The 57,671-nt window shown below is 62.6% G+C and carries 53 protein-coding genes and 2 riboswitches (1 of these 55 running past the window's edge); of the genes, 22 read left to right on the top strand and 31 right to left on the bottom strand.

Annotated features, from left to right (window positions below; genetic code table 11):
- From Q344_RS0121100 to Q344_RS0121065, 8 genes are all read right to left on the bottom strand, one after another.
- A protein-coding gene (locus tag Q344_RS0121100) for a relaxase/mobilization nuclease domain-containing protein (protein ID WP_028288529.1) crosses the window boundary here: on the bottom strand, positions 1–89 show its beginning. Its footprint begins 2,239 nt before the window's first position; the window shows 89 of its 2,328 coding nt (coding positions 1–89); the start codon lies at positions 87–89; the stop codon falls past the left edge of the window.
- On the bottom strand, positions 76–669 hold the full coding sequence (locus tag Q344_RS0121095) for a hypothetical protein (RefSeq protein ID WP_028288528.1): 594 nt from the start codon (positions 667–669) through the stop codon (positions 76–78). Before Q344_RS0121095 ends, Q344_RS0121100 begins: the two co-directional genes overlap by 14 nt.
- A gap of 565 nt (positions 670–1,234) precedes the next feature.
- On the bottom strand, positions 1,235–1,441 hold the full coding sequence (locus Q344_RS0121090) for a hypothetical protein (protein WP_027264456.1): 207 nt from the start codon (positions 1,439–1,441) through the stop codon (positions 1,235–1,237).
- Between the two features lie 851 nt (positions 1,442–2,292).
- Positions 2,293–2,538, bottom strand: a complete 246-nt coding sequence (locus Q344_RS0121085; protein WP_027264457.1) for a hypothetical protein — start codon at positions 2,536–2,538, stop codon at positions 2,293–2,295.
- 592 nt (positions 2,539–3,130) lie between these two features.
- Positions 3,131–4,060, bottom strand: coding sequence for a DUF2493 domain-containing protein (locus Q344_RS0121080; protein WP_027264458.1), 930 nt, complete (start codon positions 4,058–4,060; stop codon positions 3,131–3,133).
- 581 nt (positions 4,061–4,641) lie between these two features.
- On the bottom strand, positions 4,642–5,181 hold the full coding sequence (locus Q344_RS0121075) for a hypothetical protein (RefSeq protein ID WP_028288527.1): 540 nt from the start codon (positions 5,179–5,181) through the stop codon (positions 4,642–4,644).
- A 4-nt stretch (positions 5,182–5,185) separates the two neighbouring features.
- Positions 5,186–5,959: an endonuclease/exonuclease/phosphatase family protein gene (locus Q344_RS0121070; protein ID WP_028288526.1), complete on the bottom strand. Its 774-nt coding sequence runs from the start codon at positions 5,957–5,959 to the stop codon at positions 5,186–5,188.
- 50 nt (positions 5,960–6,009) lie between these two features.
- On the bottom strand, positions 6,010–6,453 hold the full coding sequence (locus Q344_RS0121065; protein WP_028288525.1) for an endonuclease/exonuclease/phosphatase family protein: 444 nt from the start codon (positions 6,451–6,453) through the stop codon (positions 6,010–6,012).
- Between the two features lie 627 nt (positions 6,454–7,080).
- On the opposite strand from Q344_RS0121065, the gene Q344_RS0121060 reads away from it, so the two are divergent.
- The 4 genes from Q344_RS0121060 to Q344_RS0121045 are packed head-to-tail and all read left to right on the top strand — an operon-like array spanning position 7,081 to position 10,494.
- Positions 7,081–8,118, top strand: coding sequence for a hypothetical protein (locus Q344_RS0121060; protein WP_156954779.1), 1,038 nt, complete (start codon positions 7,081–7,083; stop codon positions 8,116–8,118).
- A gap of 4 nt (positions 8,119–8,122) precedes the next feature.
- Positions 8,123–9,205, top strand: coding sequence for a hypothetical protein (locus Q344_RS0121055; RefSeq protein WP_028288523.1), 1,083 nt, complete (start codon positions 8,123–8,125; stop codon positions 9,203–9,205).
- Positions 9,198–10,184 (top strand): hypothetical protein, encoded by a 987-nt coding sequence (locus Q344_RS0121050; protein ID WP_028288522.1) that lies wholly within the window; start codon positions 9,198–9,200, stop codon positions 10,182–10,184. The genes Q344_RS0121055 and Q344_RS0121050 overlap by 8 nt, the downstream gene beginning before the upstream one ends.
- A complete protein-coding gene (locus Q344_RS0121045; protein WP_028288521.1) occupies positions 10,177–10,494 on the top strand; it encodes a hypothetical protein in 318 nt (105 codons plus the stop codon). Before Q344_RS0121050 ends, Q344_RS0121045 begins: the two co-directional genes overlap by 8 nt.
- Before the next feature lie 185 nt (positions 10,495–10,679).
- Here the strand turns inward: Q344_RS0121045 and Q344_RS0121040 are convergent, their stop codons facing one another.
- The 11 genes from Q344_RS0121040 to Q344_RS0120990 form a co-directional block, all read right to left on the bottom strand.
- Positions 10,680–11,408 carry a DUF736 family protein gene (locus tag Q344_RS0121040; protein ID WP_028288520.1) on the bottom strand — a complete coding sequence of 243 codons (729 nt, stop codon included), beginning with the start codon at positions 11,406–11,408 and terminating at the stop codon, positions 10,680–10,682.
- 117 nt (positions 11,409–11,525) lie between these two features.
- Positions 11,526–11,804 carry a hypothetical protein gene (locus Q344_RS0121035; RefSeq protein ID WP_028288519.1) on the bottom strand — a complete coding sequence of 93 codons (279 nt, stop codon included), beginning with the start codon at positions 11,802–11,804 and terminating at the stop codon, positions 11,526–11,528.
- Positions 11,805–11,885: 81 nt separating this feature from the next.
- On the bottom strand, positions 11,886–12,167 hold the full coding sequence (locus Q344_RS0121030; protein WP_028288518.1) for a DUF5983 family protein: 282 nt from the start codon (positions 12,165–12,167) through the stop codon (positions 11,886–11,888).
- On the bottom strand, positions 12,164–12,604 hold the full coding sequence (locus Q344_RS0121025; RefSeq protein WP_028288517.1) for a DUF6915 family protein: 441 nt from the start codon (positions 12,602–12,604) through the stop codon (positions 12,164–12,166). Before Q344_RS0121025 ends, Q344_RS0121030 begins: the two co-directional genes overlap by 4 nt.
- 1 nt (position 12,605) lies before the next feature.
- Complete coding sequence (locus Q344_RS0121020; protein WP_028288516.1) at positions 12,606–12,992, bottom strand: DUF6878 family protein; 387 nt, start codon at positions 12,990–12,992, stop codon at positions 12,606–12,608.
- A gap of 126 nt (positions 12,993–13,118) precedes the next feature.
- Positions 13,119–17,378, bottom strand: a complete 4,260-nt coding sequence (locus tag Q344_RS0121015; RefSeq protein ID WP_028288515.1) for a bifunctional class I SAM-dependent methyltransferase/DEAD/DEAH box helicase — start codon at positions 17,376–17,378, stop codon at positions 13,119–13,121.
- Between the two features lie 112 nt (positions 17,379–17,490).
- Positions 17,491–18,147: a DUF6927 domain-containing protein gene (locus tag Q344_RS0121010; protein ID WP_028288514.1), complete on the bottom strand. Its 657-nt coding sequence runs from the start codon at positions 18,145–18,147 to the stop codon at positions 17,491–17,493.
- Positions 18,147–18,740, bottom strand: coding sequence for a hypothetical protein (locus Q344_RS0121005; RefSeq protein ID WP_028288513.1), 594 nt, complete (start codon positions 18,738–18,740; stop codon positions 18,147–18,149). Before Q344_RS0121005 ends, Q344_RS0121010 begins: the two co-directional genes overlap by 1 nt.
- 66 nt (positions 18,741–18,806) lie before the next feature.
- Entirely contained in the window at positions 18,807–20,780 is a 1,974-nt protein-coding gene (locus tag Q344_RS0121000; RefSeq protein WP_028288512.1) for a ParB/RepB/Spo0J family partition protein, read from the bottom strand.
- Positions 20,781–20,930: 150 nt separating this feature from the next.
- A complete protein-coding gene (locus Q344_RS0120995) occupies positions 20,931–21,320 on the bottom strand; it encodes a DUF3768 domain-containing protein (protein WP_028288511.1) in 390 nt (129 codons plus the stop codon).
- Positions 21,321–21,410: 90 nt separating this feature from the next.
- Entirely contained in the window at positions 21,411–22,334 is a 924-nt protein-coding gene (locus tag Q344_RS0120990; protein WP_028288510.1) for an ArdC family protein, read from the bottom strand.
- 427 nt (positions 22,335–22,761) lie between these two features.
- Between Q344_RS0120990 and Q344_RS0120985 the strand changes: the two genes are divergently transcribed.
- From Q344_RS0120985 to panC, 6 genes are all read left to right on the top strand, one after another.
- Positions 22,762–23,079: a Dabb family protein gene (locus tag Q344_RS0120985; RefSeq protein ID WP_028288509.1), complete on the top strand. Its 318-nt coding sequence runs from the start codon at positions 22,762–22,764 to the stop codon at positions 23,077–23,079.
- 663 nt (positions 23,080–23,742) lie between these two features.
- A complete protein-coding gene (gene nadA / locus Q344_RS0120980) occupies positions 23,743–24,795 on the top strand; it encodes a quinolinate synthase NadA (protein WP_028288508.1) in 1,053 nt (350 codons plus the stop codon).
- A 4-nt stretch (positions 24,796–24,799) separates the two neighbouring features.
- Positions 24,800–26,371, top strand: a complete 1,572-nt coding sequence (locus Q344_RS0120975) for an L-aspartate oxidase (RefSeq protein WP_028288507.1) — start codon at positions 24,800–24,802, stop codon at positions 26,369–26,371.
- Positions 26,368–27,228, top strand: coding sequence for a carboxylating nicotinate-nucleotide diphosphorylase (nadC, locus tag Q344_RS0120970; RefSeq protein WP_028288506.1), 861 nt, complete (start codon positions 26,368–26,370; stop codon positions 27,226–27,228). Before Q344_RS0120975 ends, nadC begins: the two co-directional genes overlap by 4 nt.
- A 124-nt stretch (positions 27,229–27,352) precedes the next feature.
- Positions 27,353–28,183, top strand: a complete 831-nt coding sequence (panB, locus tag Q344_RS0120965) for a 3-methyl-2-oxobutanoate hydroxymethyltransferase (protein WP_028288505.1) — start codon at positions 27,353–27,355, stop codon at positions 28,181–28,183.
- Positions 28,177–29,064 carry a pantoate--beta-alanine ligase gene (panC, locus tag Q344_RS0120960; RefSeq protein ID WP_028288504.1) on the top strand — a complete coding sequence of 296 codons (888 nt, stop codon included), beginning with the start codon at positions 28,177–28,179 and terminating at the stop codon, positions 29,062–29,064. Before panB ends, panC begins: the two co-directional genes overlap by 7 nt.
- A 16-nt stretch (positions 29,065–29,080) precedes the next feature.
- Here the strand turns inward: panC and Q344_RS0120955 are convergent, their stop codons facing one another.
- Entirely contained in the window at positions 29,081–30,232 is a 1,152-nt protein-coding gene (locus Q344_RS0120955; protein WP_028288503.1) for an HPP family protein, read from the bottom strand.
- Positions 30,233–30,331: 99 nt separating this feature from the next.
- A riboswitch (TPP riboswitch) is annotated at positions 30,332–30,448 on the top strand.
- A 34-nt stretch (positions 30,449–30,482) separates the two neighbouring features.
- On the opposite strand from Q344_RS0120955, the gene Q344_RS0120950 reads away from it, so the two are divergent.
- Together Q344_RS0120950 and thiD are read left to right on the top strand one after the other, a co-directional pair.
- Entirely contained in the window at positions 30,483–30,932 is a 450-nt protein-coding gene (locus tag Q344_RS0120950) for an NUDIX hydrolase (protein ID WP_028288502.1), read from the top strand.
- The gene (gene thiD / locus Q344_RS0120945; RefSeq protein ID WP_028288501.1) at positions 30,929–31,735 is read left to right on the top strand and encodes a bifunctional hydroxymethylpyrimidine kinase/phosphomethylpyrimidine kinase; all 807 of its coding nucleotides are present in this window, start codon (positions 30,929–30,931) and stop codon (positions 31,733–31,735) included. Before Q344_RS0120950 ends, thiD begins: the two co-directional genes overlap by 4 nt.
- Here the strand turns inward: thiD and thiE are convergent.
- The 5 genes from thiE to Q344_RS26810 all read right to left on the bottom strand — a co-directional run bounded on the left by thiE (position 31,724) and on the right by Q344_RS26810 (position 37,045).
- The gene (gene thiE, locus Q344_RS0120940) at positions 31,724–32,374 is read right to left on the bottom strand and encodes a thiamine phosphate synthase (protein ID WP_036540239.1); all 651 of its coding nucleotides are present in this window, start codon (positions 32,372–32,374) and stop codon (positions 31,724–31,726) included. The two genes, thiD and thiE, sit on opposite strands and share 12 nt — an antisense overlap.
- Complete coding sequence (thiM, locus tag Q344_RS0120935; RefSeq protein ID WP_028288499.1) at positions 32,371–33,174, bottom strand: hydroxyethylthiazole kinase; 804 nt, start codon at positions 33,172–33,174, stop codon at positions 32,371–32,373. Before thiM ends, thiE begins: the two co-directional genes overlap by 4 nt.
- Positions 33,171–34,985: a phosphomethylpyrimidine synthase ThiC gene (thiC, locus tag Q344_RS0120930; protein ID WP_028288498.1), complete on the bottom strand. Its 1,815-nt coding sequence runs from the start codon at positions 34,983–34,985 to the stop codon at positions 33,171–33,173. The genes thiM and thiC overlap by 4 nt, the downstream gene beginning before the upstream one ends.
- 106 nt (positions 34,986–35,091) lie before the next feature.
- Positions 35,092–35,210, bottom strand: a riboswitch (TPP riboswitch).
- Positions 35,211–35,409: 199 nt separating this feature from the next.
- Positions 35,410–36,714 (bottom strand): type II toxin-antitoxin system HipA family toxin, encoded by a 1,305-nt coding sequence (locus Q344_RS0120925; protein WP_028288497.1) that lies wholly within the window; start codon positions 36,712–36,714, stop codon positions 35,410–35,412.
- Positions 36,707–37,045: a helix-turn-helix domain-containing protein gene (locus Q344_RS26810; protein WP_081894020.1), complete on the bottom strand. Its 339-nt coding sequence runs from the start codon at positions 37,043–37,045 to the stop codon at positions 36,707–36,709. The genes Q344_RS0120925 and Q344_RS26810 overlap by 8 nt, the downstream gene beginning before the upstream one ends.
- A gap of 418 nt (positions 37,046–37,463) precedes the next feature.
- Between Q344_RS26810 and Q344_RS24685 the strand changes: the two genes are divergently transcribed.
- Together Q344_RS24685 and Q344_RS24680 are read left to right on the top strand one after the other, a co-directional pair.
- Positions 37,464–38,786, top strand: a complete 1,323-nt coding sequence (locus Q344_RS24685) for an ImmA/IrrE family metallo-endopeptidase (RefSeq protein ID WP_051630967.1) — start codon at positions 37,464–37,466, stop codon at positions 38,784–38,786.
- Positions 38,755–39,846 (top strand): beta family protein, encoded by a 1,092-nt coding sequence (locus tag Q344_RS24680; protein ID WP_036540237.1) that lies wholly within the window; start codon positions 38,755–38,757, stop codon positions 39,844–39,846. Before Q344_RS24685 ends, Q344_RS24680 begins: the two co-directional genes overlap by 32 nt.
- A gap of 1 nt (position 39,847) precedes the next feature.
- Here Q344_RS24680 and Q344_RS0120905 read toward each other — a convergent pair whose 3' ends face one another.
- Together Q344_RS0120905 and Q344_RS0120900 are read right to left on the bottom strand one after the other, a co-directional pair.
- Complete coding sequence (locus Q344_RS0120905; protein WP_028288494.1) at positions 39,848–41,821, bottom strand: UvrD-helicase domain-containing protein; 1,974 nt, start codon at positions 41,819–41,821, stop codon at positions 39,848–39,850.
- On the bottom strand, positions 41,818–44,052 hold the full coding sequence (locus Q344_RS0120900; protein WP_028288493.1) for an AAA family ATPase: 2,235 nt from the start codon (positions 44,050–44,052) through the stop codon (positions 41,818–41,820). Before Q344_RS0120900 ends, Q344_RS0120905 begins: the two co-directional genes overlap by 4 nt.
- 530 nt (positions 44,053–44,582) lie before the next feature.
- On the opposite strand from Q344_RS0120900, the gene Q344_RS0120895 reads away from it, so the two are divergent.
- The 8 genes from Q344_RS0120895 (at position 44,583) to Q344_RS26430 (ending at position 53,862) form a co-directional block, all read left to right on the top strand.
- Positions 44,583–45,692 (top strand): tyrosine-type recombinase/integrase, encoded by a 1,110-nt coding sequence (locus tag Q344_RS0120895; RefSeq protein ID WP_028288492.1) that lies wholly within the window; start codon positions 44,583–44,585, stop codon positions 45,690–45,692.
- A gap of 59 nt (positions 45,693–45,751) precedes the next feature.
- Entirely contained in the window at positions 45,752–46,633 is an 882-nt protein-coding gene (locus Q344_RS0120890; RefSeq protein WP_028288491.1) for a recombinase family protein, read from the top strand.
- Between the two features lie 366 nt (positions 46,634–46,999).
- Positions 47,000–48,199, top strand: coding sequence for a plasmid partitioning protein RepA (gene repA / locus Q344_RS0120885; RefSeq protein ID WP_028288490.1), 1,200 nt, complete (start codon positions 47,000–47,002; stop codon positions 48,197–48,199).
- Positions 48,199–49,167 carry a plasmid partitioning protein RepB gene (gene repB, locus Q344_RS25745; protein ID WP_244881796.1) on the top strand — a complete coding sequence of 323 codons (969 nt, stop codon included), beginning with the start codon at positions 48,199–48,201 and terminating at the stop codon, positions 49,165–49,167. Before repA ends, repB begins: the two co-directional genes overlap by 1 nt.
- 240 nt (positions 49,168–49,407) lie before the next feature.
- Positions 49,408–50,463 (top strand): plasmid replication protein RepC, encoded by a 1,056-nt coding sequence (repC, locus tag Q344_RS25740; protein ID WP_084178531.1) that lies wholly within the window; start codon positions 49,408–49,410, stop codon positions 50,461–50,463.
- Between the two features lie 106 nt (positions 50,464–50,569).
- On the top strand, positions 50,570–52,738 hold the full coding sequence (locus Q344_RS0120870) for a ParB/RepB/Spo0J family partition protein (protein ID WP_028288489.1): 2,169 nt from the start codon (positions 50,570–50,572) through the stop codon (positions 52,736–52,738).
- A 99-nt stretch (positions 52,739–52,837) separates the two neighbouring features.
- Positions 52,838–53,311 (top strand): hypothetical protein, encoded by a 474-nt coding sequence (locus Q344_RS0120865; protein ID WP_028288488.1) that lies wholly within the window; start codon positions 52,838–52,840, stop codon positions 53,309–53,311.
- Between the two features lie 386 nt (positions 53,312–53,697).
- Positions 53,698–53,862, top strand: a complete 165-nt coding sequence (locus Q344_RS26430) for a hypothetical protein (RefSeq protein ID WP_009574204.1) — start codon at positions 53,698–53,700, stop codon at positions 53,860–53,862.
- Between the two features lie 231 nt (positions 53,863–54,093).
- Here the strand turns inward: Q344_RS26430 and Q344_RS0120855 are convergent, their stop codons facing one another.
- The 4 genes from Q344_RS0120855 to Q344_RS25730 form a co-directional block, all read right to left on the bottom strand.
- The gene (locus Q344_RS0120855) at positions 54,094–55,104 is read right to left on the bottom strand and encodes a hypothetical protein (RefSeq protein ID WP_028288487.1); all 1,011 of its coding nucleotides are present in this window, start codon (positions 55,102–55,104) and stop codon (positions 54,094–54,096) included.
- 32 nt (positions 55,105–55,136) lie between these two features.
- Positions 55,137–56,296, bottom strand: a protein-coding gene (locus Q344_RS0120850) for an IS3 family transposase (protein ID WP_229669245.1) whose coding sequence is annotated in 2 segments (ribosomal slippage) — positions 55,137–56,047 and positions 56,047–56,296 — 1,161 coding nt in all. Because the reading frame shifts where the segments join, the coding sequence is not laid out codon by codon here.
- Between the two features lie 343 nt (positions 56,297–56,639).
- Positions 56,640–56,822: an H-NS family nucleoid-associated regulatory protein gene (locus Q344_RS26805; RefSeq protein WP_084178538.1), complete on the bottom strand. Its 183-nt coding sequence runs from the start codon at positions 56,820–56,822 to the stop codon at positions 56,640–56,642.
- A gap of 26 nt (positions 56,823–56,848) precedes the next feature.
- A protein-coding gene (locus Q344_RS25730) for an IS5 family transposase (RefSeq protein ID WP_156954595.1) occupies positions 56,849–57,606 on the bottom strand; the annotation gives its coding sequence in 2 pieces (ribosomal slippage) (positions 56,849–57,270 and positions 57,270–57,606; 759 coding nt in all).
- Positions 57,607–57,671: the final 65 nt, after the last annotated feature.

The following is a 57,671-nucleotide window of genomic DNA, read 5'->3' as shown; positions in this document are numbered from 1 at the left end:
TGCAGCCCTTGCATCGAGCCCCGTATCCGGCTCCAGCCATCCCGGAAGATCTCTCCGGTGACGTCATGGACGGCATCATTCAGCCGCATGGGCGAACTCCCTCAGAGCGGCAGTGGCGGAGAGCCGCATCCCATCCCGACGACGGCGCAAAAGCAGGTCGATCTCGTCAGCGGAATCGAGGATGAACCGCGCCAGCGCACGCATCTGCACGAGGCGCAGTTCGGACAACTCTGCGTTCGGCGCGGAGCCTTCCCCCTGCCCCTCCCGGCTGGCTTTCATCATCTGCTTGGCGACTTGCACGACGCCGTTGCCGACCTCGTGCAAGGAGGCCCGGTAGCGCGCCATCTCAGCCGCCAGATTCGCGTCCGGAACGAACGTTCCCCCCGCCGCCTGGATCAGCCGCCGGACCCCCTCCGTGCGGGTCTCGATCCCCGCCGCGGACAGCACCTCATCCAGCGCCCCAAGCTCGTCAGGGGTCAGCTTCACCGTCACGGCGGCGGTCGCCACGGCCGCATCCTTCTGGCGTTCTTCGTCCGCCTTCAACGTGTACTGGATGGCCCGCGGGGTGACCCCGAACCGCTCCGCGAGCACGGAAGTCCCCACACCTTCTCCGGCCTCACGGATAATCTCCGCCCGCTCCGTCTGTGTCAGTCTCTTGGTCCGGCTCATACGAAGAAAGTCCCCCTATTTCCTGCCACCTTCATTCAAGGTCGCTTTCATCATACGAAACTATATGTCACGGTAAATGAAATATTATTGTAGATCACCCCCAGGCGACCTTGAATTCCGCTTCGAGCCGAGCACCGCAGGTGCGAGGCCCGGCCCGAAGGGCCCAGAAAACCCGACCATCTCCAACCGCACCTCGGCCGCCCGTTGTCATGCCCGCGCCCGAGGGTCTGGCCGAACACGGACCCGTGTTCGGACGGAAGCGAGGGGCGGCGCATCCCTCCACCGACGGGGCTGACGGACAGGGTCAAGGGCGGCCAGATTTGGCTCGGCCCAAATCTCTGCCGGAAAAACCGGCGGGCGTAGCCCGACTGTTATTCCGGATGGCCCCCTTGAGGCTGGCCGGCAGACCTGTTCCAGGCGATCTCTGATATCCCCCGTCAGGACCGCTTGCGGTCCTGACGCCTTCCCGGGGACGCCGGCCGAAGGCAGGGGTTCCCGGGTACAGCGCAGCCTTCCCTGAAACAGGGAAAGGGCCGCCCCTAGGGCGGCCCATCTTTGAGGCGGACTATTCCTGCGGTTCCTTCGCGCTCGGCGGGAACATCACCAGCTCCTGGACCGCGACGGGGAAGTCGAGTTTGAGGCTGAAGAACTCCGAGCCGTCCCCGTTGCGAGTGTTGCGGAACATCGCGCCGACGCGTTGGAAGCGGGTGCGCTCCTGACCTTCGTTGTCGGTGAACTTGACGGGAACGGTGGCGACGTAGTGGTTGGTCATTTGGGTCTCTCCTTTTTGCGATGGGGATCACCCGGCACGGGGGGCAAGGGAGGTCCGCAAACACAAATGCGGAGGGTCCGCGCGCCCCGCGCGTGGAAACCGTATTTGTGTTTGCCGGAGCGTGAGCGGAGGGCACGGACCGCCCGACCCCGTGCGATCCACATCTATGAGCAAAGAGGGGAGACCCAAATGTGCACCCCGCTCCTCAGCCGCCATCGGTCCTGTCGAGTTATGTCAGACGTGACCAGGTCCGCCCCCGCTTCCAACGCGTCGGCGCGATGGTTCGCGTGCGCCCGATCGGCACGACCGCGATCGTCTGCCTCAAGCTCGGCTTCCCCGTCGCCTGTGTGGCGATCCGGGGCGGTGATACAGCCGCAGGTCTGGCAGCAGAGTTGTCGGCCCGGACGGGTCGCCGTCATCGGGCGGCGCGGTCGATGCGCTGCGCCCGCCCCAGCGATCTGCACCCGGACGGGCGGATCGCGGGGTTTCTGGCGCGCATGAGGGCAACCCCGCCGGCTGGCTCCGTCAGGAGACCGCCGCCGGGGTATGCCACTCAGCACGTCCAGGGGCCTCGTGTTCCGGGTGGAGGCCGGCACGGCCGGAACCTGCGAGCGCGGTGACGGCGGTGCAACCGCCGGCAGGGGCCCGGCATGACCGACGATCGATCACCACCGACCTTCATGTTATTTGCGTCTGACTGAGGGGCCACAGACAGTTGAGGAGCGCAGCAGCCCCGCCCGGCCTTAGCCGGGCGGGGCTGCACTTATGGATGGTGTCGCAGTCGTCGAGAGCGTGGAAGGGTTAGAGAGAGGGATCACCGGGCGACGGGGCCGCCCGATGAAAGGTACTGTTCAGGCGAAGAGAGACTCGCTGAGGTGCGAACAATGCGCACAGGCCTCCCGCCAGTGGAAATTGACGCTCCCGCCATCGATAGTCTCCCAATCGGTCCGCAACGCGTCTTTCCCGCAGGCGACGCAGGGGACGACATGGCCGCCAATATCGTGATGGTCTTTCCCGGTGGAAGTTCCGCGCTGCGACGTGCCTGTGCGGTCGCAGTGTCGGCAAAGGTCGTCCTCGGTCTTGTTCTCGTCGGTCATGATCTCATCTCCAGATGTTCGTGGACCACCACGTGAGTGTGGTGGCATGGCCGAATGCCTGGTTGCCGAAACTGTCCGGGTCAGGGACGGCGCAGCCGCCGGCGTGCCGGGCGCAAAAGTTTTCCGGGCGCATCGCCCACCACGGGGGCGTCATCGAACACTGGACCGCCCTCTCCTCCCCGGCCCCCCTAGCCGAAAAGTTTTGCGATCCTTGACGCGGACGGGTTCGGGGGCCATCCGGAGGATATGCTTCCGCACTCATGTGTGTGTGATTAACGACAGGTTTGCCCGACGCGAGCAGGCAAAGGGTGCTGCCCGGACGCGGGACACGAATGGAGCGGCGGGATCGTTTTGCCCCGCAAAACAGACCGGAGCGTAATCCGGTGGAGCGGCCGGGGCGCGACGTGCTCGCGAGACGGGCAAACCGGGACGCCGGGTGCTGCGCCGTGGTGAGGCCGCATGGCCGAATGCGCGATCGGCCTCAGGCCGATACCTCCACCGCGACTTGGCTTACTGTGCGGAGGAGACCGCCAGTTTACGGGCAGGCAGATGAAAACGACGAAAGGGCCGCCCAAAGGCGACCCTCTCTCATTCACGCGTCTGCCGTCTTCTTCGCCGGATCGGCGACCCGCATCACCGTCAGGCCTTTGGCTTCCGCCTTCTGCCCGAGGTTCAGTGCGACCCCGTTGCCGCCGAAGAGCACGACCCCGGTCGCGGCGAACTTGTCGTCCAGCATCTCGTCGTTGCATTTGAAGGGTGCCGCCCGCCCATGCGCGGACCAGCGCGGATCGAAGCGCGCCTGCGCGACGCCACGCGCCCGAGCCCACCGGGCGGCGATCATCTCGGCCCCGTGCTTGCCACCCTTGTGGCAGAGGAAGATCTCCTGGTTGCGGTTCTGCCGGATGCGCTCGCGAACCTTGTCGAGTGTCGTGAAGATGACGTCGATATCGGTCCAGTCGGTCGCCCCCGAGACGATCAGGGGAACCCCCTCGACCTTCGACTTCGCGGCTGTCTCGCGATCGTGCTGTTCCAGCAGCTGCCGGGCCTCGAAGACCGCTCCGGTCTCCTGAGCGCGAGCACTGGCGCGCGATCCCGCGGCCGGGATGAAGGCGTGGCCGGTCTCGACCTCGTAGCATTCCGCCGCCGCCTCGCTCATCACCTCGATGGCCCCGACGATCTCGCGGACCTGCAGGAAGCGGGCCTGCGCCTCTTCGAGCGCGGTCTCGGCGATCTCCGACCCGTCATGGGATTTTGCCAGGGCGCCGATCTTGTCAGCGGTGCGGTCAAGCTCCTTGCCCAGAGCGATCTTGCGGCGCTGCAGAATCGTGGCGAGCCCGTGCGCGAGCGGTTCGATCTCGGTCTCGAGACCGGTGCCGCGCAGCTGGCCAAGCAGGGCCTCGAAAGTCTCGCGGACGATGCTATCGGTCAGGACGTGATCCTCGGGGATGGGCAGCTCCGCGTCTTTCTCCGTCAGGCCGAAAAGTTCGATGGTCTCGTAGGCATTCGCGTTCTCGTATGTCATGTTGGTGTCTCCGGATGTTCGGGGAACCACCACGTGAGTGTGGTGGCATGGCCGTACGTCTGGTTCACCGAATCTGTCCGGGTCAGGGACGGCGAAGCCGCCGGCGCGCCGGGCGCAAAAGTTTTCCGGGCGCATCGCTCACCACAGGCGCGTCATCGAGCACTGGACTGCCTTCTCCACACCCGCCGGCCTCGCCGAAAAGTTTTGCGATCCTTGACGCGGGCTGATTTGGGGGCCATCCGGAGGATATGCTTCCGCACTCATGTGTGTGTGTTGACGGTAGGTTTGCCCGACGCGAGCAGGCAAAGGGCGCGACCGGACGCGGGAGACGGATGGAGCGCCGGGATCGTTTTGCCCCGCAAAACAGACCGGAGCGTAATCCGGCGCAGCGGCCGGGGAACGGCCTGCTCGCGAGACGGGCAAACCGGGATGCCAGGTGCTGCGCCGCGGTGAGGCCGCATGGCCGAATGCGCGACGGACCGAAGGGCCGTTCTGCCCTGCGACACGCGCAGCCGAGCAGGGGAGGCCGTAAGGCTTAGGAAGACATGTGGCGGACATCAGGGATCAAGCCACTTGGTATGCTACTCAGCCTGCATGTCCTCGAGGTCCGCGTCGAGCAGATCGATCGTAGGATCGCCAAGGGTCACGAAGCCGCCGTCGACCGCGCCCCGTTCGATCGACAGGATCGCCTCGGCATAGGGAATCTCGGTGACGGTGACCCCGAGAGCCTCCAGTGGGCCGACGACGAGGCCTCGCGCCGGTTCCGTGAGCTTCGGAATCCGCAGCTTGAGGCCCTGCAACACGTCCACGCCCTCAAACTCCGGCTCAAAGACCGTGTCGGCTGCGAACACATTCCGGCCCTTGTCCGGGTCGTAGAGCAGGATCAAGGGGGTGATGGATTGCTGAACCCTGGCCCAATCGATCCGACGCAACAACACCCTGTAGGCATCGCTGCGCACCTGTCGATCCGGGTTCTGGATGAAGACTGTGTAGTACCTGTCCGGGAACACCACCGAGACGGAACTGTGCCTCGTGACCTCCAAATCGTTTGCGGCGGTGGCCGTGGCAGATACCGAATACGTCCCGGGGACCAGGAACCTGCACATGAGTTGCGCGGCCACGGCATCACATTGCGCAACATGCGAGCGGCCCACCGGTTGCCCCGCGACACGCCATGTCAGTGTCCTCACATCCGGACCCCCAATCGCGTTGAATTCGGTGTCGAGCCCAACCTGTGCCGTGACGCTCGCGGGGGTGATCTCGAGGGAGGGCGGCTCCGCAGGGGCGGCCGCCCGTCCCAGGACCCACCCGCCGATCCCCACGATCGCGGCCACCGTCACACCGACCAGAATCTGCCCGCCAAGACTCTCTGAGGACGTTGGCCCACTCCGAGACGGTCATCACGATCGGACAATGATCGCTCGGATAGGCTTCCGCAAAGGTCAGGACCTTCCCGTCGGCGAAGGGCTGAAGGCTCCCATCACAACGGGTCAGCGCGGCGCCGGGATCGCGGAACACGTAGTCGCCCGTCAACTCGATCTGATCTGCCGTCAGCGTGACACCTTCCGCGAGGTTCTCCACGACGAAGAAGTCGATCTCGGCGCTGCTGCGGGGCGTGTAGAGCCATGGGCGCAGACCCTCGGCCTCGAACCGCGGGTTGTTCGCCATGGCCTCCTCGCCCAATCGGCCAAAATCGAACGCGAGGGAGGACCAGCACGCGCGCGTCTCGGCACCCGGCAGGATGTGCCCCTGCGGCACGTTCGGGAAGAACTCCGCCCGGATGTTGTCCGCCCCCTCCAGGAGTTGCCGGTTGAAATCCCCAGCCAGGATGATCGTCGTATCGTCGTCCTGGGCGTCCATCCACGCGCGCAGGCGTCGAACCTGCTCGCGCTGCGTCACACAGTCATCCTCCGTTCCGGGCTCGACGGAATTGTTCTTGCAGGTTGCCTTCAGGTGGATCGACGGCACCAGGTAGCGTCGACCGACAGATCGACGCCCACGCCGCCGCGCACCGGGCGCGCGGGCGCGCCGCATTCGTTCTGATGCGGCACGGCGAGCTCATCGATCTGGAAGAAACCGTGCGCGAACGTGTCCCTGATCGCGATCGCGTTGTATATGTCGTCGGCATCCGCCGCGCATTTCTGTGCGTTCTCATAGCAGTGGATCTCGAACCGGAAGCTGTACCCGTCGGGGAGGACCGCTTCCAGCGCAGCGACGCTGCCAATCTCCTGGAACGCGACCACGTCCGCATCTATGGATGAGATGATCTCCCGGATACGGGTGTAGTCATCCGCGTCGCGGTCGAACCCGCGCAATTCCGAGCCCGGAGCGCCCAGGTTCGCGATGTTCCAACTGGCCACCGTGAAGGGTTCCGCGAGACCGATGGTCGGCACGAGCAGACATGGAAAGACGAAATGAAAGCCCCGCAGTAAAACCCTCTTCTCGGAATTGAAATCATCGGAAAATCGTTGGTCTTGAGGCTACGATACAACAGTATCGATGATTTCGCGACCCGAGATCCCGTGAGGGCTTCAGAGCGGACAAAAAAGAAAGACGCCATCCCGGGAGGTGGGATGGCGTCTGATCTCTTCTGCCCGCGCCACGGGAGGAGGTGTGGCGCAAACCTGAGGCCGATCTCCAGGGAGGAGGAGAGGAGAGCAACCTCAAAAGTAGGCTAGCCTGAAATGCTGCACTGCAACAACGCCAAATGCTGCAATGCAGCTATGCGCTTCATGCAATGCTAAACTCAGAGACCCTTCGTATATTATTGTCGAGCGACAAATATGGGTGACCCGTCAATATTCGATATGTGCCCATAGGCGTTTGTCAAAGCCCTTGCGAACGCGGAACCACTGGCTACACAACGCCTGTTCATCCGGCATTTGCCCGGAAAGGCCGACGGAGATAGGCTTTTGCAAGTTCAAAGGAGAGAGTCTCAGGTGTTGCGAAGGGTTCACTTCATAGACCGCCCCAGCTTCCCTGACGATCTGTTCACAGACGTTGACTCGGCACAGTTGCGGATGGCGCTGAGAAATCTCCAGGCCGCGGCGCGTGCCGTGACCGGTGCCATGCGGGACATGTATGCCTTCCCTGACGGCGGCGATCTCAAGGTTGGCGTCACTCCGGAAACCCACCTGAACGCAAGGGCCCGCCAATCGCGCGTCGGCGGTCCGTTCTCGATCGAGTTTACCTCCGGCTACGTCCTTTGGGCGGCCGTCGTAAGCTCGGTACTCGCCCGCATGGTGGCCTCAGGGTTTCGCCTCGAAAGGACCGTGTCCCTGTCGTTCCGTGACTTCGCGGAGGACGTGGCGACGTCCGGGGTGCAAACCTGCGTCGACCTGACGATCAACGAGATCGGTCCGGACATCGAGGGCAGCTGGCTCTTCTTCTTCGAGTCGCTCTATCTGCCGGTCTTGTTTCACGAGTTGGCCCATGTCGTCCGAGGGCATCTCGGCCTGCTCCGACAGCGACACGGCGGGGCGGGCCTGTGCATGGTGGACGAGTTGATGAGCCAGGATGCGGGCAACACGCCTCCTGGCTTTCCGCTACGCGATGTCGAGATCGATGCGGACGTCTACTGCTCGGGTATGTCCGGCGAGTTCGCCTTCGCGCGATCCGCGACCCTGCCGCGCTGGCAGTACATGACGGGCAAAGAGAACCTTTATGCCGAATTCGTCGGATACGCACTCTTCGTGGTCGGCCAGGAACGCATGGCGCGCGACAGGATCGGAACCCGCGACACCTACCCGTCGCCAAATCTTCGGTTGCTCCTGCACTCTGTCGCCCACAGGGCGCGTTGGAATGTGGAACATCCCGAAAGTGACTATTTCGCGGAGATCTTTGAGCCCGCAATGGAATTACTGGCACCGCTCGAGCCGGCCTTCCCCGAGCTCGATCTCCTCCGGGACACGATTACCAGGGAGGGGGAGGCCGACCTCAGGAAAGAGATCGCCGCCTATTTCGACCAGGACCCCGAAACAGAGGACGGGCTTTTTGCACGCTTCGCGTTCGACGCGCGATGGAGCGACCCCATCCCGAAATTCTTTGGGATATCGTGATCGAATGGAAGAGGTCTCGCGTGCGTTTTGGAAGGTCGATCCCATCGTCAGGTCTATGGGCGGATATCTCGACGTCATAGGGCTTACACCAGTCGAGACGACATTGGTGCACTGGACCGAACATGTCTTCGACATCAACATAGGCCTCCTGGACGCGCGCGATCCGGACCTCAACATCAAAGGGATCGACCTCGTCATCTCAGCCGGCGATGCTCCGAACGCGGCCGCGCGCCAATCGGGCGATCGCCGTGCAGTCATCATAAGCCTCGGCCTGCTGCGAAAACTTTGGCGGTTCCTTACGGCCGCAGCCCATCATCCGGACGTGCTTTCCCGCGCGCACCCCCTGAGGGATCCGGGCAAATCGTGGAAAGAGGCGCTCGACGGCCCGCTCATTGCCTTCGATGACTGGTCGATGGAGGTGGAGCGTGCGGAGTATTTCGTCGACATCCTGATGCAGATGTTCGACTACGTGATTTCGCACGAACTCGCGCACCTCCTGCGGCGGCATATCGATCTCCTCTTTCCGGACGCGACACCCGGCTTCGTCGACGAAGCGGCAACATATCTGGACCAAGCCCCCGGCCGATCGCCAGAATTGCTGCCGGAAACGCTACAGGATATCGAGTTTGACGCGGATGCGAACGGGCTGAACCAAATGCTCCTGAGCATGGATGAGAAACATCCGTTTCTGAGGGGCTGGACCGCGGAGGATGGGCTCGAATACGGCTTCCAGCTGGCGTTCGCCCATATCCTTGTCATGCGGGCGCTCGACACGAGGGAGGGTCCGGTGGATCGACCGGGGACGGAATATCCCTCCCCGCTCTTTCGGGCGATGAACTTCACCAACCTGGTGTTCAGATCCCTTCACGACCTGGTGCCGTGTGACTTTGAAGAGTCGGTGCGCGTCCACGACACCGCCTGGTTCGAGGCGAGTGAGATCTCCAAAGACATCGGTTTCGGCGACGGCAGATGGTTCGGGGAAGGCCCCTCGGACGCGGATCACGAGAAGTTCCTCGTCAGAGAAGCACGATATTTCGAGGCCACACGCCGGATCGATCGCATCCTCGACGGTGCTGACAATGGGTGAGGAAGACCTCGAAACCCTGACCATGATCCGCGTCGCCGGAGAGTTCGTCACCTACGTGCTCTTCCCCGGGATCGACGAGACAGCTTTCGCCGAACGGATAGACTGGAGGCACCGCGAAAGTGCGGGCCTTGACGCGATCATTTCGCCTTGGCGCAAGGATCGCTATCGCATCGCGATCGGAACCGCCGTACCCGATCTCATCCTGTCTCGCCTCCAAGCCGTCAACGTCGAAGGAGAGACCGCAGCTCAGGCCGAGCGGTTGGGCGGGATCGAGCCCGCAATGACGCTGGCATGGTTTGCCGGTGTCGCCTTTTTCGCCACCCACGAAGCCTGCCACGCCGCCGCAGGCCATGTCGCCTATCAGAAGGCGCTGAATCCGGAAACAAGCACGGGTGACTTGCCGCGACCTCTGGATCTGGCGACATTCCGGCTCCTGTCAGAGCTTGAAGCCGACGGGGCCGCCGCAGCCAGCCTCCTGTCGGCGGATTATGAGCTGATGCGCACGATCGAGGGGCTCTCATCCGACGGTGATGACAGAGCCGACAGCGCCATGATGTTCATCGTCATCGGCGTCTTCGCGACCCTGGAACTTCTCGCCTCGGAAGGGCCCGTCGAGGATGGGTATCCAACGCCCGAGACGCGCTACCTGAACGTGGTCGCGGCCGTGTTCCGCCACGTGGCACCGCACCTTCTCCTGCTGAAGTCGGGCGACTATGTTCGCCGCGAGGCGAGCGGCGAAGAGGTGCAAAACGTCGCGAACAGGTTTCGCCACTCGGTCCTTCCGGCGCTCGCCGCCCTGAACCACTTCGATGTGACCGCGCCCTTTGGGGAAGACATTGCGGCGCTTCTCGGCGGGGCGATCCCGAACAAAAGTGAAGCGGGGCGAGACCTTGCGCGCTATAGTCGCAACCGGGCCCGATTCATGCGGGCATTGAGTGGATTTCGAGAGACACGGATGTGGGACGATTTCAATGACTGACGTTGTGGTGGTGATGCGCCTTGCCGGCGATGACGCGGACGCGTCCAAACAGGATATCCTCGCGCTGTTGGAAGGCGTCGCCGGTGCGGACGTTACCGACAGCTCGGTCGACGCGGCCCTGGGCATGACCGCAAAAGAGCTTGTGCTGACCGTGACGATCAGTTTCGCGACGTCCGTCTCGGCGAATTTCGCAACCAAGGCGATCGAGGACGCGTTGCAAGGACCACTACCCGACCAGGTGACGGTCGAAGAGATCTTTTGTGAGACGCCCTCCGAGAACGATGGCACGGTGGAAGAGACCTCGGAGTGATGCTTTGCCAGCGGGGCTATCGCACCGGCGAGTTTCGCCATCACCTTGCGACGGGCAGGCCGTTGACCTCGAACTGACCGGCCACAAAGAAAAACGGGAGCCGCGTTTCCGCAGCTCCCGTAGGTTAGGCAGACCGGGCCGGTCTAGGCCGGCCTCGTAAATCGATCGGGACCAGATTCGTCACATCAGGACACCAGAGACAGTCCCGCACCAGCGTCCCGCTCGCGCGCACCGCTCTCGACGAAGGGAATGATCGAGAAGGTCTGGCCGCCGCGCTGCTCCTCGTTCTGCACGGCGTTTACCCGCAGATCGCCATCGGGCGTGTTGATGAGGAGCGAGACGTAGTCGTTGCCGGTGCGGTTGCTCTTCGCCATCCAGGCCGAACCCACGCGGATCGGGTGGCCCTTGGGCGAGGAGACCTCGATCCGGTAGTCGGGATGGGTCTCCTCGGTCTTGAATTCGTTCTCGATCAGCATGAATTCGAGGTCGAACATCATGTTGGCGATGTAACCGGCGAAGGCGTTGTCTGCATCCATCGCGGTCAACTCGCCCGAGATCGAACCGGACTTCATGCCACCGTTTGAGACCAGCGGGATGATCTCGAATTCACCGGTCATTGCTTCGCGTGCTTCCTTCGTCTGCACGGCGTTGACCCGGAACGGCCCGAGGCCGACATCGATCTGCATCGAGATGTAATGGTTACCGGTGGTGTTGCCGGTCTCGTTCCAGGCCGTGCCGATACGCACCTTCCGGCCCGACTTGTTCACCGCGGTCACATCAAAATCCGGGCTGCGCTCGGACATCTTCGTGCGGGTCTCGAGCTGGATCGCGATGTCGAACCGGCTCGAGTGGATCATGCCGGAATAGGCGGTGGCTGCGGTCTCGGCATTCTTGGTCAGGGTTCCTGCGAACATGGGTCTTCTCCTTGGGTTTGCCGCTGCCCGGCACTTGGCCAGAGCACGCGGGATTGCTTTTCGACCCCTCATGGGATCGCAAAACCACAAAGCCCTCTTTCCTTTCTCTCCTGACCGTCAGCACGGCCCGGCGCTCGAAGATGTGTCCGGCGTTGCCCCGCGCACATCCCTCCCCTTCTCCGCCGCGGCACCATGGCGCGGTTCCGATATGAAGAAGTCGGCCTCGGCCCCGTTCAGCCGACGGCCGCTCCGGTCGGTCAGACCGATCGTGCTGCCGTTTGGCACGTAGGTGATGAGGTATTGGCCGAGGCCATCCCGATGCACCCGGTAGCCCTCATTCGACCAGTGGACGGATTTGCCGGCATCCACGGCGGCCTTGATCTCCGCGACGTTCATCTGGATCTCCATTTCGGTATTGGTGTTGGAAACAAGAGAGGCCCGATCCCCAGATCGGGCCTCTGCACACCCGCATTCGATCTACCAATCGAAGACCTCGAGATAGGGCACCGGCGGGACGTCCCGATCGAAGAGAACGTAGTCGCACCCCGCATCCATCGCCAACGCCATGACCACCTTGAAGGCGTCACAGTCGACGCCTTCCGGCAGATCGGCGAGCGTCTCCGGGACGGAGAACAGCCAGCCATACTCATTCTGCAAGCTCGGCGATTTGGCAAAACGCCCGTTCTCTATGGCCTCCGCGGTTTGCGCGGGCAGATGTGCGGTGCTGCAATCGTAGAACCTGCGGACGTTGCGCATCATGATCCCCTCGCCTCCATCCAGTCCTTGAGGCCGAGGATCGTCTTGCCTTCAGCCACCTCGGCCAGCCATTCCGTGCGCGGATCGCCGACGGGCTCACGTGCCATCAGGTCGATATGCCCATTGGCCATCCAGGGTTCGGGCTGGATACGCCCGAGCCAGTCGGCGAGGCTCGGAATGCGGCCCTGGCAGTCTTCCCGGACATGCTGTTCGCCGATCCAGCGGACGGGGATCACGCGCCCCGCCGCGTTGGTGAGGGTGAGCCCGAAGACACGTTCGGCCTCGAAGATGCCTTGCGTGTGATGGCGCAGCGCACGGTGGGTGAAGATGGCCAAATGCTCCTTAGAGGCATCGAACCAGTCGTGGACCGTCTGATAGTCGGCTGGCTTTCCGCCGAGTTTCCGCGCGGAGCTTTCGGCATGATGCAGGGGATGGGCCATGTCAAAGCCCCTCGTCATGGCTGTGGGAGCACTCGACATAGCGGTCGGCATGATCCAGCGCGATGCTGTCGGCGGCGACATCCCAGGTCAGCGTGCCATAGCCGCCCTCGTTGTTCTCGAATCCCGGGTGCTGGTGATAGGCGACGGACCAGGCGAAGTCGCCAACCTTCGTGCAGAGTTCGTCAGGGAGCGCAATGCCTGCGGGCTGCACCGTCACGTCTTCGATATTACCGGAATCGCCATAGCCTTCGTATTCGGCGATCACTTGCGCGATGCCGAGGCCGCGCAATTGTGGGAGCAGTTCGCTGCGGGCGGCCTTGTTGGCGGCCTCGCGCTCGGCCTGCCATTTTGCCATCGCCTCGGCAAAGGTGGTCTCGGAGTTGGTCATGGGTCTCGTCCTCTTGTCTGGGATTGGGGAAGGTGCCGAGGGGTCCAGAGACCCGCCACGGCGGCGGAACGCGAGGGGGCAAAGCACCCTTCCGCGTTCCCCCCGACCCAAGGCCCACTTTCCCTTTCATGCGGCTCGCTCCGCCGCCGTTGGAGACCCTTCCCCCACGATCCGGGCCAGGATGGCGGCGGTATCGACGCCCTCCCCATGCGGCACGAAGACCCGGAGCTGGAAGGCGATGATCTCAGTGAAGCAGCCCATGGTCTTCAGCCCGTCGATCATGCCCCGGTCGGCCCCGTCGATCTCGAGACGGGCCGCGCCCGCGACCCGGCGGCGGGTGAGCGTGAGACATCGGCCCAGATCGACCGGCGCGGTGGACCCAAGCGCCGCCGTCAGCATCTCCTGCGGGGTTTTCGGTGTGCCGACCATGAACCGCGCACGCAGGGCCGCGGCGCCGTCCTCGCTGACGGTCCGGCCGATCATCGCTGTCTGTGCCTCAGGTGTGACGCGGTAGATGCGTTCGTTGCCCGAGGGGATATCCTTCCAGATCGGCAACAGCAGCCCGGTCAGCAGGTAGAGCTTCGTCGTGGTCACCTTCGGCAGGCTGTTGGCCTCCTCGTCCCAGAGGCGGCGGAACTCGGGCTTTTCGATCTCTTTCCAGGCGGAGGCCTGGAACTTCCCTTCCTCGACATAGGTGGACCCGCTTGGCCGGGTCACCTTGCGCATGAGTGTGACGATCTCTTCGTCATACATCTGCATCGGACGCGAGGAGATCAGCGCCGCACGTTCCGAGGCACTATTGATCATTGGCAGCTTGTCGGGGTTCCGGTCCAAAGCTTCTTCTGCGGAGAGGATATGGACGGGGTCCGTCACCTCAAGTCCGATGATCCGTGTCACCGCTCCGGAGCGCGGACAGGTCCAGAGATCCTCGGTCGAGACCTGCTCGATCCTCTCGCCGCGCAATGTCTCGACGCCGAGATCGAGTGTGCCTGCGGCCCGCGCCCGCTCGGTCTGATCGGCAATCCGGCTCATGAACTCGGCAAAAAGTGCATTCTGCATGTGGATCGGCAGCGCCAGGACACGGTTGAGGAAGCGCTGGATCGGCGGCAACTCTTCCAGGAGCACGCCGTCCTGGTCGATGAGCCGCAGGGCGGTCCAATCGCTGAACTGTTCGTAGCTCATGGCCGCCGCGCGCCCGGCGGCGAGATCGGCGTAATAGCCTCGCAGCGCACCCCTTGCGATCGGGCTTTCGAGATTGTCCTCCTCGCGGAACATGCCCTGGGAGCCGGTCTCGCGCTGGCCCTTGGTGAGGGCGCCCAGCTGATCAAGCCGTCGGGCGATCGTGGAGGTGAAGCGTTTCTCGCCGTGCACGTCCGAGGTGCAGACCCGGAAGAAGGGCGCTGACACCTGAGCCGAGCGATGGGTGCGCCCGAGCCCCTGGATCGCGGCGTCTGCTCGCCAACCGGGCTCCAGCAGATAGTGCCGCCGCCGCTTCTGGTTCTTCGCCGTCTTTGCGGCATGGTAGGACCGGCCCGTCCCGCCGGCATCCGAGAAGATCAGGATATCCTTCTCGCCGTCCATGAAGGCCCGGGTTTCAGAAGAATTACTGCTGGCGGACCGCTTCTCGATGAAGAGGGCACCTTCACTGGCTTTCAGGGGGCGGATGGAGCGCCCTGTCACCTCGGCCACGACCTCATCCCCGAAGGCCCAGAGGATCTGGTCGAGCGCCGAAGGGATCGGCGCCAGGGACATCAGCTCTATCATTGCCTCATCGCGCAAGGCCTCGGCCTCGCGGGAGACAACCAGGGCGCCATTCGCATCCCGCAGCGGCTCCACGACCATGTTCCCGTCGATCTCCACGAGCTTCTGGGCATGGATCGGGAAGGCCTGTTCGAGGTAGGAGAGCACATAATCCCGAGGCGTCAACGCCCCCTCGACCAGATCGTCTTCGGGGTCCATCGCTTCAAGCCGGCGTTTCAACAGGCTCTCTCCAGTTGAGACCACCTGGATGACGCAGGCATAACCGTCCCCGATATCCTGTTCGATGGAGCGGATGACAGTCGGAGCTTTCATACCCATCAGGAGATGGTTGAAGAAGCGCTGCTTGGTGCTCTCGAAGCGGGACTTGGCCGAAGCTTTGGCGGCCGGGGCGTTCGTCTGACCCGACGCGTCGTTGACACCAGTCGCGGTTAGGGCAGCTTCGAGATTATGATGAATCGTCCGGAAGGCCCCGGCATAGGCGTCATAGATCTCAATCTGGGCGGGTGTGAGCGCATGTTCGAGCACGTCGTATTCCACGCCATCGAAGCTGAGTGCTCGCGCGGTGTAGAAGCCGAGCGTCTTCAGGTCGCGCGCCACGACTTCCATCGCCGCAACGCCGCCGGCCTCCATCGCTGAGACGAAGCTCTCGCGGCTCGGGAAGGGGTATTCGGACCCCTGGCCCCAGAGGCCGAGGCGGGAGGCGTAGGCAAGATTGTGAACACTGGTGGCCCCGGTCGCCGAGACGTAGAAGACCCGCGCCCGGGGCGCAGCAAGTTGCAGGCGCAGCCCGGCGAGACCCTGTTGGGAGGGCTTGACGCGCCTGCCCTCGTCGGACCCGGCCGCGTTCTGCATTGCATGGGCCTCGTCGAAGGCCAGTACCCCGTCGAACCCCTCGCCCATCCAGTCGAGAACCTGGCTGAGCCGGGTCGTCCCGCATTTGCCCGCAGAGCGCAGCGTCGCATAGGTGACAAAGAGGATACCGTCGCCCATAGGGATAGGCTGGTCGGGTTTCCATTTGGAGAGCGGCTGGATGTCGGCGGGCGATCCGCCGAGATCGGTCCAGTCGCGAATGGCGTCTTCGATGAGCGTGGCGGATTTGGAGATCCAGACCGCCTTGCGCCGTCCTTCGAGCCAGTTGACCAGTATGAGCCCGGCGCATTCCCGCCCCTTGCCGCAGCCGGTGCCATCGCCGAGGAAGTATCCGAGCCGATGGGCGCGGGCCTCCGGGTCATCATCAGCCCGGGTCATCCGGGTCTGGTCCTCGTCGATCGTGAACTGCCCTGGCAGGTCGCGCCCGTGGGCGTCGTTCGCCATGAGGATGGTCTCGAGCTGGGCCTCGGAGAGATGACCCCCTTCGATCAGGCGACCGGGCAGCCTCAGGTCCGAGGCAACTTCATTCGACGGGACCGGGGGCGCGACAGATGCCATCGCAATACTCTCGACGAGCGGCGTCGGATGTTCCTGAGCCCCCGTGATCTCGATCCGCTGCGGGCGGTAGCGGGCATAGATGTCGGAGACAGGTTTGTTCTCGCGGGGGGTGGCGAAGCAGGTGAAGGCCAGCGGGATGGCGGCATGCGATTTGGGTTTGGCAGACGCCGCTTGGGCGATTGGGCGCTGACGTGCAACAGGGACACCGACCCGGCGCGACCCAGTCCGAAACTGCGCACCGGTTTGGATCGAGGGAGTGGCAGTGCGGGTTGCGGCGATATCATCGATGATTTGGCGCGCCGCGTCCAGATCGTCGACCATGGCGCGGACGATCTCGATCTCCTCCTGCACCTTGTCGAAGACCATGAGCTGGGTTTCGACGGTGGTGCCGAGTTTGCGGTAAACGTGGCCCGGAATAGTGAGCGCGAGACGGGGCTTTGCGATGGCCGAGGCCCGTGCCCAATGGGCCGCGTCTCGTTTTGGCGAAAATCCCATCGGCATGATCGCCGCGAGACGTCCGCCGGGTGCCAGCCGTTTGGCAGCGCCGATCAGATGTTTCGCCGCAATGTGCTTGTCGCGCGACCGATCGACCGATGAGGCGAAGGGCGGATTCATCACGATGACACCGGGAAGCTCGGGCACCGTCAGGAGATCATCAATATGTTCGGCGTCAAAGCCGGACACCTCGCCCCCGAACACCGCCTCGAGAAGCGCCCGACGGAAGGGATCGATCTCGTTCAGCATCGGTTTGCCACCCGCGCAAACTGCAAAACCAGCCAGCGCGCCGGTCCCGGCGGAAGGTTCGAGGACGGTTTCGCCGGGGCGGATGGCGGCAGCACGGATAGCCAGCGCCGCATAGGGCAGCGGCGTCGAGAATTGCTGGAGCCGGATTTGCTCTTCGGAGCGCCGGGTCTCCGTCAGGAGCCGTGAGGCGAGCAATCTGGCCGTCGCGAGCGCGTCCGAACCGCTGTCCCGCATGATCGCCGTCACCGTGGCGGCCTGCATCAGGTCATAGGCCATGCGCCACGACCACGCGCCGCCGGCATCGCTACCGCCGAAACTCTCGCGCATGATCCGAGCGAGCGATGAGCTCTTGAGCGGTTGCTTCTCAATCTCGCTGCCGATCAGGCGAATGGCCTGCAGAAGCTGTGGTTTCGATGGGAAATCGCGTGCGAGTGCCGGGCTTCGGTTGTCCATATCGTCTGTCCTTTGAGTCAGGTTGTGGGTCCGACAGGACAGAAAGCCGCCTCAGCGCTTTCAAACGCGCGGAGGCGGCTCAAGGCTGAACAGATAGCGATGTTGCCGGCGGTCAGGAATCGTTCCCGGCGAAAAACTCGGCCAGAACCGGACTCGCCTCACTCTTCGCCGAGCCGAGGAGCTCGGACCCGGCGAGCGAGGCTTTCGACAGGCGCACGAGGCCGCCTGTCTCCTCGATGCGGTAGCAGCGACGCTTTTGCCCTCCGCGCCGGTAATGGGTGGCGGTCACGATCTGGCAGGTGCTGCCATCGGTCAGCGTTACCGGTGCGGCCAGTTTGATCTTGTCACCCTCGTCGTAGTCCGGGATCGCCGCCCAGTCGCGGCAGCGCTGACGCCAGGCATGGGCATAGCTGTCGGGATCCTTCAACTCGGAGAGCAATGCCAGAAGGCTGAGCGGCGCGCGCGACTCCACGGGCCCGGCGCTCTCCTCCATGTCCTTGTAGCCCCAGCAGCCCTCGTCATAGCGGGTGAGGAACACGGCGCCGAAGGTGATCGACCCGTCGGCATCGGTCACGTAGGTTCTGTCTTCAACCGGCGCGCCATCGATGTTGGTGAGCCTCAAAGCTGCATACCAGGTCGACCCGAGTTTGGAGGCCTTGAGCAGCACTGTCTTGCGGGTATCCGTCTCGAAGGTGCAGAGCCGGGCGATCTCCGCCTTCTCGTCCGCGTAGCTCTTCACGCGACGGTCGGTGTAGAAAAGCCAGCCCACTATGCCGCCCTCCGATCATCGATTTCGATGAGCGCGTCGAGCGGCACCCGGTAGGGCAGCATCTCGTCGAAATCTTCGCAATTGCCGTGGTTCTTCACGATTGCATGGGTGTCGGTGGCGTCCCTGAGGATCACCCGGAAGGTGCCGCCGAGGCCTGAGGGCACGTCGTAGGTGCCGCCGATCAGGTAGTCGGCGGCGCGGCGCAGGAAGACGCGGATCGTGTGGCCATCAGTGGCCAGCCGGATGGTGTCATGGCCGCGGTCGATGAGCATCTGCACGTCGTCGAGAATGTTGGTATAGAACTGACCCGTCAGATCGCGAAACGCCGCCTGCCGAGCCGCCATCCAGTCGACGTCCTGAAACGGGTCGATGCCCTCGGCAAAGGCGAAGGAGGGATCGGCGTGTTCAGTCGTGACGATCCGCGTCGTCGTGCCATCGATCCCGTTCGAGCGCAGATGGACGCCATTGCCGACGATCAGGATCAGGGCGGGTTTGCCGACCGGGCCGTTCCAGTTGGGCAGGAAGGTGGAGCAGGCGCGCGCATGCGCGATCTGAGCCGCGACGCTGGCCGCGGAGAAGCTGAGAAGTGCCATGGGATTTACCTGTAAGTAGGAGGGAGGGGTGCGACCCGCGCCGGTCGGAGCGGGTCGTCTATAGGGTCAGGCCGCTTCTGCGACGTCGGTTTCGTCTTCGGGTGTCTCGGCCTCGCTGGCATCAACCGGCTCGACACCTGCCGTCTGCATCATCGGCGGGCACCAGGCGGCGACCGCCGCCCGCTGCGCATCTGTCAGCGTTGCGAAGGGCTCGGCGAAGAGCTTGTCGCAGAATTCGACGACTTGCTTCTTGGTCGAGGAGGCCAATGTCACCGCCTCCTGCGCGAGCCCCAGCTCCTCGCCGAGGATTTTGAGGAGCCACGCCTTCTTGAAGCGATTGAAGAGCGCCGCGTTCGGTGTCCAGTGCGCCCGAATGTCCGGCATCACCTCGATCTCGAACTCATGCATTAGACTGTCGCGTTGCCAGTCCCGCGCCAAACAGGACTGCGTGGTCGCCGCCGTGGCGTAGGCCACGAGCTTGGCCTTTTCGCCGACATCGAGGACTCGGAACTGGGCAAACTGATCGGCCGGGGATTTCGCGTCATCGGCCCAGGACAGATCGAGCGCGTCATGGGCCTCGGCCACCTGTTCAAGCGAGGTGCCGTCGATCTCGTCCATTTTGGCGTGGGTACGATACTCCTGGCGCGCATCGACCTTGATCGCCTGGGTGACGCCCAAACCGCTGGTCAGCACATCCGTGACCAATTTGAAGAGCGTGAGGTCGAACGTCGCCTCCGGGTGCATCGTCAACGCCGCGCCGAGCGCCATCGCCCGCTCGGTCTTCAGGTCCTCGGTGAGCGAGGCGGGATAGGTGATCTCATCGCCGTCTGCGGCGCCGTTGTCGCTCGGTGCACCGGTGCCTTTGCCAGAACGCTCCGCCATGTCTTCAGGGCGCACCATCCCGACATGCAGGGAGATCTTGCCATGCGACCAGGACGCGATCACGCCGGAGCGGGCAAGATCCTCTTTGCTATAGGCCTCCTGGAGATCCCGCGCCTCGGCTTCCAGCGCGTCCACGCGTTCGTAGAGTTCATTGTACGCCTCATCCTCGAGCTCTTCGTTTTCCATCTCATGTTCGAGTTTCTCGAGTTCGGCGGCAATCTCATCGACACGCTTCTGGCCCTTCTCATCGGGCTCGACTGGACCCGGATAGACACGGCCATAGTCCGCCATGGCGGCATAGTCGTACTGGATGACCGCATCGGCCCAGGCAAAGCCGATCTCTGCCCGCGCCTCTTCGGCGGCGGCGGCGAGTTTTTCGAGCAGGATCGTTTCGACCAGCGCGGAATCCTCCAGCACGGAATGCTCGTCCAGGAGATCGGCCGCGATGGCGCCGCCACGCGCCTCGTAGTCCTTCCGCACGAAGGCGCCGATATCGTCGCTGACCTGCACACCGCGGGACTTCAGCGCGTTGCGGACGGTATGGGCCTGGACATAGTTGTCCTCCCTGGTGAGCGCCTCGAAGACCTCGCGTTGCACCTCCTGGCTCGGGTGATCGGCGAAGGCTTTCATCGTGTCGAGGGTGATCGATTTGGCGCGGGCCGCGGCACGGATGTCGGGATGGATGAGCCCGTAGCGCAGCCTGCCTTTGACGGCGGCGACGGTTGTGCCGAAGGTCTTGGCAATCGTCTCGGGAGTCTGGCCGTCGACCTCCATCATCCGCGCGAAAGCCTCGAACTCGTCGATGGCGTTCATCGGCGCCTGGGTGATGTTCTCGGCGAGCGACAGCGCGGTGGTCACATCGCAATCGTCAGGGACCAAACGGCAGTCGATCTTGGTGCGGTTCGTGAACCCTTTGGCGGTTTTGTCGGCGACCAGCTCCAGAAGCGCCGCATGGCGCCGGCCACCGGCGAGCACCCCGAACTTGCCACCGATCTTCTGAACGAGCAGCGGCTGAAGAAGGCCCAGAACGGCGATGCTGGCCTTGAGATGCGCGATATTCTCCGAGGCATAGGTCTCGGGGGAATTGGTCCGTACGTTCGCGGGATGCGGGCAGAGGTCGCCGATGGCGACGGTGGTAGTTTTGAATGTGTGAGTCATGACATGTCCTTCTCGACGTGTTTGAGAGGGCCGCGCGGGTCTTCGCGCAACCAATCCCCGGATCCGGGAACCAACAGGACAAGAGGCCCACTTTCCCTTTCGGAGGGTCAGCGGGCCTGTCGGTGATGGAAGGTTGGGGTGCGGCCCGCCCTACCAGTCGCGCGCCATCATGACGGTCAGCACGCGCATGGTCGTCTCGGGATTGTCGGGTGCCTCGGCGCCATAGCGGAAGTCAGAGCTGGCCTCGTAGTGATCCAGCTTCCAGAATACGGTTTCGCCCCGGATCGTCACGGCCCCGAAGTCGTGCCAGCCTTCCGGATCATTGTCCGGCTCGAATGTATCGAACGCACCGGTGGCCTGGACGGCCTCTGTGACGAAGCCATCGCCTGCCTCGATCAGGGACTGGGTCACGACGAGGCGGCCCTGGATCTGCTGATCCGGGGTGATGCCAAGGCAGGCAAACCTGCGGAAAGCGTCGTTCTGGGATGCGATGACAGCCGCGTTCGGACGCGAATAGTCTGCGGGTTCAGGATGGCTCATGGGTCTGTCCTTTCGGGATGGGTTGAAACCACCAAACCCAAAGCCAGTTTTTCCTTTCACCACGCCCTACCAGCCCGGACAGCCCCGGCCTCAAGCGGCCTGTTCCCCCTGCCCCGCCTCCGACGCGGCGACGAGATAGTCACAGGCACGCTGCGCGTCCGCCGCATGTTTGAAGATCGCCCGCTTGTCAGACCGGAGCACGCGGACCCAGTTGTCGAGATAGGCCGCGTTCAGCTCCAGCGTATGCGCGGAGAACCCCAGCTTCTGACCCAAGAACACCGTGCAGAGCTCGGCCACAATCTCTTCCCGTGCGTAGGCGGTGTTGCCGAACCGCGCATCGCCATAGCTGCGGTTTAACCGATGCCGGGGTTTCGTCCAGTGGCCCAGCTCATGACCCCAGACGGCGTAGAAATTCCGCGGGTTCTCGAAGAGCTCGATCGGGGGCATGTAAATCTTGTCGAGATTCGGGACGTAACATGCTTCCCGACCAGAGAAGCTGACATTGGCACCGATTGCCTCGAAGAAGCTCTGCATATGCGGGATCGGTGCGCGTTCGGGATGAACTTCCGGTTCGGCCGCAGCGGGATGGAAGCGAGGGTCCAACCCCTTGATCTGATCGGCGTTGAAGACGCGGTAGGATTTCATGAAGGGGATGGTTTTGGGATCTTCGGTTTCCGCCTGGTCGCCGTGGGCGCTTTCGGCCTGCTCGCGCTCGGCCGTCCCGTAGTAGACGACCACCGACGATTTCGAGCCCTTGATGACTTTCGCATCGAGCTCGTTCGCCTGCCTCAACGTCATCCAGTAAGGCGAGGCGTATCCGGCCATCATGGTGCGCATAGTCAACAGGAAGTTATTGACGCCCTGGTAGGGTTCGCCGTTCAGGCGGAGCGGCACGGAACTGCCGCCGACCGTCCATGGCTTGCGCCAGGGCAGCACGCCCCGGTCAATGATGTCGATGAGTTCGTTGGTGATCGACGCTGCAGCGTCGAACTTGCGTTTGCTAGACTTGGACATGAAATATCTCCGATGTTTGGGGAGCGCGCGGCAGCCGCGCGCGGATCGGACAAGGGTGGTGAGCGACGCCGCGCGGGGGTACGGGTGCTGTCCGCATTCCCGCCAGACCCATCACTCCACCTCCGGATCCGACTTTCTCAAGGCCTGCTTTGACTTTCCGGAACCCGGTCATCCCGTGGTTGGATCGACCGTCAGAACGCGGACCGCCCGCCAGGAACCCGTCCTGATGCACCAACAGGAAGCCTTTCAGTGCGACGTAAGCGCTTCCCGCACACTTCGGCGGTGTCTCAGGGCAAAACCTGCTGATGGCGGGCAGATCGGGTTGCGGTGTCGGGCCGAAACCTTAGAAGGGCAGACGCGCGGGGCGCGTGCTATCTCGCGTGCGGCCCGGAACCGCTTCCCACCCTTAAACTCCCGGAGTATTTCAATGATCCGCCATGTAGTATTCTTCACTGTCCCAATCGACGGCAACCTCGACGCGGTTCGGAAGGGATTGCAGATCCTGACGCGGATTCCCCATGCGAAGCACCTCGAGATCGCTCTGAACCGAAAGACGGATCCGGCCAGCAAGGAAGTCGATGTTGTCGTCTACGGAGAGTTCGTGGATGACGCGGCGCTGGCCGCCTACAAGGCGCACGAGATCTACGCCGAATCCATCCGGCGCGTGAAACCCCTCCGCGAGATGCGCTTCGCGGTGGACTACGACACCTCTCAGGCCTTCGTAACGGCCGATGAAGAGGCCTGACCCCTCGAGGGTACCAGTAGAGGCCAAATCGGACGCTCACCGCCTCCTGCTGCGCGACGATTGGGCAGGCACCGAGATGCGGTTCACCGCACCTCGCGAGTTTATCTACGCCGACCATGTTGACGAGATGCCACGGGCCTTGGACCGCATGGAACGCGTGCGGACCGCGGGCCAATGGTGCGCGGGCTACGTGAGCTACGAGACAGGCTGTGGCCTTGATCCGCGCAATACAGTCCCTGCGCGCTGGAGGGACGTCCGCGTGACATCGACTGCGGGGCCATCGAATTCATAGATCCTTCTGGCCTGGTGCGCGGCAATGTCTCCATCCGTCCGCAACCTCGCCTTCCAAAAGGGCGATGAGGCCATTTTCAAAGTGTGAGGCGGCATCCTGTTCGATTCCGAGGTTCGCTCGGAATACGACGAATGCCTGCTGAAAGCCCGCTTCGCCTCTGGACCGGATCCAAAGTCTTGCCTGCGCACCGACGTCTGAGCCCATAATCGTATGACGGTGGCTTTCGGCACATGTTAGCGTGCGTCATTCAAATAAGACACCCCGCACACTTGCCCTTAGGTAAGTCGACCCGTAAACACCTCCCAGCCGACACCACCCGCGTGCGGTCGCGCCCTCCGCGGCGGCCCGAAATAACCTCAGGAACTCCGCTCTTGCTCGACCAGATCGCGCTGCGCGCCGAACTCGCCGATCACTACGATCTCGCCCCTTCAACCGACATCGCGCTGGCAAATGCTGACATTTTTGCCCGGATGGACCGTGTCGTGACGCCCCCCGACTGGGCGATCTATGCGCCCTATGTCGCCGCGATCAACAAGCTCAAGAAAGAGCGGAACGCCGTCATTCTGGCGCATAACTACATGACGCCGGAGATTTACCACGGCATCGCGGACGTGGTCGGCGACAGCCTGCAACTGGCGATCGAGGCGACCAAGGTCGAAGTCGATGTGATCGTCCAGTGCGGTGTGCATTTCATGGCCGAGACGTCCAAGATCCTGAACCCCTCCAAGACGGTGCTGATCCCCGACATGGAAGCGGGATGTTCGCTGGCCGAAAGCATCACCGCCGAGGGCATCGCCCAGATGCGCGCGCAGTACCCCGGTGCGCCCGTTGTCACCTATGTGAACACAACGGCCGAAGTGAAGGCCGCGTCCGACATCTGCTGTACCTCTTCCAACGCGGTGCAGATCGTGCGCGGGCTGGACAGCGACACGGTCATCATGACGCCCGACAAATATCTGGCACAGAACATCGCCAATCTTGTGCCGGAAAAGAACATTGTCTGGTGGGACGGGGCCTGCATCGTGCACGAACAATACACCGCACAGGACCTGAAGGATTTCCGCGAATGGAACCCCGGCACGCGCATCATCGCGCATCCCGAATGCCCGCCTGACGTGGTGGCCGAGGCGGATTTTTCCGGCTCGACCAGCGGGATCATCGACTATGTGACGCAGCAACGGCCGGAAAAGGCGATGCTGGTGACCGAATGCTCCATGGCCTCCAACATCTCGGACGCGCTGCCGGATGTCGATTTCGTCGGCCCGTGCAACATGTGCCCCTACATGAAGAAGATCACGCTGGAAAAGGTGCTGTGGTCGCTCCACACGATGGAAGGCGCGGTCGAGATTGACCCACAGGTCGCCGACAAGGCCCGTGTTGCCGTGCAGCGCATGATCGACCTCTCTGCCAAGATGGCCGGCTAGGGCGATGTCCCCGATCGAAACGGGTCGCGTCATTATCGTGGGCGCAGGGCTAGCGGCGCAATATGCCGCGCTGAAACTGGCCCCGCGTCCCGTGCTGATGATCTCTCCCGAGGCATTGGGAACCGGCGCCTCCTCGGCCTGGGCGCAGGGCGGCGTGGCGGCGGCGATGGACCCGGCGGACAGCGCCGATGCCCATGCCCGCGATACCGTCACTGCCGGTGCGGGCACCGTCGATCCGGGCGTGGCGGCGTCGGTCACAGCCGAGGCGCGCGATCACATCCTTGACCTGATCGGTCTGGGCACCCCCTTTGATCGCACCGCAAACGGCGGCTATGTGCTGTCGCGCGAGGCGGCGCATAGTTTCGCCCGCGTCGTGCGGGTTCAGGGCGATCAGGCCGGGGCCGAGATCATGCGCGCGCTGACGGCACAGGTGCGCGAAGCCGACCATATCCAAGTGCTCGAAGGCGTGACGGCCACGGGGCTCGAGGTCTCGGGCGGCCGTGTCACCGGCGTGGCCGTTGCCCGTTGTGATCGGGGGCAAAGCGCCAGCATCACCCTGCGCGGCACCGCCGTGTTGCTGGCCGGGGGCGGATCGGGCGGGCTTTATGCCCTCACGACCAACCCGCCGCGCATTCGGGGCCAGGTCATCGGCATGGCAGCCCGTGCCGGTGCCCAGATCGCCGACGCGGAATTCGTGCAGTTCCACCCGACGGCCATGGCCTGCGGGCTGGACCCTGCTCCGCTGGCGACCGAGGCATTGCGCGGCGAAGGGGCCACGCTGGTCAACCGACAGGGCGAGCGCTTCATGCTGGACGCCCACCCCGACGCGGACCTGGCCCCGCGCGACATCGTGGCCCGCGCCGTCTACGCCCAGACGCAGGCAGGGCTGGCCCCCGCGCTAGACACCCGCCCCGCCCTTGGCGCAAAGATCCTGACAGATTTCCCCGCCGTCGCCGCCGCCTGCCAGCAGGCCGGGCTGGACCCGGTGACCCAAGTGATCCCCGTGGCCGCCGCCGCGCATTACCACATGGGCGGCGTGGCGACGGATGCAGACGGGGCCAGCACCCTTCCCGGCCTCTGGGCCTGTGGAGAGGTCGCATCGACCGGGTTGCATGGCGCGAACCGTCTGGCCTCGAACGGGCTGCTCGAGGCGTTGGTCTATGGCCGCCGCTGTGCGCGGGCGATCGACGCGGCCCTGCCCGCGCCCACGGTTGCCGCGCCCGTCACCCTGCCCGACCTTCCCGCCGCCCAAACGCCCAACCCCGCGCTGGTCGCACGGCTGCGGCAGGCGATGACCGATGGCGCGGGCGTGATCCGTACCGCAGATGGCCTGAACCGGACGCTGACCGAGATCGCCGCGATCGAAGCCGCGCAACCCGGGTGCGAGACGCTAAAGAACATGACCGCCACGGCCACCCTGATTGCCGCCGCCGCGCTGATGCGCCGCGAAAGCCGAGGCGCGCATTTCCGGTCGGACTTTCCCCACCCCGATGGCGCAACCGGCATACGGTCCCTGATGACCCTGACCGACGCGTTGGCGATCCGCGCGACCATGACCCGAAAGGAACCGGCATGAACCAAAGCGCAACAATGCCCCCCCTGCCCGACCTGATCCTTGAACCGCTGGTCCGCGCCGCGCTGATCGAGGATCTGGGCACCTACGGCGACATCACCACCCGCACCGTCATTCCTGCCGGCACCACCTATGCCGCGCGGCTGAATGCCCGCGAACCGGGCGTGGTTTCGGGTCTGCAAATGGCCGCGCTTGCGTTCCGGCTGGTCGATCCCGCGCTGCAGATCACCACGCACAAGGTCGATGGCGACGTGATCGCGCCGGGCGACCTGCTGATGGAGATCACGGGCGACGCGGCCTCGATCCTGTCGGGCGAACGGGTCGCGCTGAACTTTGCCGGGCGCATGTCCGGCATCGCCACGCTGACCGCCGCCTTCGTGGCCGAAACGCGCGGCACCGACGCCCGCGTGACCTGCACCCGAAAGACGACCCCCGGCCTGCGTATCGTGGAAAAACAGGCCGTTCTGCATGGCGGCGGGTTCAACCATCGCTTCGGCCTGTCCGACGCGATCCTGATCAAGGACAACCACATCGCGGCCGCCGGTGGCATCCGCCCCGTGCTGCAATCGGTCAAGGCGCGGGCATCCCACATGATCCGCTGCGAGATCGAGGTCGACCGCCTGGACCAGCTGGCCGAGGTCCTGGACGAGGGTGGCGCAGACGTTGTTCTGCTGGACAACATGGACACGTCAATGCTGGCGAAGGCGGTGGACATGACCGCCCGTCAGGTGGTGCTGGAGGCCTCGGGCAACATGAAGCTGGACCGCATCGCCGAGGTCGCGGCGACGGGCGTGGACTATATTTCCTCTGGCGCACTGACCCATTCGGCGCAGGTCCTGGACCTTGGGCTGGACTTCTGAATCGGCAATCTACCGCGCACAGATATGACTTTTTCGTATATACAATCGCAATATTATTGCGCTGCACTTGCGAAAAGAGCCCCAAGCAGGTATCCCCTCGGAAGCCTGTCTGAGGAGGACCGACATGAGCCAATCCGCCCCGCAACGCAGCCTGACCGCGTCCGACATTCGTGCGCGCAAGGGGGCCGATCCGCTGGTCTGCCTGACGGCCTATACGACCCCCGTGGCACAGCTGGCGGATGCGGACTGCGATCTGGTTCTGGTCGGTGACAGCGTCGGCATGGTGCTGCACGGGTTGCCCTCGACCCTCGGCGTGACGATGGAGATGATGGTGCTGCATGGCCGCGCCGTCGCCCGGGGCCTGAGCCGCGCGCTGATGGTCGTCGACATGCCCTTCGGCAGTTACGAAGACTCCCCCGCACAGGCTTTCCGCAATGCCGCCCGGCTGATGGCCGAAACCGGGGCCGGCGCGGTCAAGCTGGAAGGCGGCGCGCATATGGAAGACACGATCCGCTTTATCGTCGAGCGCGGCATCCCCGTCATGGCCCATATCGGCCTGACGCCCCAGGCGGTGAACGCGCTTGGCGGCTACAGGGTGCAGGGGCGCGGCGCGGATGCGGACCGGATCTCGGAAGACGCCCGTGCGGTGACCCGCGCCGGGGCGTTCTCGGTCGTGCTGGAAAAGGTGCCCGCCGCTCTGGCGGATCAGATCACCGCGGGCATCGACATTCCCACGGTCGGCATCGGGGCCTCTTCAGGCTGTGACGGACAGATCCTGGTGATCGACGACATGCTGGGCCTTTTCGATGCCTTCAAGCCGAAGTTCGTCAAGCGCTATGGCGATCTTGCCAGCGACGCCCGCACCGCCATACGCACCTACGCCCAGGAGGTCCGCGCCCGCAGCTTCCCGGCCCCCGAACATGTCTTTTCGCAGGAGGAACCAGGCACATGTTGATCATCCGCACCAAGGCCGAGCTGCGCGCCCTCACGCAAAGCTGGCGTCGCGCCGGGGACAGCATCGGCGTGGTGCCGACCATGGGCGCGCTGCATGCCGGTCATCTGAGCCTGGTCGACCGCGCCTGTGCCGAAAACGACCGGGTGATCGTGACGTTGTTCGTGAACCCCAAGCAGTTCAACAACCCCGAGGATCTGGCGAACTATCCCAGGACCGAACACAGCGATGCCGAGAAGCTGACGCCCTATGGCGCGGATATACTCTATGTGCCCGATGGCGCGCAGATGTACCCCGAGGGCTTCGCCACGACCGTGTCGGTGACCGGTGTCAGCGCGGGCCTGTGCGGCGGGGCGCGGCCCGGGCATTTCGACGGGGTGGCCACGGTGGTGACCAAGCTTTTCCTGCAATGCGATGCCGACCGCGCGTATTTCGGTGAAAAGGATTACCAGCAACTTCAGGTGGTGATCCGGCTGGCCGAGGATCTGGATCTGAAGACCGAGATCGTCGGCTGTCCGACCGTGCGCGAGGACGACGGCCTCGCCATGTCGTCGCGCAACCTCCGGCTCGGGCCCGGGCCACGCGAAATTGCGCCGGTGATCGCCCAGGTCCTGGACGACGCCGCGCGTGTCATCTCCCGCGGCGGACAAGTCGCGCAGGGCCTCGATAACGCCAGGGCGGCGCTGCTCTCTGCCGGGTTCGACACGATCGACTACCTCGAGTTGCGCAGCGATCCCGACCTCAATCTGATGACCAGGGCAGACCGCCCCGGTCGCCTCTTCTTGGCCGCCTGGCTCGATGGCGTGCGCCTGATCGACAATGTGCCTGTCGCGGGTCTCGCAAGCGTCCCGACTCCCGAAGATCACCCGCTCGAGCCGGCCTGACCCGGGCCGCCGCCTCTCAGTCCTGGGCTCGCAAACCGGTCCGCGCGAGGGCGGCGATGAGATCCGTCCTGGTGACGATGCCGACGATCCGGCCCTTTTCAAGGACCGGCACCGCATCGACATCACCATCGGCCATCATCGGCAGGAGCACTCCGACCGGAGTCGCCGGTACCGCCCGAGGCCCGGCGACGCTCATGATGTCCTTGGCTCGGACCGGCTGCGTACGATCCTGGTCGATCAGGCGCCGAAACGCCGCGAGATAGCCACGGTCGAGCCGAAGCGCATCCTCGCGCGCTCGGTCGATCAGGTGAATCTGGAAGATCACGCCAAGATAATGCCCCTCGACCCCGGTCACCGGAAGCGATGTGAAGCGATGATGTCTGAACAGGTCCGCAATCTTTGACAGCGGAGTGTCCGGGCCAATGGTCACCAGATTACGCGACATGACGTCGGTCGCGAGAAGCGGACCTGTCCGGTGCGCGGCGGCCTGCAACTCGGCCGCGCCGATCAACCGCGCCAGGTCTTCGACACCCAGATTGAACGACTGGCGATACCGGTCCAGCAGCTCTTTCAGTTCTTCTCGGGACAGCCCGATGCGCTTGGCGGGATCGGGGTCTTCGGTGCGGTGGCGACTTGGCTCACCGAACTGGCGGAATGGATATCTGCGCCCCGTGAGCCGGGCGTAGATCGCAGCACAGACGACCAGCGCGAGGGTGCCTGTGGCGACGGGCGCGATCGCGAACCAGAGTCCAAGTCGCTCGACCGCCTCCGGGCTCATCGCCGCTGTCATGGCGACCGCACCCGCCGGGGGATGGATCGCGCGACACAGGATGCCGACCGTAATCGTCGACCCGACCGCAAGGGCGATCCGCAGGACAGGGTCCGCGATCACGGAACAGACCGCCACACCGACCAGTGCCGCGAGCGTGTTGCCCACCACCGCCGACCACGGCTGCGCCAACGGGCTGTTGGGCACTGCGAACAGCAGAACCGACGTCGCACCGAACGGGGCAATCAGGTAAAGGCCGAGCGTCAGGTCGACCACGGGCGACAACAGGAATGCGCCCGTCACCCCAAGCCCGATCAGGGCGCCGATCCCGGCGCGAAGGGCCTCGGCTGGCGAGGGGCGGCCAATAACCGGGCCAAGCGAACGGAACAGGGACTCCATGACTGCTGCCTTGTCTGTTTTGCCTAAAGTTTCAGCAAGCTGCGGCAGGCGCAAGCACATCCGCCCGGCATTGAACCGGGCGCTCAGCCTGATAAGCTGCCTCTCACCTAGGGGTGTCCCGACAAGGGGCTGAGATATCGCTGGCGATTGCAGCGCGGTGACCCTTTGAACCTGATCCGGATCATGCCGGCGAAGGGACAGGATCGCAGCGCTCTCTTGCCCTTGCCGGCCTCAGAATGACGAGGCCGCCTTGCCATATCAATCGACAGACCCACGCCCGATCGCGGCGACCATCGCCGTTCTTGTCCGCGACACCCAGGTGCTGCTTGTGCGCCGGGCCAATCCGCCCGATGCGGGCCTTTGGGGTTATCCCGGCGGAAAGGTGCATCAGGGCGAACCCCTGTTCGACGCCGCAACCCGGGAACTGGCCGAGGAAACTGGAGTCGCCGCAGAGCCGCTGCGCGTGATCACCGCCCTCGACGCATTTGACCACGACCCCGCAGGCGTGCTGCGCCGACATTTCATCTTGGTCGCCGTCCTGTGCCGCTGGACCGCCGGAGACCCGGTTGCCGCAGATGACGCGCTAGAAGCCCGCTGGATCGAGATCGCTGCGTTGAAGGAAGGCCACCTCGCGCTCAGCCGCGACGTGGCCGAGCTTGCGGGGCACGCGGCCGCCCTGATGGCAGAGGTGTCGGCATGATCGCCAATGTCCTCACCATTGCGGGCACAGACCCATCAGGCGGCGCGGGCATCCAGGCCGATATCAAGACCTTCTCCGCGCTTGGTGCCTATGCCTGCTCGGTCGTCACCGCCGTGGTGGCGCAGAACACCTGCGGCGTGCGGTCCTTTCAGGCCCTGGACCCCGCCTTCGTGGCCGACCAGATCGACGCGGTCTTCGACGACGTGCGCATCGACGCGGTCAAGATCGGGATGATCGCCAATGCGGGTATCGCCGGAGCCGTGGCCGACCGGCTGGCACATCACGGGGCGCGCAACATCGTGCTGGACCCGGTGATGGTGGCGAAAAGCGGCCAAGCGCTGCTGGACCCCGAGGCCGTGTCGGCGGTGCGCGAACGGCTTGTCCCGCTGGCTTCGGTCATCACGCCGAATCTGCCCGAGGCCGCCGTCCTGCTGGACCGCCCCGACGACTGGAGCGCCGCGACCATGACCGCCGCTCTGCCCGAACTCCTGTCTCTCGGCTCCGAGTACGTCCTGCTTAAAGGCGGGCATCTGGCGGGCGCGCACAGCACCGACCTGCTGGCCGGTCCCGAGGGTATCCAGACCCTGCGCGCGCCCCGCATCACCACGACCAACGGTCACGGAACGGGCTGCACCTTGTCCTCGGCCATTTCCGCGCTCCTGCCGCATCACGACATGCCCGCGGCCGTGACCCGCGCCAAGGCCTATCTGCACGCCGCTCTGGCCCAAAGCGACGCGCTGGACGTGGGCCAAGGCCATGGGCCGGTGCATCATTTCCACGCGCTCTGGGGCTCAGTGCCCTAGCGCGTCGATCTGCCGTCGCAACGCGCGGGCGGCGGCCTCGGGGTCGGGCTGGCCGCAGATGGCCGAAACCACCGCAAGGCCCCGCGCACCCGTCCTCAACACCGCGCCCACGTGCTGCGCCTTCAGCCCGCCGATGGCCACAGCAGGCACCGGGCTGGCCGCGACCTGCGCCGCCAGCCCCTCGACCCCCACAGGCGCCTTGTGATCCAGCTTGGAGGGCGTGGCAAAGACCGGCCCGGCCCCGATGTAATCGACCAATCCGGGGTCGACCGCTGCCGCCAGCGCAGGCGTCTCGACCGACAAACCCAGCACCATGCCCGCGCCGATCCGGGCGCGGGCCTCGGCCACCGCCATGTCGCCCTGCCCGATGTGCAGACCGTCCGCGCCGATGGCGACGGCGGCCTCAACGTCATCGTTCACGATCAGCGCCGCCCCCGTCCCCGGCAGCACGGCCTTCAGCGCAAGCCCCGTCTCGACCCGCCGCGCGGTGTCGGCCGTCTTGTCCCGCAGTTGCACGACCGTGGCGCCCCCGGCCACGGCGGCGCGGGCCGTTTCGACCATGCCGACCCCGGCGCAGAGGCCGGGATCGAGCACGAGGTAGAGCGACAGGTCAGGGCAAGGCCTTGTGGTGCGCCTCACGCCGGCACCGCCGCATCGCGGATCACCGCCCGCGACAGCTCCGCCGGGGTGACCGAGGCCAGCGCATCAAGGAACCGTGGCGCAAAGCTGCCCGGCCCCTTCGCGCCCTCATGCGCCTGCGCACCGGCGACCGCAAAATGCGCCAACGCGCTCACGGCGGCGTCGAAGGCATCCCCGGCCACCGCCGCATAGGCCCCACAGAGGCAGGTCAGCGAACAGCCCAAGGCGGTGTTCATCGGCATGTAAGGCGATCCGCCCTCGATCCGCACAGCGCGGGTGCCGTCGGTGACGTAGTCGACCTCGCCCGTCACCGCGACGACCGCGCCGCTGGAGCGCGCCAACCGCCGCGCCCCCACCTCCGCCGCCGCGACCGGATCACGCCCGTCGACGCCCTGCCCCCGGCTGGCTTCCCCGGCGAGCGACAGGATTTCCGAGGCATTGCCCCGGATGATCATCGGCTGTTCTGCAACCAGCGCCTGTACGACCTCGCGCCGATAGGACGTCGCCTGACAGGCCACCGGGTCCAGCACCCAGGGCCGCCCCGCGCCCTGCGCCCCCCGGATCGCCGCCCGCATCCCCGCCACGAAGGGCGGTGACAGCGTGCCGATATTCACCGTGACCGCCCCCGCGATCCCGGCGAATTCCTCGGCCTCTTCCTCGTCCGAGACCATGGCGGGGCTGGCGCCTGCCGCCAGCATCACGTTGGCGGCGATGTTCATGGCCACATAATTCGTGATGCATTGCACCAGCGGCGGGGTGGCCCGCAGCGCGGTCAGAAGGGTTTCGGGGGTCTGGTTCATGCCTTGTCCTCCAGCGGGATGTACAGGTCTCCGCCTTCGCGGAACTTCTCGGCCATGCGGGCCATGCCGTCCTTCTGCGCTTCGGCGCGGATGTCGTGGCTGATGCGCATCGAACAGAACTTCGGCCCGCACATCGAACAGAAATGCGCGACCTTGTGGGCCTCTTTCGGCAGGGTCTCGTCGTGCATCGACCGGGCGGTTTCGGGATCGAGCGAGAGGTTGAACTGATCTTCCCAACGGAATTCGAACCGCGCGCGGCTGAGCGCATCGTCGCGGATCTGCGCCGCCGGATGGCACTTGGCCAGATCCGCCGCATGGGCCGCGATCTTGTAGGTGATGACGCCGACCTTCACATCGTCGCGGTCGGGCAACCCGAGGTGTTCCTTGGGCGTCACGTAGCACAGCATCGCCGTGCCGAACCAGCCGATCATCGCCGCGCCGATCCCGCTGGTGATATGGTCATAGCCCGGCGCGATGTCCGTGGTGAGCGGCCCGAGCGTATAGAACGGCGCCTCGCCGCAGGTGGCGAGTTGCTTGTCCATATTGGCCTTGATCTTGTGCATGGGCACATGGCCCGGCCCTTCGATCATGACCTGGCAGTCGCGCGCCCAGGCGATCTGCGTCAGCTCGCCCAGAGTCTCAAGTTCGGCAAACTGCGCCTCGTCATTGGCATCCGCGATTGATCCCGGCCGCAGCCCGTCACCGAGGCTGAAGGACACGTCATAGGCGCGCGCGATCTCGCAGATCTCGTCGAAATGCTCGTAGAGGAAGCTTTCGCGGTGATGGTGCAGGCACCACTTGGCCATGATAGACCCGCCGCGCGACACGATCCCCGTCACCCGGTTCACCGTCATCGGGATCATGTGCAGCCGCACACCCGCATGGATGGTAAAGTAATCCACCCCCTGCTCGGCCTGCTCGATCAGCGTGTCGCGAAAGACCTCCCAACTCAGGTCCTCGGCGATGCCGCCGACCTTTTCCAGCGCCTGATAGAGCGGCACGGTCCCGATCGGCACAGGGCTGTTGCGGATGATCCAGTCGCGGATGTTGTGGATGTTGCGGCCCGTCGACAGGTCCATGACCGTGTCGGCCCCCCATCTGGTAGCCCAGACCATCTTTTCCACTTCCTCGGCCATCGAGGAGGTCACCGCCGAATTGCCGATGTTGGCGTTGATCTTCACAAGGAAGTTCCGACCGATCGCCATCGGCTCGGCCTCGGGGTGGTTGATGTTGGCGGGGATGATCGCGCGGCCACGGGCGATTTCATCACGCACGAATTCCGGCGTGATGACATCCGGGATCGCCGCGCCAAAGCTTTCGCCGTCGCGCGGCAATGTCTGTGCATGGGCCTCTGCCTGCGCCTTGCGCCCGAGGTTTTCGCGGATCGCGACGAACTCCATCTCGGGTGTGACGATGCCCGCGCGGGCATAGGCCATCTGGGTGACGGCCCGTCCTTGCGTGGCGCGGCGCGGCGCGTTGCGGACGGGGAATTCGGGCGTCAGCCGCGCGCCTTCGGCAAATCCGTTGTCAGCCGGCTGCACATGCCGACCTGCGTAGGTTTCGGTATCGCCGCGGGCCGCAATCCAGTCCTCGCGCAGGCGCGGCAGGCCCCGGTCGATGGCGATCTGCGCATCCGGGTCCGTATAGGGACCCGAACTGTCATAGACGGTGACGGGCGGTTCCCCGGCCGTGGGGTGCAGGTCGATCTCGCGCATGGGGACGCGGATATCGGGGTGACGGTTGCCCGCGTGCCAGACGCGGCGCGAGGCGGGCAAAGGGCCCGTGGTGACGGTTGGGTTGAGATCTTTCATCGGTCAGAGCCTCCGGTGCTCAAAGCGTAGGAGACCCAGTTCCGCGTCGAATGGGATTGCCGGTGTGGGGTATGTGCCCCCGGGCCACGGATATGTGGTCGGGGCCCGCGCGGCCAGTGCACCATCCCTACGCCAGTGTGAACTGGATCAGGTTCATCGGGTCACTGCGCTGCACGGGTGCCAGCAGTATCTCAGCCTCTTGTCGAGACCCCCCGGGTGAGTGCCCGCAGGCTGTTCTGGGCGCGCGCAAATGTCAACGCATGATAAGGCGGGCCATTATTGTGACCTGTACGCGGCGAGCGACGCAGTGCTCAAAACGATCTCAGAGTGAGCCGGACACCGGTGATATCGCGCTGCAACTTCGCGCGATGGACAACAAATTCCACGACTGATCCCAAGGCAAACAATGTCAGGCAATCCTGCGCTACTTGTCACGCAAATTCATGCGAAACGTTTTCTCGATGCGGCTCACATCAGAATGCTCGACACCCGCCCGTTCAGCGAACTCGTGCCACTGCGCGACCGCGCCCACGATTTCCTCAATAGCTTGGTTCGCCCTGTTGGATTTCAGCCCCACGTTCGAAGCAAAAACCATGAGGTCGCCATGAGTGAAATCGTTTCGCTTTCCGGCCAGGCTCATTTGATGGTCGCGCGTCCATGAGCCAGAGGGATTGTAGGAATAGGCCACGTCATAGGCTGGGGACAGTCGCCAAGCGCCGGACCGGTCCATGAGGAAGGAGATATTCTTGACGTGGTCATCTTGGTTGCGAGCGACAACGTTGAAGACAGCGCGCTTGTATTGTTGCTCCACCACATCCATTCCGAGCCCAAGATCCCTGATCGTCATGATGGCCTGCTCGTAGGAATAAGAGGCCGGGTCATTGAAGTCGAAATGCTGCATCGCGCCGAGCGATTGCATGTGGACCTTTCGCCCTCGTTCGTCGCGGTCGAACCGACGTGTCATGAAATGGCTTCGTCCGCCTTCATGGTGAAGCCTGCATTCTGACATGTCGATGCCCGCCGCCGTCGCCATCAAGTAGTATGCGTACTCGATTTTTCCGAAGCCTTGGGGATCGGCAAGCTCCTTATCTCGATTGTTGGACACACCGTCGAACTTCAAGAGCCAGTGCTCATATCCCTCGTCGACTTTAACTTGCCCTGACCTGAACTCCCCGGTGTCTCTGTTCCAGGCAAGCACCGCCTTCGCGCGCGCGCCACCCGCCGAAGTCCCGACGCTCAAAATATCTTCCAGCGCCCCTGCGTCATCCTCGCCTCCGAGCCTGCCGGCAAGGTCCTCGCGCTCGCTTAAGACCCTGTTAGCCAGATCCACCAACTGGGCCATTTCCAGCTTTTTGGACCGGGTCGCCTTGCGGACCGTTGGCTCGAACTCCAGCGCCCCGATTCCGCGGTTGCCGATGTAGCATAATCGATCTACTGGGCTGAACCGGCCCGCGCTTCGCCCCGTTTCTGCGAGCCATGCATCAATCAACCTGTTGCCGAACTTGTCTGGCAACGCGTCGGCCAACATGCCGGGTAGCCCTTTGAACGTTTCCTTCGGAAGAGCAGGAAACTCGTAGGGGGCTTCCCGTACTGGCATTTTCAAAGGCGCGACCTCAATACCCGCGCCCACAAAGGCCGGGTCGTATTGAAAGATGCCGAGTGCGCGTGTTTCATCCCAACTTACGGCACCGATGCGCCGACCCCACAATACTACGCTCGCGTCAGTCATCTACTTCGTCACCCCAGGTCCATGATGATTTTTTGTGTTGTTCCGATCCAGGACTCGCTCTCCTTCGTTCCTTCCCCTTCTGTGAGACGCGTTCAATTGGCCTGATCTCTCCCTCTGGCAACACAGAGAGTAGCGCATGCTCCAAATCGAGCGCAGCGGCGACGCGAAGAAAGGTGTCCAGTGTGGAAGGATCCCCAGCCTCAAGGCGACGCAGGGTGCGCACTCCGATGCCCGCCTTCTCGGCGAGATCAGTTTGCGTTACGTTGCGCGCGAGGCGCAGACGCGCAAGACGTTGCCCGATTTCATGTTCGATTTGTTGTGACGTCGCCATTGCTTCTCTAAAGGCCAAACGTTGCCGATTAAGCTAGTTAACTTGCCGTAGCCGGTCACATATGGCCCTTTGTAGACTACTTTGTCAACAGGTCTCAAGTGGCCTCTTGTGGCGCCGGATTGCCATCAAGCGGCCGCATGCGGCCTTTTAATGACGATTTCTGACTTCGCACTGGTGAATTGTTGGGGAATGGACCCAAGCGAACCCAAGGTCTCTCCTGCGGAAACCGCGAACCGCATCGAGGTGCTGCCAGCTCATTTAGCCAAACTCCACATGCCCATAGCAGGCGTGATGGCAGCACCGGAAGGCCCGAGTTCATTGCAACAACGCTTCACGGCAGTTCAAAAGCCCATTGCACCCAACTTATCCGTTGCGTACTTGGCCACAACATAAAAGTTGGGTATATTGAGGCATGACCATGAACGGAATCATCCTGAACGAAAAGGAAGCACGGGAAGCGCGCGCGCGGATTTCTCGTCTCTCCGAGGCACTTCACTCGGAGCTCGCGATGGAGCCGGTCGTGGCCGGTCTGCCGCCTGAGGTGGTTTCTCAAGTCTCGCGAATGATGAAGGCCGAACGCGAGCGCCTGACCCAAGCAGTCGAGGCTTATGAAGTGGCCAAGGAAACACAAAAGCCCACAGCACTAAAGGCCCTTGTAAACCAAGAGCCGGGTTTGATGCTGATCGTCGCTAGGATAGCCAACGGTTACTCCCAGAAGGATCTAGCATGGCGCCTAGGAGTGAAAGAACAGCAAGTCCAGCGTTGGGAAGCAGAGCGATACGGACAGATCAGCCTCAAGAACTATAACCGCGTCGCGGCGCTGCTCGGCGTACGCCTGACTGCGGACATGCCCGACCAACCTGCCTTCCGTGGGCTGGACAAAGTGATTGACGGGGTCTCGAAGTCCGAAATCAAGAAAATCCTAAAACATGGACGCGAGAACGGCTGGTTCGCCGAGGACTTCACCGAGGCTGAGCTTCGCCGCTACATCGCCGAGAACCGGATCGACTTTGGAAGCCCTGGGCTACTCCGAACTGGCCTCAACGTTGTCGACCACACCGAAGACGTCATGCTCCATGCCTGGCGTGCTAGGGTAACAGCCAGGGCGCGCGAGGCTTTCGCGAGCGTCGAGGACGTTCATGAGCCACTTGAACTCAAGTGGATGCCCGGACTGGTCCGTCTGAGCAACGACACCCGCGGGCCGCTCCGGGCGGTGGAAGTGCTCGCCGACCGCGGCATCGTTTTGATCGTGGAACCACAGGTCCCCGGCCTGAAGATCGACGGCGCGGCCTTCATCGTGGATGGGAGACCGGTCATCGGAATGACCGTCAGGACCGACACCGTGGACAACTTCTGGTTCACGCTGATGCACGAGCTTGCCCACGTCACGCTTCACTTCTCCACCGGGCTGGCCGTAGGCTTCTACGATCAGACGGATCAAGAGGCATCGGTCGATGAACAGGAGGAGGAGGCAAACCGCTTCGCCTCCAACCTGCTCATCCCGGAAGAACGCTGGCGGCGCTCTACCGCCCGCATCGCGAAGTCGGCTGCGGTAATCGAGCGCTTTGCCAACGAGTTGGGTATCCATCCGGCGATTGTTTTCGGGCGGATACGCAAAGAACGGGGAGAGTGGTCCCTGTTCGCAAACAAGATCGGGAGGAACACCGTGAGGAAACTGTTTGTGGGCGAAGCCCAGAAAGGAAAGAGTGATGCTCCCATACTTCCCGGCCCTCAGGGCTAAACCCGGCGAATTCGCTGCCTGCGGTAGGCTGGCCGCCCGTTATCAAGGGCATGTCTGCCCTCGCTTCGTGGTGCCGCCTCCCACAGAGTCAGACCCAGAAAAGGGGCGCATACCCACGCTGGACGAGATTGCCTACATGATGGGCGAGCGCCTCGGAAAGAGCTGGCCGCACCGGCGTGCGTTTCTCGACCCGCAACTGGCAGCGGCGGCCCTTGGCGACGAGGGGGTGGCGACCCTCTTCCGCATCGCCACGGCGGTAAATCCCCGCCTGCTTCCGGTGCTGTCGATAGCAGATCTGTCCAATCCGGCCCGCCAGGCACTCGTTCGGGAGGGGGACGTCAGGGCGGGTATCTACATGGACTTCGAGGAAGTTGATCCCGCCGCTTTGGTCGAGGCGGTGGAGAAGGCGGGCGTCCGGCCGGAACAGTGTGTCCTCTTCGTGGACTTCACTGGGGCTCCCTTGGGCGCTGACTTCGCGCCCGCCATCGGCGAAATCTTCGATCAACTGGACGGCGCGGCGCGGTGGAGCAAAATCGTCTACCAAGCGTCAGCGTACCCGGATAAGCTTCCGGTCGGTGCCAACGACCAAACGTTGATCGCCAGAGCAGAGTGGACCACTTTCTTGGCGTCTCTCAAAGAGACTGGTGTCCAACCAGATCGACTGGCCTACGGCGACTTCGGCGCGGATTGCGGGCGGATGGTGTTCCCGAAGGGCAAGGGCGGTGGACGACCGAGGCCGCACCTTCGCTACACCGGTAAAACCCACACCTTGGTGATCAGAGGCAGCGACTCGGGAGCCTTCACGCCGACGATGCGCGAAGTCTGCAGGCAGATCGTCGAGAGCAAGGATTACTGCGGCAGAGGCTTCTCCCCCGCAGACGACCGGATCTGGCGCAACGCGAAAGGGCTGACAGAAACCTGCGGCGACGCGACTGGCTGGCGGGAACTGAACACCGCGCACCATCTGGTCAGGATCGTCAGGGACTTGGGCGCCATGTCTGGCATCGAGTTCGAAGAGGATGCTGTCGCTGAGTACTCGAAGCAGGAAAGCTTTTTCTAGCTCAGCGCTGCAGTGCAGCTTCTTGATAGGTGCCGTCGGCCGCAGCTATCATAACCTCATCCGCGGCCATCCATCCGTTGGAGATCAGAAACCTGCGAACCGCGTCGGGGGCCTCGGAATAGAGCACAAGCGCGAGGCTCTCTTCGGCCCGCGTGCAGGTAACGTAGAGCAAACGGCGGGTGCGCTCGATCGTGGTTTCTTCGCCCTGATCCGCCTTTTTCTGAGAGGCTGGGGACAGGCGCTTTACGTCAAACAGCGTCTCGTAGGAGGCAAGGCCCTTGAAGCGTGTGCGGGCGTCATCAGCGATCACCATGACCCGTGGAAATTCGAGCCCCTTGACCCCTTGGTGGGTGCCATAGGGGCTGCGATCTTCGACATAGGCGAGGTAGCGCGCCACCTGGGAAAACGGGGCATCAAGCGCCTGCGTCCAGGCCTCGGTGATGGTGGGTTCAGTAGGTGGTGAGACCTCGGGTGTGGTCATGTCGAGCTCGTCAAACAAGGGATCAAGCTCGGCAAAGATATCGGCCATGTCTTGGGCCGCAGGATTGTCGTCAGGCAAACAGGGCCGAAGCTGGTCAGGGATCGGGAACAACCGGTGCTCGGCCACGACTGCCAACACGTCGACACAACTCGGATCCGGTTCGTCTTTAAATAGCGTCATCAACGCTGCAACGCCCGCCCGTGCCGCGTCGAGGCCAGTAGCCTGGCCCCCGCGCCCCGTCTGGATACCTCTCTTATCGACCAGCGGTGAGCCGTCGCGCAGCACTGCCATCGCGGCAAAGGCATCCCCATTCCTTTGTGCCGTCACCAAAGGCAAGACCCGGTGGGTGAACAGCCGCATCGCAGGTAGGGTGCCATCGCGAAACCCGTCCTTGAGCTTGTCGGGTTTGCTCAGGGGCTCAAACAACTCACTGAAACCAAGCCGTGCGGCGGCCATGTGACGCTCGATCGTGAGGGTCTTGATCGCCTCCGCGTTCTGCCACGCGGAATCTCCGGTGATGCGGGCCATTTCTGCACGGGCGGAGGCCTCGAAGACTGCGCGATCTGTGCCGTCGCTTGGCGCAAGAAAGACACGCACGGTGCCACCCGGTTTGTCTTCGCGCGCCCGCTGCTGGCGGCCATCATCGTCGCGCCGGATCGAATTCGCCAGGTCCACGATCCGCTTGCGGCTGCGGTGGTTCATCTGTTTGGCCGGTTGCGAAAAATCCCCCACTCGCTGGTCAAGATCGCGCAAACCATCGGTATAAATACGCTGCATCGTGTCCCCGAGCAGCCCTAGGGCGATGCGGCCGCGATGGTGCGCCTCGAAGGTCAATAGCGCCTCCATCAGCGGTTTCATCGTGTCCTGACTCTCATCGATTAGGATGAACGGGTAGCGCGCCAGAACGATGTTCTGAAACGTCTCGCTTTCAGTCAGGAAATGCGCGGCGAGCGCAATGACTTCGGTATGTTGCAGCGCATCGCGGCCGAAATTGTCCCCCTCGGGCGCATAGGTGAAGGCGCGAATTTCAGCCAGGCGCTCCAGACGCTTCGTCTTGGAGGCCATCTTCTTCTCGCGTTTGTCATGGGCGTCGGTGCCCGCACGGCCCTTCGCATGGGCTGCCTGGATCTCGGCAATTTCTGTCCGCAGGTTGCTCTCTAACCAGCCCCGAATATCAGCCGTGCGTCCCTCGATGAGCGACCAGGCGAAACTGTGGATGGTCTGCACCTGAAACACCGGATCGGCCTTGACGCGGCGTGTGATCTCATCTGCGGCGGCGTTAGTATAGGTGATGACGGCAATCTTGCGGCTGTGTTTGCGCAACGTGGTCAGGGTCTGTGTGTCCAATCCCTCAAGTGCCTCCTTGAGAGATCGCGTCTTGCCCGACCCCGCCCCGGCAAAGAGAAAGAAGCTGCGCGGTTGATCGAGGGACAGGCACTCGCGAATCGTCGCGTCAGCGCCCGCGTCGCGGGTAGCGTCGGTCATATCTGTCATGCCGCGCCCTCCACGCCCTTTAGCTGGCCCGCGAGCCAGTTAAGGCCGGTGTCGATATATGGCGGCGCGCGCAACGCTTTGATGTCTTTGATGTACAGTAGATCCAGTGCGAAGGCGGCCTTTTCCGGTCTTTTTGCCAACCTTTCAAAGAGTGCCTTGGCGAGGTCTTCAGGGGCCTGAGCCTCAGCGATGGATTTGGCAAAGGCACGGGTCATAACGCAGGAGAACTCTGTCGCTGCGGCGTCCGTCACGGCTTTGGGGTTGGTCAGGACAAGAGCATCCTCGAAAGTACTGGGCGTGACGTTCGTGGACACCGAGCCAAGTGTCACGTTTTGCGGGGTTTGATAGCTGACGGCGATGGGGCGGTCAGGGGCCGTGTGACACAGGGCCTTGGGAGGCGAGGCTAACAACGCATCGATCTCTGCCAGCTTGGGGAGCCAGGTTTTTAGTACGTGGTTGGCGGTGGTTTGAGCGCCCCCGCAGCAAGGCTGGACCGATTCTTTGACGACCTTCCCGCCTTTGTTGACCTCTGCCACCGCGTCGAGATCGGTGATGATCAGCGTCGGCACTTCCAGCGCCTCGACCAGAGGCCGCAGCCTGTGCGCGTGACTGCCCCCCAGTTCCAAAAAGGACAGATAGGCCGCAGCCAAATCAGGATAGTGATGCTGGATCAGATGCGGCAGCAGAATCCGCTCCGCAGCACCCTCAATCACGATGATGGCGTCGGCGAAGAATAGATCAAAATGTGTAGTCAGCAGATAGCGCGTCACGAAGCGATGGGTTTCATTGTCCGCACCAAAGAGCCCAGTCATATTCGCCACACTGGCCGTGGGCACAACTCCGTGACTTGGTAGCTCGCGCTTGAAGTAACGCAGCTCCTCAAACGCGGCGGCGTGTGCGATATGGCCCGAATGGGTGCTCACGACCAGCTGAGTGGTAAAGGCCGAGCCCTCCTGCTCCAGATCGTTATGGTTGCGCAGCACCTTGTGTGCCCTAGCCATAAACACCTGCTGTACCTGAACATGCAGGTGTGCCTCCGGTTCCTCGATCAGCACCAGTTGCAGGGGTTCGATACCCTTGTCGTCTGGGGTCACCGCCTTTGACTTGAACTTTCCTACCTGCATCCAGTCATCACGGAAACGCATGAGCTGAAACACCATGGAGATCAGGTTCTGGAAACCCAGGCCGTTGTAGCCTTCTGGCAGTTTCACCCCGGATGTGTCGCCCGAGATATCGTATTGCACCGCAGCCGGGTGATCGAGCCCGTCAACGGGTTTGATCTGAGTGGCTATGAAGAGTTTCGGATTGTTCAGCCCGCCGGGGTAGCCGAGACTTTCCAGTTCCTTGATAGCATCAGCGAACCCATCCTTGAGCCGGGCATTAAAGGTGGTTTCGGCATCATGGATTGCCTCGAGCGCTTTGACATCGTTCGGCGTGGGGTCCTTTTCGGGGTCGATATGTTTACGGAAATAGGGCTGTATCTGGCTGGCAATCTTGCGGCTAGTCGCGCTCATCGCTTCATCGTCGTCGCCATTACTGTCCCCTGCGTCTGCGAAACCGCGTTGAGCGTTGATCTCACGAATGTGGATGAGTCCAGCAAAGGGGTTTGAACCTATCCCCTCCGACAAGGGCGGCAGGGGATGCGGCTCCACCGGCCCTGTTGTAGTGAAGCTCATGGGATCCAAAAGATAGGCGTTGAGTTCGAATAGGTCCCGCAGTCGTTTGTCCAGAAACTCCCGAAAATCGCGCGGCCAAAGCGCGAACCCTTTGGCCGTTGCGCCGCCGGGTTGCAGCGTTTGAGCGGCCTCTCGTGCAGCCAGGTACTGCGCCTTGATGTCCGACCCGTTCTTTGGCTCAAGTCGCAGGCGTACCCCGAGCAGGCCACCTGTCCAGGTGAGGGTGGGGATCAGATGCGCGACATGGTGAAGTTCTGAGTTGTCTGCGTGGAGCCAGACGTCGATGAACGGAAGCTGGTCTTGGAGCGGGCTGAGATCCGCCTCGGCCTCCGGTGTCCAAGTACCCGCGATCTTTTCGATAGCGGCCCAGTTTGAGGCTGTCACATCACGCGTGTCGATACCGCCCCGATCCTTGAGAAATTTGCGCAGCGCCTTCATGGCCGATGTCTTGCCGCTGTTGTTGGCCCCGACGAGCAGAGTTTGTTTGTCCGACATATCCAGACGGGCGCGCCGTAATTTGCGAAAATTGAAAACTTCAATGCGTGTGAATTTCATAGTGTCGATCTCCCCCGCGCACGAAAAGCTGTACTGGTGATTGTTTGTTTGCTTGTGCAGCGGGCTTGTAGGCGTGCACGGTCGCCGAGGGACCTACCAGTTTCACATGCCCGGCTGTTCTCTTTGCGGGCTCGAAAAGGGCGGTAGAAATCGCATACGTACTTAAAAACTCACTTGGCATGTGCAGTTGCCTTCCTCAGCTCGCGTAAAAACGATCGTTCATAAAAAATAACAATATTCCACTGTTGCCGTGGTCAGTGTAACACTGGTTCAAACGCGACTTAGTTGCTCACCGGCGCCAGTAGCGGTCTCCTTGAGATGTCGGATTGCTCAAAACAGTAAGGCGCTTTGCAGAACGTTTCCCACCGAAGGGAAAGCTCGTTGCGAAGGCCAGAGCGGCCTCGCGGGTAGCGAAGGTATAGGCCAAGCCAGGATTTCCAGTGGTACTGTAGCCACCTTTTCGCCAGGTCGCATAGCTCCATCCACTGTTCCCCCGTCCGATAAGTTTGCATTATCGGACATTAAAAGATATGCTCAGCGGCATGTCAAAAAACCACGAGAAATCGAGCTCTGAGGCGCCAATCACGCCTTCAATCAACGAGGACAACGAGAGAGATCGCCCGGACGGAGAGGCCTTGAGCCTCCCTTCCTCTGTGGCCGGCTCCGGCGCACTTGACCGCCTTGTGGAAACCGCCCGCGACTACGCGCGCGCTGCGGCCTCGGAGAACACGCTGAAAGCCTATGCCAAGGACTGGGCGCATTTCACGCGCTGGTGCCGGATGAAGGGTACGGAACCACTGCCGCCCTCCCCAGAAATGATCGGGCTCTATCTCGCGGACATGGCGTCCGGCTCGGGCCCCTCCCCTGCCCTATCGGTCAGCACAATCGACCGCCGCCTCTCAGGCCTCGCTTGGAACTACGCGCAGCGGGGGTTCACCCTCGATCGCAAGAACCGCCACATCGCCACAGTGCTGGCCGGGATCAAGCGCAAACACGCGCGACCGCCGGTGCAAAAGGAGGCGATCCTGGCAGAGGACATCCTCGCGATGGTCGCCACCCTTCCTTTCGACCTGCGTGGGCTGCGGGATCGGGCGATCCTGCTGCTGGGATATGCCGGGGGCCTGCGCCGCTCGGAAATCGTCAGTCTTGATGTGCACAAGGACGACACACCAGATTCCGACGGCTGGATCGAGATCTTCGACCAGGGCGCCCTCCTGACCCTCAACGCCAAGACCGGCTGGCGCGAGGTCGAAATCGGCCGCGGCTCGAAGGAACAGACCTGCCCAGTACGTGCCCTCGAGCAGTGGCTGCACTTCGCAAAGATCGACTTCGGTCCGGTCTTTGTCGGCACATCGCGCGATGGCAAACGGGCATCCGAAACGCGGCTCAACGACAAACATGTGGCCCGTCTGATCAAGCGCACGGTCCTGGATGCCGGTATCCGATCTAAGCTACCCGAAAATGAACGTCTGGCGCTGTTCTCTGGTCACTCGTTGCGCGCCGGGCTTGCCAGTTCGGCAGAAGTGGACGAGCGCTATGTCCAGAAGCAGCTCGGACACGCTTCGGCCGAGATGACCCGCCGCTATCAGCGCCGTCGCGACCGGTTCCGGGTGAACCTGACCAAAGCAGCTGGGCTGTAGTCGCGGTCTATAAAGGGTCGTTTAGTGGCGGTATGTAAAACTGCAAACGGCTGGCTTTGATGCCCCTGATCGGCTACGCGCGCGTCTCGACCGAGGATCAGACCCCCCTGCCCCAGTCGCAGGCCCTGAAATCGGCGGGCTGCGCCGAGATCCACGAGGAGCAGGCCTCGGGCGGTAACCGCGCTCGTCCGGTGCTGGCCCGCGTGCTGGACCGGATCGGTAAAGGCGACACGCTGGTCGTCGTGCGCATCGACCGCCTTGCGCGATCGCTCTCGCACCTGCTGGAGGTGATCGAGCGGCTGGAGGCCAAGGGAGCTTTCTTCCGCTCGCTGCAGGATCCAATCGACACCGCCTCTCCTCAAGGAAAATTCACATTGCAGGTTCTGGGCGCCGCGGCTGAGTTCGAGCGCGCGCTGATACGTGAGCGCACAAAGGCCGGGCTTGCCTCTGCGCGCGCCAAGGGCCGCGTTGGTGGCAATCCTGGGCTTCGCACCAAAGACCCCGCCGCGCTGCGCAAGGTGCGGCTGGCACGACAGGACGGCTACATGGAGCGCCTGAACGAAACCGCGCAGGATTGGGTGCCCCACGTGCGACGCCTACGGCCGGATATGGCCTGGGAAGATGTTTTACGAATCATTAATGGCCCCCTGCCCCACGACCGGCACTGGACCCAAAGCCGCCTACTCCGTGCTGTGAAAGCCTATGTCCGCGACGGGTTTCTACCAGATGCAGTGCTTGGCCGCGCCGGACGCCGGGAAACCGATGACCGCCTGCCGGCCATCGTCGCAGCAATCAAAGGTGCTGACCCCGAGATCACCTTGCAGGCAATCTGCGACCGACTGGAATCCATGCGTGAGCGCACCCCTCGCGGTCGCACCAGCTGGCAGCCTTCCTCAGTCAGAATGCTACTGGAGCGGGCAGAGCGCCTCGGCCTCTTGTAGGCGCTAATGGTCGGTAAACCACTCTGTTCGCTTGGCCCAAATCTTCCAGAATCATCGCCTCAGTTGGACGAAAACTACGCAAATATCCAACAAAGCCTTGGGGTTAGTTCGCGCGAGCAGAAAATATCTCGAAGGGTATCGGCTGCGCCAGACACGGTCTTTATCGTTGGTAGTCAATGCGTTATCTAGCGCAAGCCCCGCGCGACCGAATTGGTGCTGTGGATAACTTTTCCACTACATCTAGATTCTTCTTGCCGGACTCAGATGTTCGTGGCATTTCCATTCTGACGGCAAAACGCGTCAGACGCGGCTTCGACCGTCAGAACGACAAGGAGCCTTAGCAAAGGCCATGAGAGGCGGCAGAACATGGATGATCGAAATACGGGCTACGCGCAAGGCATAGGCTCTTCCGACATCGGAGCATTCGCAGACAGTCTTGCTGAGTCGCTTGACCGGCAGATGAAAGTTGCGTTCGAGCCAGAAGAACGCAAGTCCTTGCGCCGCTTCAGCTCGACCGAGGTCGCCGAGTTGCTGCGCGTTAGTACGTCGAACCTGCGCAACCGCCATAAAGACGGCAGCTTCCCAGAAGTTCACACTGATGGTCGCGGTCATAGGTTCTACACGGCCGAAGAAGTTGACGACCTCCGCAACATTTTGGCGCGGACAGGCAAAAATGCTGACGCGTACAGACCTGGCCGCCGAGACGGCGACCGTCTTCAGGTCATTTCGGTCGTGAATTTCAAAGGCGGCAGCTCGAAGACAACAGCGACGATCCATTTGGCACACAGGTATGCCCTGCGTGGCTACCGCGTGCTTGTGCTTGACCTCGACCCACAAGCCAGTTTGACGACATTTTTCGGCTTCCGGCCTGAGCTCGAATTTGCCGAAGGCGGCACGATCTACGACGCATTGAGATACGATGATCAGGTTCCGCTCTCGGAGGTCATCCAGAAAACATACTTTCACAAGCTCGACATGGTCCCGGCTGGCTTGATGTTGTCCGAGTATGAAACCGAGACAGCGAACGCCCTTGCGCGCAGGGTTCAGCCGATTTTCGCGGAGCGTCTTGCTCTGGCGTTAGAGGAAGTCGATTCCGACTACGACATCGTGCTGATCGATTGCCCTCCGCAGTTAGGCTTCCTAACATTGACAGCATTGGCAGCATCCACGGGCCTGCTCGTGACGGTGGTCCCCGGCATGCTCGACATCGCTTCTATGAGCCAGTTTCTCAAGCTTGCTTCGGAAACCGTCAAGGCCGTCGAAGAGGCGATTGGACGGCATGTCACTTGGGACTTCGTAAAGTTCCTGATCACACGCTATGAGCCGTCGGACGGACCACAAACGCAAATGGCCGGCTACCTGCGTTCAATCCTCGCGGGCCAAGTCATGACTGAGCCAATGCTGAAGTCGACGGCGATTTCTGACGCCGGCATGACTCAGCAAACCATCTATGAGGTAGACCCGAGCCAGCTCATTCGAAAGACCATTGATCGGGCTTTGACCAGCGTGAACAGCGTTGCCGATGAGCTGGAGCAGACAATCCAAATGGCATGGGGGCGTCGCTGATGGCCCGAAATATCTTCAACCAACCTCCGAAAGACGAGAAAGACTCGTCAGCCCCCTCCCCTGCCCCGGTCAAATCCTCGAAGCTACCTGGCTCGGTTGGCGGATTGCGGGATTCTCTCCGGGAAATCACTGCCAACTCAATCCGAGATATCGAGCCCGACCGGATCGATATGGATGGTCTCCGGGATCGCCTGATCCTGGAAGATAGTAGCATTGAAGATCTCGCCGAAAGCATTCGCAAGCATGGTCAGCAAGTGCCGATCATGGTTCGCCCCTCTGACCAACCGGATCGATACCGCATCATCTACGGGCGTCGCAGACTTGCAGCCATTCGAAGAGTTGGTGGAACTGTCAAAGCGATTGTTCGAACACTCGATGATGATGCTTCTCTGATCGCGCAAGGTCAGGAAAACAACCTGCGGCTGGATCCGTCCTTCATTGAAAAATCTCTTTTTATCAAAGAGATGCAAGAGGCCGGTTACAAGCCTGGCGTCATTCAGGACGCCCTAGGCCTCACCCGGCAAGGTGTGTCGAACCATCGTGTAGTCATCGAGCAGCTACCTGACGAACTTGTCCGGCTTATCGGCCCGGCTCATGGCGTAGGTCGACGCCAATGGGGTGATCTTGCTGCACTTTCGGAGAAGGTTCCGCTTGTCGACATTGCGCGTGAGACACTTGCCTCTCTGCCTGACAGCACTCCAAGCTCGGACAAGTTTCAAGCCGTCTACGTCGCTTGCTCCAGCAAGGCGCGTGGTGCAGCCAACCAAAGCGCACGTGGCCAAACGACAGTGGTAAAGGACAATAGTGGTAGCCCTGTCGGCACACTTTCAGTCGATGGCAAGTCGATCTCTATCAAGATCACCCGCAAGGACAACCCGGAATTCGGCCAATGGCTCGAAGAGCGCGCGGAAACCACACTGCGACAGCTTTTCGAACAATGGCAGAATGAGAGAGGCTCGGGGAGCTGATCCCCGGTCATAACCAAAAACACGAGCAGAGGAGAAAGGCGAAGACCAAAAAGAAAAGAGCCCCCCAAGGTTTCCCCCGGAGAGCCCTCATCATCTGATTAGCACCTGTGATGTAGCAATCTCCGACATACCGGTCAAGAGTCACCGATTCGGTGGACGTCTTTTTGTTGTCTTTTCTCGCCAAAAACAGCGAGAAGAGCCGGGGAAGTTGTGGGCCGCAACGGTCGTCGTTCAACAAACATGGCATTCACAAAGCTTTCCGCTCAGACCTTTGACGTCGGCAAGGGCACCCCCGCCACGTCCACACCTGAAACCGACATCTGGGCAGTCTTCCGCGCGCTCAGAGACACTCGCAGCCTGTTCGGTCTCCGTCCAGGACATGTTCAAACGCTCCAGGCGATGCTGAGCTTTCTCAAGCCTGGGCACGGAGACACAGTGTTCGCTTCCAACGACGAGATCTGCCGTAGAGTTGGCGGGATCGATGAACGAACCCTCCGTAGGCACATCGATCGCTTTGTTGAACTCGGTTTCATGAAGCGCCACGACAGCCCAAATCGCAAAAGATACCGAGTGAAGTCGTCCGAAGGTCTATCCATTAGCTATGGCTTGTCACTGGCTCCGTTGCTCGCGCGGGCCGGCGAACTACTTGCGGCAGCCCAAGCGATGGAAAACGCTCGTCGGGATCGCGTGTTTTTGCGAAAGCAAATCCTAACCAAACTTGCGCAGATCGACGAAGCTGACCCGGAGAACGAACTCACTCATCAGGTACGCCGAGTTCTTCGGAGGAAGCTCTCGATCGCGGAGTATCGTGCTTTGCTCGACGAACTGGAAGCCCAATGCAAACAGATGTCCACCGCGGTGGACGCACCAGAACCAATGAAACTGCCCGCCAATGACGGGCGAACTGTCCGGCACCATTCTAAGTCTAAAAAAGAACAAAAAGATTTAGAAAGCGGGACCCATAGCGAAACACTTCCCCTGCAAACGCTCACAACCGTTTGTGACCAAGCTACATCGTTCGCGACGAACTCGCTTAGAAACTGGCACGATGTCGAAAGCCACGCCAGAACACTCGCTCCAATGATGGGAATCCACGAAAGCACCTTCGAAAAGGCTGCTAGGAAGATAGGCTCTCAAAAAGCATCATGCGCCATCTTCATAATTCTCCAGATGAGCAACCGCATCCGAGACTTTGGAGCGTATTTCCACAGCATCACGCTCGGTCGCAGAGAAACTGACTTCAATCCATCACTGTTGCTGGAGAGGCTTTCTCGTTCTGGGGCAGCTACTGCGTGACGTCCACCGCGGTGGACATGTTGAGAGGTAGAGATGGGCTGTGAAAGGGGTGACGGGAAGTGAGATCGGGAGAGTGGCTTCCGGCGCCCGTCGTGGAGAAGATCTGATGGCGAAATCTGCCCAGAAAGTCACCCTGTCCCCCTCCCGGGACATTCCCTTCGACAAGCTCGTCCTGAGCCAGGCCAACGTCCGGCGCATCAAGGCCGGCATCTCGGTTGAAGAACTGGCCGAAGACATCGCCCGACGCGGGTTGCTGCAGAGCCTGAGCGTCCGGCCCGTTCTGGCGGATGATGGGTCCGAGACCGGCAAGTTTGAAATTCCCGCTGGCGGTCGGCGCTTCCAGGCCCTGTCACTCCTCGTGAAGCAGAAACGCTTGGCCAAGACGACGCCCATTCCCTGCATCGTACGGGATGCCAAGTCCACGATCCTCGCCGAAGACGATTCGCTCGCTGAGAACATGCAGCGCGCTGCCTTGCACCCGCTCGATCAGTTCCGCGCCTTCGTGGCGTTGCGGGAGAAGGGTCAGGGCGATGAAGAGATCGCGGCCGCTTTCTTCGTCACGCCGCAGGTGGTCAAACAGCGCCTGAAACTCGCCGCCGTGGCCCCTGCCCTGCTCGAACTTTATGCCGAGGATGAAATGACGCTGGAGCAGCTGATGGCTTTCACGGTCAATCCGGATCATGAGCGCCAGGTTCAGGTTTGGGAGGCGATCCGGTCATCCTGGAACAAAGAGCCTTATCAGATCCGACGCATGCTGACCGAAACTTCGGTGCGAGCCTCCGATCGTCGTGCCGTCTTTGTTGGCGTCGCGGCCTATGAGGTTGCTGGCGGCACCATGTTGCACGACCTCTTCCAGGGCGACGATGGCGGCTGGCTGGAAGACCCTGCCTTGCTGGATCGTCTGGTCAGCGAAAAGCTACAGGCTGAAGCCGAAGCGATTGCGACCGAAGGTTGGAAATGGATCGAGGTCTCGCTCGACCTGCCCTATGGCTACAGCCACGGTTTGCGGCGGCTAAGCGGAGACCCGGCGCCGATGACGGATGACGAAGGCGCGGCCCATGCCAAGCTGCTTGCCGAGTACCGGGCGCTCGAAGAGGAATACGAGGATCAGGATGAATTCCCCGAAGAGATCGACGCGCGACTTGGCGAGTTGGAAGTCGCGATGGAGAAGCTCGAGGCCCGGCCGCTGATCTTCGACGATGAGGAGATCGCACGGGCAGGGGCTTTCGTGACGCTTGACCGCTATGGCGAGCTTGCCGTTTATCGGGGCTTCGTGCGGCCCGAGGATGAGCCTCGGGAAGATGCCGACGTCCACAGCGGTGAACAGGCGGCAGACGGGCAGGGCGTTGAGCTTTCAGCGGGGTGCAATGTGGATGGTGTCGGCCACGGCACGGTGATCACCTCTGCCGGTCAGGCGCTTGCCGCCATTGTGCCCGAAGACGAGGATGATGGTGCGTTGAAGCCCTTGCCCGAGCGGCTGGTCATGGAGCTGACGGCGCACCGGACACTGGCGCTGCGCGAAGCTGTTGGGCGCTCACCTGACGTCGCGTTGACGCTGCTGCTCCTGAAGCTCGTCAATGACACCTTCCGGACGTCCAGTTCGGCCGGCAGCTGCCTCGAGGCTTCGGTGCGTCACGTCTACATGTCCGCGCAGGCGAGCGATCTGAAGGACAGCGTGGTGGCCGAGCTGGTGGACGACCGCCACGCGGAGTGGGAGGCCGACTTGCCGCTCGGCAACGATTCCGCGCTCTGGGACTACCTAACCTCCCTTGATCAAGGGAGCCGGCTGTCGCTACTCGCGCATTGCCTCAGCTTCGGGATCAACGCGCTCCATGAGAAGGTGAACCCCTATGGTGCTGGTATCTCGGCCAGCGGTTTGACCAAGCGGATGACCCAGTCCGACTTGGTCGCGCAGGCGGTCGAACTCGACATGGTCGAGGCGGGTTGGGAGCCGACGGCCGATACCTACCTGAACCGCGTGCCAAAGGCCCGGATCCTCGAGGCCGTGCGCGAGGCGAAAGGGGACGGGACGGCGCAACTCCTCGATCACCTGAAGAAGGGCGAGATGGCGACCGAAGCCGAGCGTCTGCTGAAAGGCAGCGGCTGGTTGCCGGAGGTTCTTCGCCGTCACGACCTGGTAGCACTCAACGGTGCGGAAGGGCAGGGGGCGTCTGAACCCGTTTCCGACGCCGAGCAGGCCGAAGATGTCGACCTTCCCGCCTTCCTCACCGCTGACCTGGCGGATGATGATGCATCGATGATGGCTGCGGAGTGATCCGCGCCATCCGAGGGCGGGTTTCCCCGCCCTCAATCACATAAAAATCAACAATATCAATATTTTGAATGCAAAATGACGCATTCAGGATGAGGAATCATGTCTGCAACCACCATTCTCGACACCGCGCCCCTGGGCGCGCTCATTCGCTACACCGACAACAGTCCGAAACCGCCTGCGCGGTTCACGAAGAAACTCGCGGCCTGGGAGCGCTCGAACGGCGTCGGCCGTCTCGTCAAGAAGGAGCCGCCGCGACCCCATGCGACCTGGATCGCACCGGCTTCGTTCACGCTGCACGAGGGGAACTTCTCCTCAGACGGGGTCATCCTCGTCACCATCATGCGAACGCATTCGGCTGACAGTGCGTTGACCTTCGAGATGGCAGAAGTGCCGAAGCCCGGACAGGTGCGCGTCCTGCTGGATTTCGGCGGTTGCACGGAGCTGCTCCACCTGGCCGAGTCTGTCACGGCTGCCGAGCTCTGGATCGCCAGAGAAGGCTATCGCAACGCGCGGCTGGAGATTGTCGGCAGCGAGGACGGCGATAGGGCAGGGGACGCAGAACTCGCCGCCTGAGCCTGTAAAATCCAAGAGGTCCGCCCAAGCGCGGGCCTCTCACCCATCACGACCCCGTCCTGTGAGATCGCGGGGCACCATAGGATCCAATCCATCACGGAAAGAGATCTTCACCCAAGAGCCTGCCCGGGAGGCTGGCAGCGATAGCATCAGCGGAACATCAGGCTCCAGTCAGCGGTCGCACCATCCCCCGCTCGCCATTCCCTTCCTTGCCCCGAATCCCGTCTTCGAGATCAACCCGCGAGGGGTCGGACTACGGGCGAGCCCGTGCCGCCGGGTGGATTCGGACGAGCCGAACGCACCCGGTGATGTCAGCCAGTCTTCAGGCCTGCGGGGTCCTGTCGCGCGGGGGATGGTCCTCCGCCTCCAAGACAGGAGCCAAACAGATGTCCCGCAAAGATGCTCACGCTTTCGCCGCTTCCCTCGCCGCCACGCTCATGGTCTCGATCGTCGTCTTCCAGGCAGGTGATGGAACCTATGGCGCCGTCCCCGCAGATGAAATCGACGGAGACGAGGTCGTGATCGTCTCGGAATACGATCCCTTCGGGTGAGGCTTTGGCCTCACTTCCCGAGGGCCCAGGCGTGGCGCAGGTGCGCCCCTTGGCCTATCACCGACAAAGAGATCGGCGATGCCGATCCTAAGAACGTCGGTATGCGACCCGGTGTGAACCGTGATGCTCCCTGATCGCATTGCCGTCCATCGTGACCTCTCCATCGTGCGTGTCCCCTCCTATGTCGTGCGTTTGCGCGAAAACGACTGACCAAGCGACGGTGGTGACGGCTCAGTTGGTCTCAAGAAGGCGCGCGATCTCGGCCGCATTGTCCCGGATCCATGCCAAAAGGTCCCGGGTCGCGATGAGACCCGCCTCGACCTTGTCTTGTTCGTCCTCGAAGGGGCGCATCGGGTTCACGCCGGGCGTCCTGGCGCGAATGGAGAGGCTCTGCCCTGCGGTTTCCACTTGATAAGAGGTCCCCCGCAGCAGCGCGCTTGAACGCAACACCGCGACTCGATTTGCCTTCTTCGGGAACTGGACGTTAGTGTACTTCCAGGCTTCTTGTTTTCCAAATTCGTGCCGTAGCCTCATGTTGGGAAGCGCCGAGATATGCATTGCTTCGAAGATGCGTGTGGTCGCCTTGGGGCCATCAGTCGAAGGCCGAACCTTCAAATCGGGCAGGATTTCCGATGCCAACTGCTCGTAGGCGATCGCGAAGTCCTTCTTCTCGGCCACGGTGCTCGCCACCCAGCCACCCGACGCCCGTTTCCCGGCCAGTGCCTCCAGGAGTTCGATCCTCACTGACAGCCGCCGAGACAGCTCCCCTTCGTCGAGATCCACGAGCCGGCTTTCCAGGAAAGCGATGATCTCCTCGATCGTGACATCTGCCGCGAACGCGCCGTTGTGCTGTAAGCTTGGCATCTTGCCGGCCGGGGCCACGAGCACGGCGGCCGCCCTCTTAGGCCCCAGCTTGAGTAGCTGCGCCTGGACCTCGCCGAAATATGACTCGGCTTGGCCGGTTTGGAAGTTGTCGGCGACCTTGCTCTCCAGTAGCACACAGGCTTTCTGATCGCCGCGGGAGAACCAGCCCAACTCTACATCGGTTTGCCGACCGTCGAGGCTGGCGCGGACAGGGCTCTTGCGCACGCGAATATCTCCGGTCTCCGGCGGCAGGAAATCAGCCGTGATGCGGTTCAGAAGCCAGTCGCGAAAGTCGTCGGAGGACGAAAGCTCTTCGACCAGAAAGTTGTCCAGGTCCCTCTCTCGGACGCTGTCCCGATATGCATTTTCGTTTAACATACAACCTGACCTGCCCCCTGCCGGTCCCTCATTCATAACGAGAGTCTGCAGGTTGGATTTGGGTATTCGACTTCGCTGTCTGGTGCAAGCGCGCCGGGCGCGGAGCCCTCAAATTGCTCAAGCGCTCGGCGCGCTTGCTGTGGCGTCTGGTTGCCCAGGGAAGAGTGCGGCCTGACCGTGTTGTAGTCGTAACGCCATAGGGCCGATTTCCGACGCGCATCGTCCAGGCTGTCAAAAAGCTCCTCGTTGAGCAGCTCGTCGCGCAGGCTGCCGTTGAAGCTTTCGATGAACGCATTCTGCTGGGGCTTGCCCGGATCGATGTAGTGCCACGGCACCTCGTTCTCGTCGGCCCATTTCAGGATGGCCCGACTGGTGAACTCGGTGCCATTGTCGCTGACAATGCAGCCAGGCTTGCCGTAGACCCGGAGCAAGGCACTGAGCTCCCGGGCGACCCGTGCGCCGGAGAGGCTGGTGTCCGCCATGAGGCACAGGCATTCCCGCGTGCAGTCGTCGATCACGGCGAGGATCCGGAACTTACGTGAGGCGCCGAAACTGTCGGACACGAAGTCCAAGGACCAGCGCGCATTGGGTTGTCCCGCGACCGGCATCGGCGTCCTCGTCCCACGTGCGCGTTTCCGGCCACGCCGCCGCTTCACGGAGAGCCCTTCTTCACGATAGATCCTGTAGAGCTTCTTGTGGTTCATGGCCATGCCCTTGCGCTCCAGCAGCACGCCGATCCGGCGGTAACCGAACCTGCGCCGCTTACCGGCGATCTCCTGCATCTCCTTGCGGATATCGGCACTGTCCGGCGGGCGATCTCGCCGGACAGTCTTGGGATCGACACCAACCAGCCTGCAGGCCCGGCGCTGCGAGATGTCATGATCCCGCATCACCCGGAGCGCCGCATCTCGCCGCTTGATCAATGTCGTCAGTTCTTTCCCAGCAGGTCTTTCAGCACCACGTTGTCCAGCATCGTGTCTGCCAGCAGCCGCTTGAGCTTGGCATTCTCGTCCTCAAGGGCCTTCAGCCTGGCCGCCTCGGACACTTCCATACCGCCATACTTGGCCTTCAGTTTGTAGAACGTGGCGGTGCTCAGCCCGTGCCTGCGGCACACCTCAGCCGTCGGCATACCGGCCTCCTGTTCCTTGATCATCCCGATTATCTGCGCCTCGGTGAAACGGCTCTTTCGCATGTGTCTGCTCCTTCAGAGTTGGCGCAAACTCTACATCACGGTGAGGGATTTCGCGGGGGGCAGGTCAAACCCTACCTATTCCCTCAATGAAGTGAGGTTTGCCCGGCCCGGCCATCCTGTCAAACGCCGTGGCATCACTTGCTGATTTTCTCCGAGCAGTACGCTCCAGTCATTTCAAATATAGAGGGTTTCGGGAGGTTCGCTCCGGTGGACACGATGGCCAGCAGGCGCGGGCAAGCGGCCAGTTGTGGCGCTGCCTTGGTCAGGTAAGACGCACAGAAACTGATAACCAGCAGTGCGCCGCGCGGATGTCAGAAAAGGGGCCATCGCGTCGCTAATTCCCTCAACGTATTGCTGCCTCACTTGAGATGTTGCCGACCACCAAAGCCTTCACGAACCACCGCGGTTTGCGACCTCGGTCAGACCAGGTGGGTGCTGGATGCTCAGAATGCTGGTATCTCGCCGTTTCTGGCGAATGCGCTGTTTTCGTTTTGGAGCCGACAAATTCGGCGAGGTAGTAGCCCAGGTTCTAGGCTCTGGACTCATTGAGTTTCACAGCCAATAGATGACGATTGCAGCGAGAGCGATGGCAGAGAAGAATGCCTTTGGGCATCTGTCGTACCTGGTTGCCACACGCCTCCAGTCCTTGAGCCTGCCGAACATGATCTCAATGCGGTTGCGGCGTTTGTAACGCCGCTTGTCGTATTTGACCGGGGTCTTGCGTTGGCTCCGGCCTGGGATGCAGGCGCGGATCCCCTTGTCTTGCAGGGCTTCTCGGAACCAATCAGCGTCGTAGCCCCGATCCCCGAGCAGCCAATCGACGTTCGGTAGGCTGCTGAGCAGCGCACGCGCACCGATGTAATCGCTGACCTGCCCCGCGGAGACGAAGAAGTTGATCGGGCGGCCTTTACTATCGCAGAGGGCGTGCAGCTTGGTGTTCATGCCACCCTTCGTGCGACCGATCAGCCGACCACGCCCCCTTTTTTCACGCCCAGACTGGACGCAGTACGATGTGCCTTCAGGTAGGTCGCATCGATCATCACTGTCTTCTTCTCGCCATGCCCGGCTGCCAACCCCGCCAGCATCAGCGCGAAGATGCCTTTGTCGCTCCAGCGCTTCCAACGGTTATAAAGCGTCTTGTGAGGACCATACTCCTTCGGCGCATCCCTCCAGCGCAAGCCATTGCGGTTTATGAATATAATCCCGCTCAGGACGCGCCGGTCGTCGACACGCGGCTTGCCGTGGGACTTCGGGAAGTAGGGCTCCAACCGCGCCATCTGCGCGTCGCTCAGCCAGAAAAGATCAGACATGTCACCGCTCGTTTTCCGAACGCTGAATCATGCCCTTCGGCTGAAATCAATGGGTCCTGAGCCTA

Source organism: Pseudooceanicola nanhaiensis DSM 18065 (assembly GCF_000688295.1).
Classification (GTDB): Bacteria; Pseudomonadota; Alphaproteobacteria; order Rhodobacterales; family Rhodobacteraceae; genus Pseudooceanicola; species Pseudooceanicola nanhaiensis.
The sequence above is the reverse complement of the archived record's forward strand: the minus strand, read 5'-3'. Positions and strand labels throughout refer to the sequence as shown.

Coding starts and splice junctions, on each gene's coding strand:
- Q344_RS26430 (WP_009574204.1), top strand. CDS start 53,698: ATGTCCCGCAAAGATGCTCACGCTTTCGCCGCTTCCCTCGCCGCCACG.
- Q344_RS0121000 (WP_028288512.1), bottom strand. CDS start 20,780: ATGACTCACACATTCAAAACTACCACCGTCGCCATCGGCGACCTCTGC.
- Q344_RS0121020 (WP_028288516.1), bottom strand. CDS start 12,992: ATGACCAACTCCGAGACCACCTTTGCCGAGGCGATGGCAAAATGGCAG.
- repB (WP_244881796.1), top strand. CDS start 48,199: ATGGCCCGAAATATCTTCAACCAACCTCCGAAAGACGAGAAAGACTCG.
- Q344_RS0121050 (WP_028288522.1), top strand. CDS start 9,198: ATGGGTGAGGAAGACCTCGAAACCCTGACCATGATCCGCGTCGCCGGA.
- thiM (WP_028288499.1), bottom strand. CDS start 33,174: ATGAACCAGACCCCCGAAACCCTTCTGACCGCGCTGCGGGCCACCCCG.
- Q344_RS0120955 (WP_028288503.1), bottom strand. CDS start 30,232: ATGGAGTCCCTGTTCCGTTCGCTTGGCCCGGTTATTGGCCGCCCCTCG.
- Q344_RS0120990 (WP_028288510.1), bottom strand. CDS start 22,334: ATGTCCAAGTCTAGCAAACGCAAGTTCGACGCTGCAGCGTCGATCACC.
- panB (WP_028288505.1), top strand. CDS start 27,353: ATGAGCCAATCCGCCCCGCAACGCAGCCTGACCGCGTCCGACATTCGT.
- Q344_RS24685 (WP_051630967.1), top strand. CDS start 37,464: ATGAACGGAATCATCCTGAACGAAAAGGAAGCACGGGAAGCGCGCGCG.
- Q344_RS0121060 (WP_156954779.1), top strand. CDS start 7,081: ATGGCGCTGAGAAATCTCCAGGCCGCGGCGCGTGCCGTGACCGGTGCC.
- Q344_RS0121095 (WP_028288528.1), bottom strand. CDS start 669: ATGAGCCGGACCAAGAGACTGACACAGACGGAGCGGGCGGAGATTATC.
- Q344_RS0120895 (WP_028288492.1), top strand. CDS start 44,583: ATGCTCAGCGGCATGTCAAAAAACCACGAGAAATCGAGCTCTGAGGCG.
- nadC (WP_028288506.1), top strand. CDS start 26,368: ATGAACCAAAGCGCAACAATGCCCCCCCTGCCCGACCTGATCCTTGAA.
- Q344_RS0120905 (WP_028288494.1), bottom strand. CDS start 41,821: ATGACAGATATGACCGACGCTACCCGCGACGCGGGCGCTGACGCGACG.
- Q344_RS0121035 (WP_028288519.1), bottom strand. CDS start 11,804: ATGAACGTCGCGGAGATCAAGGCCGCCGTGGATGCCGGCAAATCCGTC.
- Q344_RS0120890 (WP_028288491.1), top strand. CDS start 45,752: ATGCCCCTGATCGGCTACGCGCGCGTCTCGACCGAGGATCAGACCCCC.
- Q344_RS0121085 (WP_027264457.1), bottom strand. CDS start 2,538: ATGACCGACGAGAACAAGACCGAGGACGACCTTTGCCGACACTGCGAC.
- Q344_RS0121040 (WP_028288520.1), bottom strand. CDS start 11,408: ATGTTCGCAGGAACCCTGACCAAGAATGCCGAGACCGCAGCCACCGCC.
- Q344_RS0120975 (WP_028288507.1), top strand. CDS start 24,800: ATGTCCCCGATCGAAACGGGTCGCGTCATTATCGTGGGCGCAGGGCTA.
- thiD (WP_028288501.1), top strand. CDS start 30,929: ATGATCGCCAATGTCCTCACCATTGCGGGCACAGACCCATCAGGCGGC.
- Q344_RS0121005 (WP_028288513.1), bottom strand. CDS start 18,740: ATGGCACTTCTCAGCTTCTCCGCGGCCAGCGTCGCGGCTCAGATCGCG.
- Q344_RS24680 (WP_036540237.1), top strand. CDS start 38,755: ATGCTCCCATACTTCCCGGCCCTCAGGGCTAAACCCGGCGAATTCGCT.
- repA (WP_028288490.1), top strand. CDS start 47,000: ATGGATGATCGAAATACGGGCTACGCGCAAGGCATAGGCTCTTCCGAC.
- Q344_RS0121025 (WP_028288517.1), bottom strand. CDS start 12,604: ATGGCCCATCCCCTGCATCATGCCGAAAGCTCCGCGCGGAAACTCGGC.
- Q344_RS0120865 (WP_028288488.1), top strand. CDS start 52,838: ATGTCTGCAACCACCATTCTCGACACCGCGCCCCTGGGCGCGCTCATT.
- Q344_RS0121015 (WP_028288515.1), bottom strand. CDS start 17,378: ATGGACAACCGAAGCCCGGCACTCGCACGCGATTTCCCATCGAAACCA.
- Q344_RS0121055 (WP_028288523.1), top strand. CDS start 8,123: ATGGAAGAGGTCTCGCGTGCGTTTTGGAAGGTCGATCCCATCGTCAGG.
- Q344_RS0120925 (WP_028288497.1), bottom strand. CDS start 36,714: ATGACTGACGCGAGCGTAGTATTGTGGGGTCGGCGCATCGGTGCCGTA.
- Q344_RS0121090 (WP_027264456.1), bottom strand. CDS start 1,441: ATGACCAACCACTACGTCGCCACCGTTCCCGTCAAGTTCACCGACAAC.
- thiC (WP_028288498.1), bottom strand. CDS start 34,985: ATGAAAGATCTCAACCCAACCGTCACCACGGGCCCTTTGCCCGCCTCG.
- Q344_RS0120855 (WP_028288487.1), bottom strand. CDS start 55,104: ATGTTAAACGAAAATGCATATCGGGACAGCGTCCGAGAGAGGGACCTG.
- repC (WP_084178531.1), top strand. CDS start 49,408: ATGGCATTCACAAAGCTTTCCGCTCAGACCTTTGACGTCGGCAAGGGC.
- Q344_RS0120900 (WP_028288493.1), bottom strand. CDS start 44,052: ATGAAATTCACACGCATTGAAGTTTTCAATTTTCGCAAATTACGGCGC.
- Q344_RS0121080 (WP_027264458.1), bottom strand. CDS start 4,060: ATGACATACGAGAACGCGAATGCCTACGAGACCATCGAACTTTTCGGC.
- Q344_RS0120995 (WP_028288511.1), bottom strand. CDS start 21,320: ATGAGCCATCCTGAACCCGCAGACTATTCGCGTCCGAACGCGGCTGTC.
- Q344_RS0121030 (WP_028288518.1), bottom strand. CDS start 12,167: ATGATGCGCAACGTCCGCAGGTTCTACGATTGCAGCACCGCACATCTG.
- Q344_RS0120870 (WP_028288489.1), top strand. CDS start 50,570: ATGGCGAAATCTGCCCAGAAAGTCACCCTGTCCCCCTCCCGGGACATT.
- Q344_RS0120985 (WP_028288509.1), top strand. CDS start 22,762: ATGATCCGCCATGTAGTATTCTTCACTGTCCCAATCGACGGCAACCTC.
- Q344_RS26810 (WP_081894020.1), bottom strand. CDS start 37,045: ATGGCGACGTCACAACAAATCGAACATGAAATCGGGCAACGTCTTGCG.
- Q344_RS0121045 (WP_028288521.1), top strand. CDS start 10,177: ATGACTGACGTTGTGGTGGTGATGCGCCTTGCCGGCGATGACGCGGAC.
- panC (WP_028288504.1), top strand. CDS start 28,177: ATGTTGATCATCCGCACCAAGGCCGAGCTGCGCGCCCTCACGCAAAGC.